General features: G+C 44.4%; 40 protein-coding genes and 3 pseudogenes (2 of these 43 running past the window's edge). 26 read left to right on the top strand and 17 right to left on the bottom strand.

The annotated features are described in order from the left end of the window. Positions 1-712, top strand: the 3' portion of a protein-coding gene (locus ISX59_RS06340) for a potassium channel family protein (RefSeq protein WP_032542908.1). Its footprint begins 26 nt before the window's first position; the window shows 712 of its 738 coding nt (coding positions 27-738); its start codon lies off the left edge, out of view; it ends in the stop codon at positions 710-712. Between the two features lie 380 nt (positions 713-1,092). Here the strand turns inward: ISX59_RS06340 and ISX59_RS06335 are convergent, their stop codons facing one another. Further along, complete coding sequence (locus tag ISX59_RS06335) at positions 1,093-2,094, bottom strand: malate dehydrogenase (RefSeq protein WP_005778865.1); 1,002 nt, start codon at positions 2,092-2,094, stop codon at positions 1,093-1,095. A 220-nt stretch (positions 2,095-2,314) separates the two neighbouring features. On the opposite strand from ISX59_RS06335, the gene ISX59_RS06330 reads away from it, so the two are divergent. The 4 genes from ISX59_RS06330 (at position 2,315) to ISX59_RS06315 (ending at position 5,475) form a co-directional block, all read left to right on the top strand. After that, on the top strand, positions 2,315-3,154 hold the full coding sequence (locus tag ISX59_RS06330) for a S1 RNA-binding domain-containing protein (RefSeq protein ID WP_005810722.1): 840 nt from the start codon (positions 2,315-2,317) through the stop codon (positions 3,152-3,154). Between the two features lie 102 nt (positions 3,155-3,256). Continuing rightward, complete coding sequence (locus ISX59_RS06325; protein ID WP_005778861.1) at positions 3,257-3,886, top strand: DUF4476 domain-containing protein; 630 nt, start codon at positions 3,257-3,259, stop codon at positions 3,884-3,886. Between the two features lie 14 nt (positions 3,887-3,900). After that, the gene (locus tag ISX59_RS06320; protein WP_022011457.1) at positions 3,901-4,569 is read left to right on the top strand and encodes a DUF4476 domain-containing protein; all 669 of its coding nucleotides are present in this window, start codon (positions 3,901-3,903) and stop codon (positions 4,567-4,569) included. 9 nt (positions 4,570-4,578) lie between these two features. Then, complete coding sequence (locus ISX59_RS06315; protein WP_032536156.1) at positions 4,579-5,475, top strand: hypothetical protein; 897 nt, start codon at positions 4,579-4,581, stop codon at positions 5,473-5,475. Between the two features lie 590 nt (positions 5,476-6,065). Here the strand turns inward: ISX59_RS06315 and ISX59_RS06310 are convergent. Both ISX59_RS06310 and ISX59_RS06305 read right to left on the bottom strand, forming a co-directional pair. Further along, positions 6,066-6,419, bottom strand: coding sequence for a hypothetical protein (locus tag ISX59_RS06310; protein ID WP_032531754.1), 354 nt, complete (start codon positions 6,417-6,419; stop codon positions 6,066-6,068). Positions 6,420-6,961: 542 nt separating this feature from the next. After that, the gene (locus ISX59_RS06305; RefSeq protein ID WP_220575746.1) at positions 6,962-8,884 is read right to left on the bottom strand and encodes a biosynthetic peptidoglycan transglycosylase; all 1,923 of its coding nucleotides are present in this window, start codon (positions 8,882-8,884) and stop codon (positions 6,962-6,964) included. A 163-nt stretch (positions 8,885-9,047) separates the two neighbouring features. Between ISX59_RS06305 and ISX59_RS06300 the strand changes: the two genes are divergently transcribed. Beyond that, a complete protein-coding gene (locus ISX59_RS06300) occupies positions 9,048-10,295 on the top strand; it encodes a MutS family DNA mismatch repair protein (RefSeq protein WP_220393082.1) in 1,248 nt (415 codons plus the stop codon). A 66-nt stretch (positions 10,296-10,361) separates the two neighbouring features. Here the strand turns inward: ISX59_RS06300 and ISX59_RS06295 are convergent, their stop codons facing one another. The 7 genes and pseudogenes from ISX59_RS06295 to ISX59_RS06265 form a co-directional block, all read right to left on the bottom strand. Then, positions 10,362-12,599: a glycoside hydrolase family 31 protein gene (locus tag ISX59_RS06295; RefSeq protein WP_032540299.1), complete on the bottom strand. Its 2,238-nt coding sequence runs from the start codon at positions 12,597-12,599 to the stop codon at positions 10,362-10,364. Positions 12,600-12,713: 114 nt separating this feature from the next. Then, a pseudogene (locus ISX59_RS21380) lies at positions 12,714-13,099 on the bottom strand (sigma factor); the annotation flags it as partial. Positions 13,100-13,441: 342 nt separating this feature from the next. Next, a complete protein-coding gene (locus ISX59_RS06285; RefSeq protein WP_005778845.1) occupies positions 13,442-14,764 on the bottom strand; it encodes a TolC family protein in 1,323 nt (440 codons plus the stop codon). Between the two features lie 55 nt (positions 14,765-14,819). Further along, on the bottom strand, positions 14,820-15,920 hold the full coding sequence (locus tag ISX59_RS06280) for an efflux RND transporter periplasmic adaptor subunit (protein WP_005778842.1): 1,101 nt from the start codon (positions 15,918-15,920) through the stop codon (positions 14,820-14,822). Between the two features lie 79 nt (positions 15,921-15,999). Further along, positions 16,000-17,244, bottom strand: coding sequence for an ABC transporter permease (locus tag ISX59_RS06275; RefSeq protein ID WP_005778840.1), 1,245 nt, complete (start codon positions 17,242-17,244; stop codon positions 16,000-16,002). A 2-nt stretch (positions 17,245-17,246) separates the two neighbouring features. Further along, a complete protein-coding gene (locus ISX59_RS06270) occupies positions 17,247-18,506 on the bottom strand; it encodes an ABC transporter permease (RefSeq protein ID WP_005810702.1) in 1,260 nt (419 codons plus the stop codon). A 14-nt stretch (positions 18,507-18,520) separates the two neighbouring features. Then, entirely contained in the window at positions 18,521-19,237 is a 717-nt protein-coding gene (locus ISX59_RS06265) for an ABC transporter ATP-binding protein (protein ID WP_005778836.1), read from the bottom strand. Positions 19,238-19,415: 178 nt separating this feature from the next. Between ISX59_RS06265 and ISX59_RS06260 the strand changes: the two genes are divergently transcribed. After that, positions 19,416-20,396, top strand: coding sequence for an ROK family protein (locus ISX59_RS06260; RefSeq protein ID WP_005810700.1), 981 nt, complete (start codon positions 19,416-19,418; stop codon positions 20,394-20,396). 858 nt (positions 20,397-21,254) lie between these two features. On the opposite strand, the gene rplS is transcribed toward ISX59_RS06260, so the two are convergent. Next, positions 21,255-21,608: a 50S ribosomal protein L19 gene (gene rplS / locus ISX59_RS06255; protein ID WP_005778830.1), complete on the bottom strand. Its 354-nt coding sequence runs from the start codon at positions 21,606-21,608 to the stop codon at positions 21,255-21,257. Between the two features lie 156 nt (positions 21,609-21,764). Here rplS and ISX59_RS06250 point away from each other — a divergent pair, with 156 nt between their 5' ends. The 7 genes from ISX59_RS06250 (at position 21,765) to ISX59_RS06220 (ending at position 36,930) form a co-directional block, all read left to right on the top strand. Next, complete coding sequence (locus tag ISX59_RS06250) at positions 21,765-22,553, top strand: 5'-nucleotidase C-terminal domain-containing protein (protein ID WP_032531745.1); 789 nt, start codon at positions 21,765-21,767, stop codon at positions 22,551-22,553. Positions 22,554-22,592: 39 nt separating this feature from the next. After that, the gene (locus ISX59_RS06245) at positions 22,593-23,465 is read left to right on the top strand and encodes a bifunctional UDP-sugar hydrolase/5'-nucleotidase (protein WP_032541599.1); all 873 of its coding nucleotides are present in this window, start codon (positions 22,593-22,595) and stop codon (positions 23,463-23,465) included. A gap of 37 nt (positions 23,466-23,502) precedes the next feature. Continuing rightward, entirely contained in the window at positions 23,503-26,490 is a 2,988-nt protein-coding gene (locus ISX59_RS06240) for a glycoside hydrolase family 3 N-terminal domain-containing protein (RefSeq protein ID WP_032531743.1), read from the top strand. Between the two features lie 23 nt (positions 26,491-26,513). After that, positions 26,514-29,561: a glycoside hydrolase family 3 N-terminal domain-containing protein gene (locus ISX59_RS06235; protein WP_220575745.1), complete on the top strand. Its 3,048-nt coding sequence runs from the start codon at positions 26,514-26,516 to the stop codon at positions 29,559-29,561. A 622-nt stretch (positions 29,562-30,183) separates the two neighbouring features. After that, positions 30,184-33,375 (top strand): TonB-dependent receptor, encoded by a 3,192-nt coding sequence (locus ISX59_RS06230; RefSeq protein WP_032531741.1) that lies wholly within the window; start codon positions 30,184-30,186, stop codon positions 33,373-33,375. Between the two features lie 21 nt (positions 33,376-33,396). Next, positions 33,397-35,361 (top strand): RagB/SusD family nutrient uptake outer membrane protein, encoded by a 1,965-nt coding sequence (locus ISX59_RS06225; protein WP_005810692.1) that lies wholly within the window; start codon positions 33,397-33,399, stop codon positions 35,359-35,361. A gap of 108 nt (positions 35,362-35,469) precedes the next feature. Beyond that, a complete protein-coding gene (locus ISX59_RS06220) occupies positions 35,470-36,930 on the top strand; it encodes an arylsulfatase (protein WP_220575744.1) in 1,461 nt (486 codons plus the stop codon). Between the two features lie 118 nt (positions 36,931-37,048). Here the strand turns inward: ISX59_RS06220 and ISX59_RS06215 are convergent, their stop codons facing one another. Together ISX59_RS06215 and ISX59_RS06210 are read right to left on the bottom strand one after the other, a co-directional pair. After that, positions 37,049-37,675: a porin family protein gene (locus tag ISX59_RS06215; RefSeq protein ID WP_005778814.1), complete on the bottom strand. Its 627-nt coding sequence runs from the start codon at positions 37,673-37,675 to the stop codon at positions 37,049-37,051. Positions 37,676-37,692: 17 nt separating this feature from the next. Beyond that, positions 37,693-38,325 carry a DUF4136 domain-containing protein gene (locus tag ISX59_RS06210; protein WP_005778812.1) on the bottom strand — a complete coding sequence of 211 codons (633 nt, stop codon included), beginning with the start codon at positions 38,323-38,325 and terminating at the stop codon, positions 37,693-37,695. Between the two features lie 176 nt (positions 38,326-38,501). Between ISX59_RS06210 and ISX59_RS06205 the strand changes: the two genes are divergently transcribed. Then, positions 38,502-39,800 carry a S28 family serine protease gene (locus ISX59_RS06205; RefSeq protein WP_032540431.1) on the top strand — a complete coding sequence of 433 codons (1,299 nt, stop codon included), beginning with the start codon at positions 38,502-38,504 and terminating at the stop codon, positions 39,798-39,800. A gap of 148 nt (positions 39,801-39,948) precedes the next feature. Here the strand turns inward: ISX59_RS06205 and ISX59_RS06200 are convergent, their stop codons facing one another. The 4 genes and pseudogenes from ISX59_RS06200 to ISX59_RS06190 form a co-directional block, all read right to left on the bottom strand. Continuing rightward, entirely contained in the window at positions 39,949-40,299 is a 351-nt protein-coding gene (locus ISX59_RS06200) for a MarR family winged helix-turn-helix transcriptional regulator (protein ID WP_032540291.1), read from the bottom strand. A gap of 9 nt (positions 40,300-40,308) precedes the next feature. After that, positions 40,309-41,037: pseudogene (locus ISX59_RS21375) on the bottom strand (DsrE/DsrF/DrsH-like family protein); the annotation flags it as partial. 80 nt (positions 41,038-41,117) lie between these two features. Beyond that, a pseudogene (locus tag ISX59_RS06195) lies at positions 41,118-42,789 on the bottom strand (FAD-dependent oxidoreductase); the annotation flags it as partial. A 205-nt stretch (positions 42,790-42,994) separates the two neighbouring features. Continuing rightward, positions 42,995-44,404: an aspartate kinase gene (locus tag ISX59_RS06190; protein WP_032540289.1), complete on the bottom strand. Its 1,410-nt coding sequence runs from the start codon at positions 44,402-44,404 to the stop codon at positions 42,995-42,997. An 858-nt stretch (positions 44,405-45,262) separates the two neighbouring features. Here ISX59_RS06190 and ISX59_RS06185 point away from each other — a divergent pair. The 11 genes from ISX59_RS06185 to ISX59_RS06135 form a co-directional block, all read left to right on the top strand. Next, entirely contained in the window at positions 45,263-46,612 is a 1,350-nt protein-coding gene (locus ISX59_RS06185; RefSeq protein ID WP_005810686.1) for a sigma-54 dependent transcriptional regulator, read from the top strand. A gap of 347 nt (positions 46,613-46,959) precedes the next feature. Further along, positions 46,960-47,040 carry a K(+)-transporting ATPase subunit F gene (gene kdpF, locus ISX59_RS21370; protein WP_080546244.1) on the top strand — a complete coding sequence of 27 codons (81 nt, stop codon included), beginning with the start codon at positions 46,960-46,962 and terminating at the stop codon, positions 47,038-47,040. 14 nt (positions 47,041-47,054) lie between these two features. Continuing rightward, on the top strand, positions 47,055-48,761 hold the full coding sequence (gene kdpA, locus ISX59_RS06175) for a potassium-transporting ATPase subunit KdpA (protein WP_005810685.1): 1,707 nt from the start codon (positions 47,055-47,057) through the stop codon (positions 48,759-48,761). A 21-nt stretch (positions 48,762-48,782) separates the two neighbouring features. Next, on the top strand, positions 48,783-50,831 hold the full coding sequence (gene kdpB / locus ISX59_RS06170; RefSeq protein WP_032531738.1) for a potassium-transporting ATPase subunit KdpB: 2,049 nt from the start codon (positions 48,783-48,785) through the stop codon (positions 50,829-50,831). A gap of 11 nt (positions 50,832-50,842) precedes the next feature. After that, positions 50,843-51,424 carry a K(+)-transporting ATPase subunit C gene (locus ISX59_RS06165; protein WP_005778797.1) on the top strand — a complete coding sequence of 194 codons (582 nt, stop codon included), beginning with the start codon at positions 50,843-50,845 and terminating at the stop codon, positions 51,422-51,424. A 2-nt stretch (positions 51,425-51,426) separates the two neighbouring features. Then, a complete protein-coding gene (locus ISX59_RS06160; RefSeq protein WP_032531773.1) occupies positions 51,427-52,176 on the top strand; it encodes a hypothetical protein in 750 nt (249 codons plus the stop codon). Positions 52,177-52,270: 94 nt separating this feature from the next. Beyond that, on the top strand, positions 52,271-53,398 hold the full coding sequence (locus ISX59_RS06155; protein ID WP_005778793.1) for a sensor protein KdpD: 1,128 nt from the start codon (positions 52,271-52,273) through the stop codon (positions 53,396-53,398). Positions 53,399-53,424: 26 nt separating this feature from the next. After that, on the top strand, positions 53,425-54,864 hold the full coding sequence (locus ISX59_RS06150) for an ATP-binding protein (protein ID WP_005810680.1): 1,440 nt from the start codon (positions 53,425-53,427) through the stop codon (positions 54,862-54,864). A 163-nt stretch (positions 54,865-55,027) separates the two neighbouring features. Further along, on the top strand, positions 55,028-55,591 hold the full coding sequence (locus ISX59_RS06145) for an RNA polymerase sigma-70 factor (protein ID WP_022011483.1): 564 nt from the start codon (positions 55,028-55,030) through the stop codon (positions 55,589-55,591). 53 nt (positions 55,592-55,644) lie between these two features. Next, a complete protein-coding gene (locus ISX59_RS06140; protein WP_032536840.1) occupies positions 55,645-56,655 on the top strand; it encodes a FecR family protein in 1,011 nt (336 codons plus the stop codon). 116 nt (positions 56,656-56,771) lie between these two features. After that, positions 56,772-57,671, top strand: the beginning of a protein-coding gene (locus tag ISX59_RS06135; protein ID WP_032540288.1) for a TonB-dependent receptor. It continues 2,514 nt past the right edge of the window; only the first 900 of its 3,414 coding nucleotides appear in the window; it begins with the start codon at positions 56,772-56,774; the stop codon falls past the right edge of the window.

Raw genomic sequence — 57,671 nt, 5'->3', positions numbered from 1 at the left:
TTTACGGAAGAAAGGGATCTACGGCATTCTGCATGTCATCATCCTGCTGCTTTCTCTTTTTCTGGTCATCAGTATTTCGATTGATACATTCAAGGGCATCCCTTTTTATACTCAGTCGGTATATATGAAAGTCCAGTTGTGGATTTGTGTCTTGTTCCTGTTCGACTTTATTCTCGAATTGTTTCTTTCGAAAAACAAATGGTACTATCTCAGTACACACTTCATTTTCCTGCTGGTGGCGATACCCTACCAGAATATTATATCGTATATGGGATGGACTTTCTCTCCCGAAGTGACTTATATGATTCGTTTCGTTCCCTTAGTACGGGGGGGGTATGCGATGGCCATTGTGGTAGGTTGGCTCACTTATAATAAGGCTTCCGGTCTGTTTGTCTCTTATTTGACTATGCTGCTTGCCACTGTCTATTTTTCCAGTCTGGCTTTCTTTGTGCTTGAGCATAAAGTCAACCCGCTGGTGACCGGTTACGGAGATGCGCTCTGGTGGGCATTTATGGATGTGACTACGGTTGGTTCCAACATCATTGCCGTCACCGTGACGGGACGTGTACTCTCGGTGCTGCTGGCTGCACTGGGTATGATGATGTTCCCGATTTTTACTGTTTATGTCACTAGTCTGATTCAGAAGAAGAATAAAGAGAAAGAAGAATATTACAAGCAGTTGGAGGCGGCCGATGACAGTAAACAAAAGTAAGGCTTTTCAGCTCTCTGTCCCGCAGGGACGGGAGTTGATATAGAGAAAGGGAAATAGCTCTATCCGGAGAATGCGTCATTGGAGTGCGTACCCTATGGGAGGGCATCTGTCACGTCGAATGCCGGTTCCGTTTACATACCGGGGTAAATGCTTTTACGTACCGGGGTAAATGGCTTTACATACCGAGGTAAATGCTTTTACATGCCGGGGTAAATGGTTTTACATAGAAAGGGGAAATTCAGGTAAATATAATCTGCTGGTTATCAGTGTTACTGAGGCGGTCGCCCAAGTCGATGTTTTCCGGATAAAACTAAAAATACTGCCCATCCGCATATGGCAGACAGGCAGTATTCCAACTAATTAAACTTTGTATGATGTCATCAATTTATATGCTTGTTCAGCTCGTGCCATTTATTGATTTCCGGAAGGATACCCATAGCTATCACTTCATCACGCAGTTTGCATAAGTGAGCGTAGCTCTCTTCCATTTCTTTCTGTTCTTCAGGAGTACCTTGTACTTCTTTATAGCTAACGCCTTCTTTGGTGATGGAAGTTTCCATTGCCATCAGGATGTGGTCGAACTTCTTGTCAGATACATAAGTGCCTGCCGGCCAGCGGAAAGGTTGTCCGCCCATGGCTGCCGCGATCATTTCGATAGACAGATAAGCCGGGCTTTGGAATGAAGAGCGTCCGCGCAGATCAATGATGTGTTTTCCACCTTGAATAACGCGTACTTTCAGATCTTCCCAATCCTGCATAGGCATGCGTGGAGTATCGATGATCTTGGTCAGCGCTTCACCTTGTACTTTAGTGGTAGAAGCAAATACGGCCATCTGTTCTCCGTGCCCGCCATATGTACGGCAGTTTACAATTTCGGATGCGGGGATATGGAGGTACTTCACCAGTTCGTTTTGCAGGCGGGTGCTGTCCAGAGCGGCCAGTGTGGATACCTGTGACGGTTTCAAGCCGGCATAGAGCAGTACAATCAGTCCGGTGATATCGGCAGGATTGAACACTACGACCACATGTTTCACATCCGGGCAATACTGGCGGATATCTTTACCAAACTGGGCTGCGATTTCTGCGTTACCTTTCAACAAGTCTTCACGGGTCATGCCTGCTTTACGGGCGGCACCACCGGATGACACAATGTACTTCGCACCTGATAAAGCTTCTTTGATATCTGAAGTGTAAGTCAGGTTTACGCCTTCGAACGCACAGTGGTACAGCTCCTCGGCTACACCTTCCAAAGCGGGTGCATAAGGATCATACAGACAAATGTTCGGAGTCAGTTTCATCATCAGGGCAGTCTGTGCCATGTTAGAGCCAATCATTCCGGCAGCTCCTACGATCGTAAGTTTTTCGTTGGTTAAGAATTCCATAATTTATATCTTTTTTTAATTCGACAATTGCTTTGTTTCTTGTTTCCGGTGCAAAGATAACTCGTTTAAACGCAGGTTGTTTATCGAAAAAAGTTTTGCGCTATAATGAAAAGTTATCGTCTGCGGATGATAACAAACAGATGCAGCGATATGTTTTTCGACGGCTTATTATTCTTACGTCTGTTTTTTATTTATCTTTGTCACAAACTGAATGAAGATTATGAGTATTGAATTAGGAAAATTCAACCAGCTTGAGGTAGTCAAGCAGGTAGATTTCGGTATGTATCTGGATGGCGGAGAAGAAGGCGAAATTCTGCTGCCTACCCGTTATGTGCCCGAAGATTGTAAGGTGGGAGACTGGTTGAACGTCTTCCTCTATCTGGATAATGAAGAACGGTTGATAGCCACTACGCTGACACCTTTGGTACAAGTAGGCGAGTTTGCTTGTCTGGAGGTATCCTGGGTCAATCAGTTCGGAGCTTTCCTCAATTGGGGACTGATGAAGGACCTGTTTGTCCCTTTCAGTGAGCAGAAGATGAAGATGCAGGTAGGGAATAAATACGTCATTCATGCCTACATTGACGATGAAAGTTTCCGCATCGTAGCTTCAGCCAAGGTAGACCGCTATTTATCCAAAGAGAAAGCTCCTTATCAGCCGGGCGAAGAGGTGAACATACTTATCTGGCAGAAGACGGACCTTGGGTTTAAGGCGATCATTGAGAATATGTACAGTGGTTTGCTGTATGATAGTGAGATCTTTCAGACCTTACATACGGGCGATACGCTGAAAGCATATATTAAGCAGGTACGCGAAGACGGCAAGATAGACCTGATTCTCCAGAAACCGGGTTTTGAGAAAGTTGATGATTTCTCAAAAACACTTTACCACTATATTGCAGACCACGGCGGACGGATCGGATTGAATGACAAGAGCCCTGCCGAAGAGATTTACGATGTTTTCGGTGTCAGTAAGAAGACATTCAAGAAAGCCGTTGGCGACTTATATAAGAAACGTCTGATCCTGCTCCACGAAGACGGAATCGAGTTGGTTCGTCCCTAAACTGAATAGGGAAAACCCTACGTATGAATAGACAGAATCATTAGGGTGGGGAGTTTCCTCACCCTATTTTTGTGATATTAAAAACAATAAAAACTAAACGATATGCGAAAAGTAATCATAACCCTTTGTTTCTTGTTCGCTGCATTTATGGCACAAGCCGGAAGAATCAGCGGAATAAATATCCAGAGTGCAGGTGAGGCGATTCTTGTCTTTATGGATGGCGAACAGATATGCACGCCGACAGAGACTTGCTTCATAGCCAACTATTCGGGCAGACACCGCATAGAGGTATATGCCGCACGCTATATCCCGCGCACCGGACAGAGTGTAAAAGGAGATTTGTTGTTTCAGGAATGGGTGTCAAATCCCGGTATGAACATACGGGATATCCGGGTAGGTAGAGAGGGGCGTCCCGGATACGGATATGATGTGGTGATGAACCGGGCAGAGTTCGACCGCTTTCTGAGAACAGTGAAAGATAAGCCTTTCGATTCTGACCGCAATAAACTGATCGAGACTACGCTTGTCTCTACCGGCTTTACTTCCGATCAATGCCTCCAGTTGGTTAAGTTGTTCAGTTTCGACAGTGAAAAAATAAAGCTGATGCAGGCCATGTATCCGCGGATTGTTGATAAACCGAATTTTTATCTGGTTATTGAGAGTCTGACCTTTCAGTCCGATAAGAATAAGATGAACGAATTTGTGAGAAAATACCATAGTCAACGTAACTAAAACCTATATAAATTATGAAAAAGATACATGTTTCAGCAATACTACTCTTGCTCGTTGTCATGAGTAGTTGTGCCAGCCTGTTGGCAGATTTCAGGAACAGCCAACTGATGGGTATTCAGAAAGGAATGACGCAACAAGAGGTGAAAACCATTCTTGGAGAACCGAACTACAGACGCTTTGATGGTGGCATGGAAGAGTGGGAATATCGCGGGTACCTTTCCAAAGCAGGGCCTTCGGTGATTTGCGTTAACTTTATAGACAACCGTGTCGTAGGGCTGGATTCGTTCAAGGACGGTGCACCCACTGTTCCTCCCGCTCCATCTTTCTCTTTAGGTATTGGCGGTACAGTTTCCGCTTCGGAAGTGGGGCATTCCTATAGCTACAGGGCAATGAGAAATGATGAATTTGCCCGCTTCCTGAATGATGCAAAGAGTAAAACATTCGACTCGGACAGGACGGACTTTATCGAAAAAGCAGCGAGTTCTACCGGGTTTACTTCAGAGCAATGCCGTAGACTGATAAAACTTTATAGCTTTGATGATGACCGGACTAAGGTGCTGAAGATACTTTACCCGAGTGTAGTGGATAAAGATAACTTCTCCATAGCAGTAGATGAACTGGACTTCCTGTCGAATCAAAGTACTGTGAAGGACTTTGTGAAGAATTATAATAGAACTAAATAGACTTGAGATATGAAGAAACGAGTACTGATATTCTTTCTGGCCATCGGAATCACTGCTGTAAGTAGTGTGAGCATGGCTGCCATGAGCAATAGCCGCATTCGTAAGGAGACTCGTTTCCTTACCGACAAGATGGCCTATGAATTGAACCTGAGTACGGGACAATATAATGATGTATACGAAATCAATTATGATTTTGTTTACTCCATCCGTTATCTGATGGACGATGTGATGCGGGGAGAAGAGTGGGCGCTCGATAAATACTATCGCACGTTGGATATTCGTAACGATGACTTACGATGGGTGCTGACTGCTTCACAGTATCGGCGTTTTATAGGGGTGGATTATTTCTATCGCCCGATTTACGCCAATGGCGGAGGCTGGAGCTTCCGGGTCTATATCCGGTATACAAACCATAACCACTTCTATTTCGGAAAGCCTTACCACTATAGCAGTTATTGCGGCGGACACTATCGTACGCACTATCATAACAGCTATTATCGCGGACGTTACCGGCATGATTTCTATTCCGGTTCCCACAGCATAAGAGATCACCGGAATTATAACACGCACCGTCGTTCCGATTTCGGTACGGTAACTATACGTCCTAATTCGGCACGGAGAGATGATGTGCGGAGGAATGATGTGCGGAGGGAAAGTTCTGCCTCACGAGATAAAAACAGGGTGACTCCGAGGAGTTCGGCAACTCCCAATAGGGTGACTCCTGAACGTACGGATAGCAGACGCAGTAGTAGCCGGAGCCAGGAGAGGGTGAAGAGTAATAATGGCACCCGAAGTTCAGTCTCTGAGCGTTCTTCTTCAAGCAGACGCAGCAATGGAAATTCTTCTTCAGGCAGTAGCCGTAGTTCTTCTTCCCGCTCGTCGGAAAGAGGGAGCCGGGATAAATAACGTCAGTTCGACGAATTTTATTTGTCTGCATTTCGATCTTCCACCTTCCATCTTTTTGAGTTTATCACTCTAATAATCAAAGAAATATCCGGGTGGAAGATCGCATTTTTCAGCCCTTTATCTTCCACCCGTATCTTCCATCTTCCACCTACTGTTTTAAGGCAAAAATAAGGCGTAAATGCTGGTCGTCAGCCGAAAAATACGCCTTGCTTAAGCAAATACACCTCTTAAAGCATTTCGTTTTCCCTTGTTGTTTAACCGGAAATGGTGCAATCTGCATCCGGTTCCGGGCAGGCGTGCCCATGAGCCCGGGTACACGTGCCCATGAGTCCGTATACCTGGGCTTATAAGCCCAGGTATACGGGACGAGATAAAGATACCGACATGAATGATTAAATATTGATAATTAGATGATTAAATATGAAATAGAATAGAGAAGCGATTCATGTGAACTGGTTAAATGAAAGAAAAAGAACCGCTGTCCTCCGGGGGGTAGAGTGGCAGCGGTTCGACGAGTTAACTGGTTTGGTGAGTCGGATTTAGATTTAAAGTCAATTATAAAAGAGAATTTATTATGAAAGATCAAAGTACTATAGCCCGTCTATAATGACAGGAGTTTTGTGATAATGGTTCTTTTTGCATATTTGATTGATCCGGGATATATATTTGGAAGTGGCATACGCCTGGCTTGGTGTACGTTTCAGGCACGAATATTTCACTTTATGAATTTCTAAAAGAAGTTCGGCTACAAAGACAATCATGTCTGCACGTTCGATATGGGAAGGTGAACAGAAACATTCTGAATATTCATAATCCCGCGTAGAGAGTGTATAATGCAGAATCTTTTTACCTCGCTGAAAAATAAAATCCAACCGATACCAACCGTTTGCGTTGGTTCTGCGCCGGTGGAAAGACAAGATTTTGATAGTAGATTGTTTGCCCATAGCTCAAACGTATATCGGGCAGGGAAAAATGAACGGCCCTGCTGACCCGCTGAACTACATCATTCCATTGCAGAGCAAGAAAAGCATATATGCTGACCCATTACGGTATCAGACACGGGGGCAGAGCCGTCTTTTATCCAGAAGCTGCGGACATAAATAAATTATGCCCGTAGCTAAAGTTAGACAAAGAATGCTTTCTATGTCTTGCTCTCCAAGCGAGAGAATGTTGTAGTTCACCACAAAGATGGTGATAATTTCTGAATTGCCATAGCAAACGGCTAAAAAATGTACAATGAAACACTTTTTGCGGTGGAATTGTTTGCTGAATACCCTTTGTATAGGGGGACTTAACAAAGAAATAACGGTTCTGTGTCGGTAAATGCTCTCTTAGCAGATAAATCAGTTAGGATGGGGATGTGTCAAAAGCCTTTTCACCACATAGATTATCACAGATTAACAACTTTACTAATCAATGACTTAAAATTCACTCTGTGTCCTCTGTGGTGAGTTTCCCCCCTATTCTGCTTTTGGTATCTGATAAATTACTGTATGCTGTCTCTCTCCAAGTCTTTCCTTGCTTCGCCGGTCACATTTATCTCCGGGCGGATACTGTCCGCCGCCGCTTCGCTGATAACTCCCTTTTTTGCCAGTCGTTCGGCTATCAATCGATAATAGCCTTCCAGGTTTTCTTTCAGTTTCATGTCACCGGTGAACGAATTTCGGAAATGCTTGGGCTTCGGAATGATGGATGCCAGGAAGATGGACTCCTCGGCTGTCAGTTGAGACGGGCGTTTTTTAAAGTAGTAGGCAGCAGCCTCCTGTGCTCCGTAGACAAGCGGCCCCCATTCCACTATGTTCAGATATACTTCGTACATCCTGTCTTTGGAAGTGAGACGTTCCGTTTCTATCAGCCAGACGATCAGGGCTTCTTCCAGTTTCCGGGCTATGTTTTTGTTCCGGTTCAGGAATACGTTTTTTACCAGCTGCATGGTGATAGTACTTCCCCCACGGGCAAAACGTTTCACTTTCAGGTCTTGTATCAATGCTTCACGCATGGCATCGGGAAGAAAGCCCCGGTGATAGTAGAAAGCTCCGTCTTCACTTTGCATCACAGACATTTGCAATAGTGGAGAGATGCTGTCCAGTGGCGTGAAATGTTCCCAAGAGGGGCCTATGGGGAAAGTGCGTACCGGCTGTCCGTTTTCGTAAGCCGTATAGATAAACTCTTCCGACATTTTACCAAGGTCTGTGGCTCCGTATTTCACGATGCGGAAGTTTCTCTCTTTTAGTTCCGATTCCAGCTTCAGGCTGTCCGGTAGGGCAAAGTCCACATCCAGCAAGAAATGATAGGACAGTTCGCCGTCCGTCTTTATCCCTTCCAGATTGCTGAATAGTCCTTTGGGGAGTGAGCCGAAAAGTTCGTTTGCCGGAAACCAGGACTTGTTTAAAGCTGCTGTGAAGTGCCATTGGTGTTCTCTCTTCTCGGCTTTCAGATAAGGATGAAGCTGCATTTGGTTGAATTGCATCAAGGTTGTGCTGTCCAGTTCGGCGAACTCTTTACCCACAAGAACCCGGTAGGATATTTGTCCGCGGTCCAGATTGACTGTTTGAGGGGAAAGAGCTTTGTGATACACTTCAAGTCCGTTGACTGCTGCTTGTCCTGTCAGTATAATCTGACCGCTGTTTCCTTCCGATTCAGTCAGGCTATAGGTAAGGGTATCCAAGCGAATGTCCGCACCGAAACGGCGTTTGAGATAGGGGAGGGCGATTTTCTCTTTATGCTGTGCATAAAGTTCGGCTTTTAGCGTGTGGTGGCTTCGGTTTACCTCTCCACAGGTGGTCCAATGTTGGCTTACCGAATCTTCCTGTACTTCGATATCGGAGTTGAAATGGTTTTGCCGTATGCTTAATTGCGGGATGTGGATAGCTACGAAGTTACGGTCTTTCCGTTCGCTGACGTCGACTTGACGCAGTGTTCCGTTTTCGGGTAAGAGACCATAGAGCAGGTTCAGTATCCTGTTCACTCTGTGGGCATAGTCGGCTTGTGCCGAACCGGCCGGTACCTCCTGTTCCTTTTTCAGGAAGAGGAAGTCATAATTTGCTGTGCTGTCTGCTTTGATGAATGAAACTTTCAGCCGGTCGGCGGTTACGTTGCGTACTTCGATCTTTCCGCGTAGCAGTTTCCAGAAGCTGAGGCGCATGTTCAGGGCATGCAGGGTGAGGAGGGTGTCCCGCTTGTCAGGGACTACGGAAAGATTGCTCAGCTCGATTTCGTTCAGCCCTTTCATTCGCAAGGCATCGTAGCGGATGGATAATCCGTATTTTTGTTCGGTGCGCAGTATCCGCTTGCCAACCATTCGGCAGAGAATTCCGTTGCGTCCCCAATATAAACCTGTCAGAACAAGGATCAGGACACTTCCTGTAATGATGAGAGCGATGCTCCCTTTCGTACGATATTTTCCCATTATGATATGTAAACTACGGATTTATCGGCTGCAAAGTTATACAATTCCGGGAGGATGGATGATGCTCTTTCCGGAAAAATATTCTATCTTTGAGAAATCGATCATATGAGATACCGTGAAACAACTACGAACAGATAGACAGACTCTCAATGACTTAGGAGTGATGGAGAGTACGTACGGAGAGAAAACTCTTTTCTCTCTCTTTGACATGACGGAAAGTGACGGAGGAAAGAGGTGTCTGGAAGATTGGGCAACCCATCCCATATCCGATTGGCAGATGCTGCATGAAAGGCAGGAGGCAATCCGGTGTCCGGACTTCCCCGAAATACGTATTTGTCGGGAAGAGCTGGATTTTATAGAGTTTTATCTTAGTCAGGGAGACCGTCCGACAAGGGTTACTTATCTGGAATCTGTTTTATCACGTGCTTTCAGGGTGTTCAGAAGTACTCCCGAACGCTATATCATTCAGAGAGGAACAAAGTTGCTTGAAAATGTTTTGCTGGAACTGAAGATTTTTGCGGATCATGTGACCGAACTTTCTCCCCGGTTAATCCGCAGCATGGTAGCTACTGTCCTGGAGACTTATCAGGCTACGGAGTTGGGCAAAATGGTAGAATCCTGCGGACAGGAGGACGGTTTTTACCGGACCGACCGGCTGGATTATATTTTCCGCTATCGGCGCAACCATACCATTGCTGATCTTCTTTCGATTGTATATCAATTGGATGCCATCCGTACCATGCACCGTACGGCTGTTACGAAAGGATGGTGTTTTCCTACGTTTACGACCGATGGCAAATTTGTGCTTCGTGACTTTTACCATCCTCAGGTGAAAGATGCGGTGAAGAATGACTGGGATATGGAGCATGGGAATATCTGTATCTTTACAGGATCAAATATGGCCGGTAAATCCACGACCTTGAAAGCGATAGCGTCCGCCGTATGGCTGGCTCATGCCGGATTTCCGGTGCCTGCTTCTTCTATGGTCTGTCCGGTGTTTGATGGTATCTTTACTTCTATCAATCTTCCGGATTCGTTAAGGGATGGGCGCAGTCATTTTTATGCGGAAGTACTCCGGGTGAAAGAGGTGTTGCAACAGATTAATGAAGGTAACCATTGTTTTGTGCTGTTCGACGAATTGTTCAGGGGGACCAATGCACGGGATGCTTTTGAAGCATCGGTAGCCGTGACCGAAGTGCTCAGGGAGAAGGTTCACAGCCGTTTCCTGATATCCACGCATATCATAGAACTGGCCCGGAGGCTGGATGGAGACGATTCTTGTTGCTTTTATTACCTGGAATCTGCCATAACAGATGACGAACTGGTATGTAACCATAAAGTGAAGCCGGGTATTTCGGAGTCCAGGGTCGGATACTGGATTGTGAAGAGAGAACTTGCCGGAATGCAGTAATCGGATATAGAGGGTGTGCCTGGAGCCTGCCACAGCCTGACGGGTTCCCGGCACATCCTCGTGTTATTACTGTATCTTGATTACAATCGGTTTACGGATGTCCGTAACCTTGACTTGCACTACAATTCCGTTTAATTCCTTATCCGGAGTGGCTCTTACCTTTTTACCGTTCACCTGTATGCGGGCTTGTGTCGTGACTCCCGGCAGTTCAATCCGGTAAGCACGTTTCCGGGGCTGCCCTTCATAGGTTCCTTCTGCCGGCGACACGGTGATGATTGTTTGTTCTCCGGTCTTCTGATAGTTGAGGCGGGTGGTGGCATACTTGCCGGCCAGATAATCCTGCGTCAGTCCGTCATCCTCGTACAGGGTGTAAGTGTTGTCCGCTCCCTCTTCTCCCGGATAGCAACGCACGGTCAGTTCGGTGAGCGGGGTGGAGCACATTCTTTCCGTATATGGCTGCATCGGCAGCGGATGGCCTCCTTTGATAAACAAGGGGAATTCGTCCAGTGGGCTTTCTGTCTTTATGACTTGTCCACCCTCTTGTTTCTCGCCGGTGAAGAAGTTATACCAGCTTGTTCCGCCAGGCAGCCAGACCTCTTGTGTGGCTGTTTTCTTCTCTCCTTTGCCCTTTGTAGTGATGGGGGCACCCAGTAAAAGATCTCCGAACAGGAATTGTCCCGGATATTGATAGGCTTTTTCTTCTTCCGGATATTCGATGTACATGCCCCGGTTGAGCGGCAACATATCCGTATGGCACTGGCGGACGGAGGAGTAAATGTAGGGCATCAGCTGCGAGCGCAGGTGATAAATCCTGTGCATGGCCTTTTCTGCCTCTGTCCCCCAAAGCCAGGGGCGGCAGTCGAGTTTCTTGTCATATACCGAGTGGATGCGGAGTGAAGAGTTCAGCAGTCCGAATTGTGTCCAGCGGGTATAGAGTTCCGGATCGGTTCCGTCATAGAATCCACCGAGATCGTGTGCCCAGAAGAAACAGCCCGCATTGCCGCTGGTAGTCGTCAGGTCAACCTCAAAGCGGAGCAAGTCCCAGTTGCCCACGGCATCTCCGGAGAACTGGATCGGATGGCGATGGTCTCCCCAACCTGCCCAACGGCTGAATCCTGCGCCGCGGAGGCGGTTACCGGCCGAGTAGTTATAATAAATGTGGTTCAGCCAGGGAAGGTGTTTCATGTTTGTACCCCGTACCAGCGGATACAGATAATCTTGTTGCCAGTCGAGCCACCAGAATGCTACACCCATGGAGTCGCTTTCCTGATGGGCATGTCTCATGAAGGCATTCATATAATTGCGGTCGCCTGCGTCAAACAAGGGTACGCCGGTTTTCAGCGTATCTGCTCCCAGGTCACGTATGAATGCTTTGTAGCTGTCCTCGTGCGGGCGGATACCGTCGTGCGGATGTTCGTTCAGTACCACGTAAATATGGTCGTCTTTGAAGTCGCTTATCAGCTTCTCCGGTTCCGGAATCAGTTTCCGGTTCCAGCTGTAACCCGTCCAGCCGCGTGTGCCGGCATGTCCGGTTCCCACTTTGGCGTTTTGCGTATGCCATCCCATGTCGAACACCATGATGTCGAGTGGGAAGTCGTGTTCGCGATATTCACGTACCAGTTGACGGTAGTCTTCGTCCGTATAATTCCACCAGCGGCAATACCAGGAACCGTGTACATATTTGCGGGTCATCGGTGACGGACCGCTGACTGCCTGAAGCGATTTCAGGGCTGCCTTGTAGTCATTGCCGTAAACAAACAGATACAAATCCTGTACATGGCTGCGGTCGCGTTCGGTGACCCATCCGTTTTTCAGGATTTCTTTGCCGGTGTCGTTAATCAGGTACCATCCATCGCGGCTCAATAATCCTTCCTGTCGGTCGATGGGGCCGTCTACATCGTCGAGCGTGGTCACCGGTCCCAGCAGGTTCCGGCTTTGGCGGCTGGCTATGTACCAACGCGTCTCTTTGGGTGCGTTTCCGTTTCTGAAGTAGACAAACAGGTTGGTTTGCCCGAAGGGGAATCCGTCGTTGTAGTACTCGATGCGCAGGACGGGGGTGGTCATTACGTAACGGTTGCCCTCTTTTCTCTCCACTTTTACGTCGGTACATCTGGGAGTGCGGTCGACAGCGAAGAGTGTAGAGTCATTCAGGAACTGTCCCTGCTGTGCGTACTCCATACGCACCAGATGGTCGGTGATGAACGTGAACCGGCTGTTGCCTATAACTACCGGATTTGAACAGAAGGACGGCAGGCAGAAGAGTAGCCCGGCTATCCGGAGAATGGTTCGTTGGATGTTTCTCATGTCGTTTTTATTTTCGTTAATTGAACTGTTCAGGCTGTATCTGTATTTTCATTTCATACGAGGAACCCTCGCATACCCGGACGAAGCAGCTTCAATAAGATTCTCCTTTTATGGATTCTGTTCCAGACGCAGGTAATCCAGTGATTTGTTCTTCAGGATAGTGAGTAACATAGCTTGGGGAGAATTTATAATATCAGATTTCAGCTTCTCCCATAGCTTTATCAGGGCTTCGGCAGCGATGTCTTCTGCTGCCTGTTCGTCGTGTACATACGATCTGGCAAACAAGAAAGACTTTCTGTAGTAGAGAGTATGGAGAGCATTAAAACTGTTGATATTTAAGTCGTCCATCCTAATATTCCGTACCTGGGTATTTTTCTGTATTATCTAAATGCGCTGCAAGGTATGAAAAAAAAAGCAAAAGAGGATTAAAAGGTGTGTGTTTTCCTTTTTTCTGATATAAAATGTCCGCTAATGGAAGTGATATGTCCGTTGCTGAACATCTCTTTGTTTTATATATATGCTGATAATTAGATAGTTGTATACTTGGCACATTACTTGTACAGGGATAAACGGGTGAGTTGTCCGGTCGTGGTGTAACTTACTCTTAGATTGTAATTTTGATTGATAAAGGGTGGAATGTGAATTTCGCCCTTTATTTTGTGCGGGCAACAGGGTAAAAAAGATAGGGGGTGTGTCATTATTCACCACAGAGTAACACAGAGTTCCATAGAGAGAACTTAATCTGTTGATAGCTAAGGATATTTATCTGTGCAAACCTGTGTTACTCTGTGGTGAATAATGACACATCCCCCTATCACTTACAATAATAATAACCTCTTTTCTTAATCAATGGGCTGTCCTTTATAGAAGTCCAGTATCTTTGTACGGAACAGATAATCATATTTGGCTTGAATCTGGTCGGACAATGCTTTGGTGAGATTCAGCTTAGATTCATTGTATTCAACCGAAGTTGCTTTTCCATTATCGAATTTCTCACTCATCAGACGGAAAGATTCCCGGTTGGCCTCTACGGCTGATTCGCTTGACTTAAACTTGCTTTCGGCGGCTACAGCATTGTACCATGCTTGTTGGATTTCTTTGTACAGTGCTTTCTTGCTGTTGTCCAATTGCAGTGCCAGATTGGTCTGTTGCAGGCGTGCCGTACGTACGCGGTTGCGGGTAGCCAGACGATTGAATATAGGTATATTCAAACTGAATCCGGCATATTTATTCAGGTTGTTCTTCATTTGATTACCAAAACTTGAACCGGCACTACCGTTTACTGTATAGAAATTCGTACCTAATCCGGCTGAGAAGGATAACTGAGGATAGTAGCTGCTTTTAGCTATACGGATGTTTTTCTCACTACCTTCAAGGCGGTATTGGGCTGCTTTGATACCGGGCTTGTATAACATGGCCTGATTATAAATATCGTCCGGTGAAGTAAGTGGAGAAAACTCCAACTCAGTATCCGGGGCAGCCAATGCGAAGTTCTCCGGAGTTGGCAGTTCAAGCAATTGGCTTAGGTCGAGCAAAGCCAACCGGTAATTGTTATCTGCCTGCACAGCGCTCATTTCGTCTTGTGCAACACGTGCTTTGGCTTCAGCAACCTCGGCAGGAGAGGCTTTTCCTACTTCATGCAAGCGGGTGATACGGTTCAGTTGCTCTTTACTGAGGCCTACCTGGCTCTGGGCCACTTTACTTAGTTCCAGATTAAAGAGTACTTGCAGATAAGCAGAAGTGACATTGATGGCCAGATCCTCTTTCGCTTTATTCAAGTCTTCTATTGCAGCTTTCAGGTTGAGCTTCGTAAGCTCGTACTGATTGGGTAGTTCCAGACCGGTGAATAAGGGAATGTTCGTACCCAGGCTAAAGCTGCTGCTACCGCTGTTAATGTCGTTGTAGGTATTGTCTACGGGTGATGCCGTGCGCCCCCAGCTCCAGTTTTGCGAAGCGCTACCGCTGAGGTTGGGCAGGCGTGCCCATTTGGCTGTGTTTACATCCACCTTGCTTTGTTCGGCTGAATTTGCTGTTTGCTGCACACTGATGTTATGCTCAATGGCATAATCGATACACTGACGTAGAGTCCATCCTTCCTGTGCCTGTGCAGCGTAAGTGGACAGTCCGGTCAGTATCAGTAAATTAATTAATATTTTGTTTCCCATATTATGCGTTGTTGGTGATTCGTATTTTCTTTATACCTCTTTTATATATAAAGGCTTATTTACCTTTCTTTTCCGAAGCTCTCACTTTTTCTTTTCCGGTCAGACCTTCTTTGATTTCCAGTTTGATACCATCGCTCATACCGGTTTTTATTTGGCGACGTTCGAACTTCTGTTCGGGAATGCTATCGGTCATTACCCATACGAACGTGCTGTCACCGCTGAATTCGATTACGCCCTCGGGAACTGCCAAAACTTTCTGTGCGCGTTGCAGCACGATTTCTGCGTTGGCAGAATATCCGGAACGGATCTGTACTGAATCCGGTGCGTGAACGGCCGCTTTAATCTCAAACTGATTGGCTCCGTTTTCTTCCACACCTTTCGGAGAAATGTATTCCAGTTCGGCATCAAATGTAAGATTCTGCAAAGCACCGATCGTCAGTTTCACCGGCATACCTTCATGGATACGTCCAACCTCTGTTTCGTCGATTTTACCTTTGAAAATCAGGTCATTCATGTTAGCTACCGTGGCGATAGTCGTACCGTCATTGAACGTATTGCTCATAATAACGGAGTTACCTACTTTGATAGGTACATCCAGAATCAGTCCGTCGATGGTCGAACGGATCAGTGTGCTACTGAACGATGCACTGTTTTTGGTGATACCCTCTTTGATGATTTCCAATGCATCTTTTGCAGTCTGCAATTCTTCGCGTGCCTTCTTTATATCCACTTCACTCTTCTCGAACTCCTCTTTGCTGATTAGCTTGTCATTATAAAGCTTCTTGATACGTCCGAAGTCGGTCTCTGCCTGAGCTGCACTGATTTCTGCTACACGCACACGGCTTTCGGCTGAGTTTAACTGGCCCAGTTCCGGAATAACTTTCACTTTTGCGATCACTTCACCTTGTCTGATGGTTTGTCCGGCCTCCTTATATACCTCGGATATGATACCGGATATTTGTGGTTTAATAAGTACTTCATCTCGTGGTTCTACTTTACCGGTGGCCACTGTAGTCTTTTCCAGGTCGGCAACTTCCGGGGTGACAGTTTCATATACAGTTGTTTGGGGTTTCGACTTCTGGTACAGGAATATGAATGTCCCAATGAAGATGGCGGCTACCACTACCAGTAATGTGATTTTCAGATACTTTTTCATCTTGTTTTATATTTTGAATTGTTATTTTCTATACTTGACTGTGTCTCTTTTCTGCTTTTTGTGGGGGAGAGGCTGTACTTTATTCATCTCTGATAGCCTCTATCGGACGGATGGCCATTGCTCTGTAAGCCGGTGCCAGCCCGGCCAGTAATCCCAGTGTCACGAGTAACAGGCAGGTTCCGATAGCCATGCCAAAGGAGACCTGGAAGTGAGAATAATGGTCTTTACCGGAGTTAACGCCTATTTCCATCAATTGCAGGATCAATACTCCAAAAGAGATGCCGGCCATGCCTGCTATGGTAGTCAGTACCATACTTTCCGATAAGATCTGTTGCAGAATATCTTTCGGACGGGCACCGATGGCACGTCGTATACCTATTTCCGTGGTTCGTTCCTTTACCGTTACCATCATGATGTTCGATACACCGATGGCGCCGGCCAGCAAAGTACCCAGGCCCACCATCCAGATCAGTACATGGATACCGGTAAACAAATTATCCATCATCGAGAACATGGCTTCCGCATTCAGTTTCATGACTGCCTGCTTATCGTCCGGTGCTATATAGTGTGCTTCTTTTAGGATGCTTTCTATTTCCGGTTCCAGATCGCTTACTTTTTTCCCGGGTTTCACGGTATAGCATATCACATCGATACGTTTTCCCATATTGTAGGCTTGTTGCATGGTACTAAAAGGTAATACAACAGCTTCCGAAGCCCGTCCCTGAATATTTATGTTTCCTTCGGATACACACATACCGATCACCTGGTAATAGATTCCGTCTACCCGTACATACTTTCCACAAGGATCTTCGCCCGGATTGAAAAGGCTTTCGTAAACGCGTTTGCCGATCACGCAGACTTTGCGTCCTTCGCGTACGTCCACATCATTAATGAATCTTCCGTAAGCCATATCCTGATTTTCAATCTTGGCGTAGTCCGGATAGAGCCCCTTTACGCTGCAATCATACTTTTTTTCTCCGAAAATGGCTGTCGAGCCCCAGCGGGCTATCGATGGGGTAATAACATCGATATCTTTTACTTTCTCACGGATTTGTTCTACATCCGAGTTCTCGATATCCCAGTAACGTCCTTTACGGAATCCTTTGTAAGCTTCCCCTGTTTTCTGGGAGCCCATGAATCCCGAGTTGGTGGCAAATCCTTCGAATTCGGCTTGCATCATGTCCTGCATCCCTTGTCCGCCCCCCATCAGGGCTATCAACATGAAGATACCCCAGAATACTCCGAAAGCCGTCAGCAGGCTTCGTGTTTTGTTTCTTGTTATCGTGACGAGGATTTCCTCACACGTGTCTATATCTACTCTCATAATCAATCTGCTCTAAGTGCTTCAATAGGTCTGATACTTACTGCTTTTTTGGCCGGGAAGAATCCTGCCAATGTGCCTGCGATTACCAGGGTTAATGTGGCCTGTATGGCAATACTGATATCTACCGTCGGATTCAGGAATACCGTCTCCGAGAACATTCCCACATCTACGGTTTGTTCTCCGGCCACCTTATTCATCCATTCGGTAGCTGCGATTCCCGCTACCATGCCGATATATCCAAAGAGGGTCGTAATGGTTACACTCTCTACGATAATCAGCCATAGGATGGAGAATGGCTTGGCACCCAATGCCTTGCGGATCCCAAATTCGCGTGTTCTCTCTTTCACTGTGATCAGCATGATATTTGATACACCCACAATGCCACTCAGCAGTGTAAAGACACCGATCACCCAGATGGCCGTGCGCAGGATACCCATGGCATTCTGAGATTGCAGATAGTTGGTAAAGCGGTTCCATATCCATAGTGCACTGTTGTCCGAAGGATCGAAACGATGTTTGGCACCCATCACTTTACGATAGGCTGCTTCAAATGCCTCATTCGATTCCATCGTGGTGAGTCCTTTGGTCGTGAAAGTCAGGTTGTTTAGTTTATCGCCTTTATTGTAAATCACCTGTAGGGTTGAGAAGGGAATATATGCTTCACTGCTTCCCTGGTCACCCGGATCGGTGTAAAGTCCTACTACCTGATAAGAAACTCCACCGGCATTTACGAATTTTCCGATAGGCTCTGTTCGGCTTTTTCTGAAAAGGATCTCAGCCGTCTTGGTATGTAGTACAATTACTTTTCGCCGTTCTTTGAGGTCGATATCATTAATGAACCGTCCCTCTGTCGATTTTACGGATTCCACTTCTGTAAAGTTCGGATATACCCCTTCCAATGAAAGGTTAACGTACTCCTGTCCGTAACTCAGATTCACATTGCTCTGCCATTGACTGGCACCTACGCTGATGATGTTGTCACTGAAATGTTCCATGGTAGCATTCAAATCTTTGTTATCCAGTTGAATGCGGCGTCCCTCTTTCAGTCCGTCGTAGGGCTTTCCGGTCCATCCCGGATAGATTTTGATGGAGTTCAGTGCTCGTGCGGAGGATGACTTTTCAAAAGCATGGATTAGCCCGTTACCGGCTCCTAATAGCACTATCAGCATGAAAATTCCCCATGCTACGGCAAATCCGGTCAGGAACGTACGAAGTTTGTTCCGTTTGATGGTGCCATATATTTCTTGCCAAATGTCAATCATATTTGTATTTGTTTTTATTTCATATATCCATCCTTGCCGAATGGTGAGGCATCATGATTCTGGTTCTCTTCAATCCGTTCGATAATACCGTCTTTGATGTGAATAATCTTGTCCGTCTGGTTGGCAACTCCGCTTTCGTGGGTTACTACGACAATGGTCATTCCGGTCTTGTGCAGGTCTTTCAGGATTTGCATGACTTCTACTGAAGTTTTGCTGTCCAGTGCACCGGTAGGTTCGTCGGCCAGAATAATCTGAGGCTGTGTAATCAGGGCACGGGCGATGGCTACACGCTGTTTCTGACCGCCGCTCATTTCGTTGGGCATGTGATGTGCCCAGTCTTTGAGGCCAAGTTTGTCGAGGTATTCCATAGCCATTGCGTTCCGCTTTTTCCGGCTTACTCCTTGGTAAAATAGAGGTAGTGCAACGTTTTCTACTGCGTTTTTGAATGAAATCAGGTTAAACGACTGGAAGATGAAACCGATCATCCGGTTGCGGTACTCCGCGGATTTAGTTTCGCTCAGGTTTTTAATCAACACATTGTTGAGGTAATACTCTCCGTCATCGTAATTATCCAGTATACCTAATATATTAAGTAAAGTAGATTTGCCGGAACCTGATGCTCCCATAATGGAAACGAATTCACCCCGCTCGATATCGAGATTGATGCCCTTGAGTACGTGGAGGGGGGCTCCGTTGTTGTAGGTTTTGTTAATGTCTTTTAAGTGTATCACAGTTTCATCTATTTAGTTTCAATTTTCTTATGATTTGTTCTATTAGACGCACGGTTGATACGAAAAGTTGCAAACGAAGTGAACTTTTTTAAAAAAAGATTTTGTAGACTCAATCTTCTTTACGTAATTTGTGTGCAATAAACATTTAATATTAACTAACCCTTTAAATAAGAGTATCATGAATTCAAGCATGGAGAAACCCTACGTAGTGGGTATTGACATTGGCGGAACAAACACTGTCTTTGGAATTGTTGACGCGCGCGGAACTATTATAGCAAGCGGTGCAGTGAAAACTCAGGTATATCCTACAGTAGAAGAATATGCAGATGAAGTATGCAAAAATCTTCTGCCGTTGATCATTGCAAATGGCGGGGTGGATAAAATAAAGGGTATCGGCATTGGCGCTCCTAATGGAAACTATTATACCGGAACCATTGAGTTTGCTCCTAACCTGCCTTGGAAAGGTGTATTGCCGTTGGCTTCTATGTTCGAGGAACGTCTGGGCATTCCGACAGCCTTGACAAACGATGCTAATGCTGCCGCTGTGGGTGAAATGACTTACGGGGCTGCTCGCGGTATGAAAGATTTTATCATGATTACTCTGGGAACAGGTGTCGGTAGTGGTATTGTTATCAACGGACAAGTGGTTTACGGACATGACGGCTTTGCCGGAGAACTCGGTCACGTGATCGTTCGTCGTGACGGACGTATCTGTGGTTGCGGACGTAAAGGATGTCTGGAAACATACTGTTCGGCTACAGGTGTGGCACGCACTGCACGCGAATTCCTCGCTGCACGTACCGATGCCAGCTTGTTGCGCAATATCCCGGCAGAGAGCATTGTATCGAAAGATGTATACGATGCTGCCGTACAGGGAGATAAGCTGGCTCAGGAGATTTTCGAATTTACAGGTAATATTCTGGGTGAGGCATTGGCTGACGCTATTGCTTTTTCAAGTCCCGAAGCTATTATCTTGTTCGGTGGTTTGGCAAAATCGGGCGACTATATCATGAAGCCGATTACAAAAGCCATGGAAAACAATCTTCTGAACATTTACAAAGGCAAAACAAAATTGCTCGTTTCTGAGTTGAAAGACTCCGATGCTGCCGTACTGGGTGCCAGTGCATTGGCTTGGGAATTGAAAGACCTGAGAGACTAAGAGCGAATGAAAGCGATTATTTAGCTGAAAGCTCCGGAAGCAATTCCGGAGCTTTTTTTGTCTGTGTGGGCAGGAACTTCGGGATGTACTCCAATATCGTTTTGTCAAAAATGTCATTTTGTATTTTCTATCGGTTCAGGGCGGGCATATTCCGATCTTTGTTGGGAACCGGTGGGAAAAATGAATTTTAGCAGACTCCCGGAAGGTCAAAAAGATGTCTTATTGAGCTTGACCCTCTCCGGAAGAAAGAAAAGTTCTTTTATTCTGTTTTGTATGATAGCGAATCTTGTAGTCTAACTTCGAAATGGTACTTGGGATACCTCACTCCAACCGGAGCTAATAAGTGAAAAATGACTTTGATTTTAGACTATTAATAACCTCTTTGGAAGAAGTTAATGATTTGTTTCGACTTTATTAATAAAAGACTCGGACGTTATTAACAAAAGACTTGGAAGAAATTAATAATCTCTTTCGTCTTTTTCCGTATATATACTCTCAAAGTGATCAAGTTCTGCATGAATACTCTTTTTTTATGCAAGAAAGATCTACAGAAGCTCTTTGTTTAAGAAAGGGGTGGTTAGCAAATCGATTGAAAAGAGAGTATAATGATTCCCTTTTATAAGATTTAGCATCTTTTTGCCGGATTCCTTTTTTATCATCTTCCAATGCTGTAAGGGGGGGCTATTTGTTTCTTTTGGATTTCCACACATGAAGACTATCGGAAGCTTTTCGGTGATTATGCTGTATAAGTGCTTGTGCCGCGAAAGGTAGGAATGATAATTGTGTTACGAAATAAAAAAGAGGAAATCTTGCCAGAAGATTCCCTCTTTTTTATTTCGAATCGAAAAGTAAGGCTGATTAGCCGTTAACTCTTTTTTCTTTGATTCTTGCTTTCTTACCAGTAAGAGCACGCAGGTAGTACAGTTTAGCGCGACGTACTTTACCAACCTTGTTCACTTCGATGCTGTCGATAGCCGGTGATTCGATTGGGAAAATTCTTTCTACGCCTACAGTTCCTGACATTTTACGTACAGTAAAACGTTTCTTTTCTCCGTGACCTGCAATTTTGATAACAACACCACGGTACAACTGTACACGTTCTTTGTTACCTTCGATAATACGATATGCTACTGTTACAGTGTCGCCTGCTTTGAAGCTCGGGTGCTGTTTTCCGGTAGCGAATGCTTCTTCTGCAATTTTAATTAAATCCATTGTTGTTTATTATTAAATTGTTTTATCGTTACAACGCAACATACCAGGCAACTCTCTCCTGACAGCGATTGCGCGAAAGCGGTGCAAAGTAACGAATTATTTGCCGGATAGCCAAATGTTTTTGTATATTTGTAGCATTATTAAGTACTTAAGGATATGAAACAAAATTACGCAAAGATTATTTCAGGAGTAATTCTGGCGGGGTTGCTGACATTTACTTCTTGCCAGTCGACGCACGAAATGGCAAAAGCCGATTATCGGGTTGCCAAGGTAGAAGGAAGGATGATTGACATTGACGCTAAATGGGATGCTCATCCCGATGCAGATGCCGTGGCAATATTAAAGCCTTACAAAGAGAAGATAGACAACATGATGTATGAGGTAATCGGCACCAGCGAGCAGAAGATGGACAAAGGTCATCCCGAAAGTCTGCTTTCCAATCTTGTTGCGGAGGTATTGCGCCAGGCTGCGGTGAAAGTACAGGATAAGCCGGCTGACATGGGATTGGTGAATATGGGCGGATTGCGTAATATTTTGCCTGCCGGGGATATTACGGTGGGAACGGTATATGAGATATTGCCATTCGAAAATTCACTTTGCGTAATGACGATGAAGGGAACACACCTGAAAGCATTGCTCACAAGTATTGCTTCGCTGAAGGGAGAAGGAGTGAGTGGTATCCGGATGGAAATCACTAAGGATGGAAAATTACTGAACGCTACAGTGGGCGGCCAGCCGATTGATGACAACAAACTTTATACGGTGGCGACCATTGATTATCTGGCTGACGGTAACGGAAGCATGGAAGCTTTCTTGCAAGCGGAGAAACGTGTATGTCCGGAAGGAGCAACATTACGCGGACTCTTTCTTGACTATGTGAGACAACAAACAGCTGCCGGAAAGAAGATAACTTCGGCACTGGATGGTAGAATCACCGTGAAGTAAAGGTATAATAGAATGTAAAATGATAAAATTCAGTGAATTATGATATCCCCAACCAATAATAAATATATTCTTAGTTTTATGGAAAAGAATTTTCTGGCTTTCTTTTTCATTTTCTTTTTTTCTTTTTCAGCATTTGCCCAACAGGATAAAAAACTGATCCTGTTGCAGACCAGTGATGTGCATAGCCGTTTGGAACCTATCAATCAGGAAGGTGACCGGAATTATGATAAGGGAGGATTTGTACGTCGCGCTACATTTGTGAAAGAGTTCCGTAAGGAACATCCTGATATGTTATTGTTCGACTGCGGAGACATATCACAGGGGACCCCTTATTATAATATGTTTCAGGGTGAGGTAGAAGTGAAGATGATGAACGAAATGAAATATGATGCCATGACTATTGGCAACCATGAATTTGATTTCGATCTGGATAATATGGCACGTTTGTTCCGGATGGCCGACTTTCCGGTGGTATGTGCCAACTACGATGTGAGTGCCACAGTGCTTAAAGACTTGGTGAAACCATATGTAATCATCGAGAGAGACGGAGTTAAGATTGGTGTTTTGGGATTGGGCTGCCAACTTGAAGGCATGGTTCAGGCCAATAAATGCGTGGGAGTCGTTTATAATGATCCTGTAGCTACGGCAAATGAAGTGGCTGCTGTCCTGAAAGAAAAAGAGGGTTGTGATGTGGTTGTTTGTCTTTCTCACTTGGGTGTGCAATATGATGAAAACCGGTTGATTCCTAAAACCCGTAATATAGATGTTGTTCTCGGAGGGCACTCGCATACCTTTATGAAAGGACCGAAGACTCTTCTTAATATGGATGGCAAAAATGTATCATTGATGCATACCGGTAAGAGCGGGATCTATGTAGGACAGATGGACTTGACACTTGAAAATAAGAAATAAGAGGGATTTTCCCTTTTGAAATACCCCCAAACAAACTATGCTAAAACAACTGCTAACCGCTGCGTTGCTGCTGGGTGCGGGTGCTCTTTGGGCTCAGCAAACAGCAGGACTCTTGCCTGTACGGGAAGATGTACATTGCAATGAATGGGTAGAGCAAACGCTCTCCCGCATGAAACTGAAGGATAAGGTCGGGCAATTATTTGTTTATACCCTGGCTCCACGGACAGATAAAGATACTGAAAAATTAGTGGATAAACTGACCCGTAAGTTGAAAGTGGGTGCTTTCCTGTATTCCGAAGGAACGGTAGAAGGTCAGGCGAAATTGACCAACCGGGCACAAAGCCGGTCGAAAATTCCGTTAATGATCACTTTTGATGGTGAGTGGGGACTATCCATGCGATTGGAGAATACGCCTGTGTTTCCGCGTAATGCGGCATTGGGTTGCATCAGTGATAATGCACTGATTGAGGCCTACGGGCAGGAAGTGGCACGTGAATTCCGGGAGATGGGTGTACATGTTAATTTTGCTCCGGATGCGGATGTCAATACCAATCCTGATAATCCGGTGATCCATGTGCGTTCGTTTGGTGAAAACCCGGAAGCGGTGGCTGAGAAAGTGATAGCTTATGGGCGTGGATTGGAGAGTGGTGGTATCTTGTCTGTTTCCAAACATTTTCCCGGACATGGTGATACGGACGTAGATTCTCACAAGGCGCTGCCTGCGGTCTATTACAATCGGGCACGTCTGGACAGTGTGGAACTATATCCTTTTAAAGAGGCCATTCGGGCTGGTTTAGGTGGTATTATGGTAGGGCATTTGCAGGTTCCGGCTCTGGAACCTGATCGTATAACTCCTTCTTCATTGTCGCGTAGCATTGTGACAGATGTGCTGCGAGGAGAGCTGGGATTCAATGGCTTGGTCTTTACTGATGCGCTTGCCATGAAAGGAGTAGCAAGCGAACCGGATGTGACGGTGAAGGCTCTGAAGGCGGGCAATGATATGGTATTGGTGCAACAAAATATAGAGAAAGCACAGCAGGATGTTCTGCAAGCCATTAAGGAAGGACGGCTCAGTATGGAAGAAGTAAATGCAAAATGCCGCAGGATCTTAACTTATAAGTACCGTTTGGGATTAAATAAGCGTCCTGTGATTTCAGTAGATGGGTTGAGTGATCGTATCAACACTCCTGAGGCACGGGCTTTACTGACAAAACTCCGCACGTCAGCAGTGACCGTACTGGGGAACTATTTCCGGATTCTCCCTCTTGTTACTAAAGATGAAATAGCTGTATTGACGGTAGGTGGTGAAGGTAGTGATGCTTTGTTCATTGAAGAGTTACGCACCAGACTGTCATTGAAAACATTCCGAATGGATAAAGATACGGGAGAGGAAGAACGCAAACGGATAGCAAAAGAACTTGGAAAACATCGGAGGGTCATTGTGAGTATGACGATAAAAGATAAAGAAGCGGAAGAATATCGTCCGTTCTTTACAGACCTCAATCTCCAGGCTCCTGTGGTTTATGCTTTCTTTACTTCGTACCGGACCCTGGTGACACTTGAAGAGGCTGTTGCCCGTTCGGCTGCTGTTGTACTGGCACATTCCGATGAAGCGGATTTGCAACGTTATGTAGCGGATGTGGTATTGGGTAAAGCTTCGGCGACAGGGCGTTTGTCTATGCGTATCGGAGAGACGTTTGCTGCCGGTTCAGGTGTAGATATAGTGCCCGGCATGACTGCCGGTACGGCTCCTGAAGATTATGGATTGAAATCGTACCGACTTCATCGTATAGACTCTGTAGTATCTGCCGGATTGGCTGCCAAAGCATTTCCCGGGTGTCAGGTACTGGTATTGCGACATGGACAGCCTGTTTATGATAAATGCTTCGGCATTCATTCCGATACGGATAGTACCCCGGTACGTCCGACCGATCTTTTTGACCTTGCCTCTTTGACCAAGACAAGCGCTACACTATTGGCTGTGATGAAACTTTATGATCAGGGACAGTTGAAATTGACTGATCCTGCTTCTAAATATTTGCCTGCTTTACGGAATACGAACAAAAAGAATATTACCATTCGGGAGTTATTGTTGCATGAATCCGGCTTGGTTCCCTATATCCGTTTTTATCGCAACGCAATCGATGAATATTCAGTAACCGGTCCTTTTACACAAGGGTTTGTGGATGAATGGCATCATACCCGTATGGGGGAATATACTTATGCCTGTTCGGATTTCAAGTTCAGGAGAGGGCTCGTCTCTGCAACAAAAACGCCGGAACATACGTTGAAAATAGCCGATGGAATGTGGCTGCACAGAAAGTTTAAAGCCGCAATGATGAAGAGTATTGTTCAGTCGGAACTGGATCGTAAACGTTTTGTGTATAGTGATATCGGCTTTATTCTGTTACAGCAGGTGGTAGAATCCATAACCGGTCAAACGCTCGATGCTTATTTGGCTGCTGAGTTTTATCGACCTATGGGGTTAGAACGTACGTTGTTCCAACCGTTAAACTGTTATAAGAAAACAGAAGTAATGCCGACTGCTACCAATGATTATTTGCGTCGGCAGAACCTTTGCGGATATGTGCATGATGAAGCGGCTGCCTTTATGGGAGGCGTGAGTGGCAATGCCGGATTATTTTCGACAGCCTGCGAACTTGGAAAGATCTATCAGATGATTCTCAATGAAGGCGAACTGGACGGGAAGCGTTATCTCAGATCGGAAACCTGCCGTGCATTTACTATGGGAAAATCTGCTGTCAGCCATCGTGGATTAGGATATGACAAGCCTAACTTGAATGATCCGAAAGCAAATGCCTGTGCACCTTCGGCACCGGCCTCTGTTTACGGACATACTGGATTTACCGGTACTTGTGCTTGGGTGGATCCGGAAAATGACTTGGTTTATATCTTTCTGAGTAACCGTCTCTGTCCCGATTCCTGGAATGGAAAGTTGAATAGCATGAAGATTAGGCAAGGGATACAGGAAGTGATTTATCAGTCATTATATACAACAGAATAGCTAATGGCTTTTTACAATATAGAATGAAAAGAAGATATTTATTTGCTGGTTTAGTCGTATCAGCGTTTTTTGTGGTAGGGGCGAAAACTCCTACTTTAAAAGATACTCCTATTGGTGAGAACTTTCATGCTCCTCCCGGTGTATCTGCTCCTATAGAACCTTTATTGCTTTATCAGGCCTCTCAGGACGAAAAATGCCGTCACTGGGTCGATTCTGTTTACAAGCGGATGAGTTTGAAAGAAAAGGTTGGCCAATTGTTCATTTATACCATTGCACCTGTGCAGACCAAACGGAATATGCAGTTGTTGCGTGATGCCGTTCATACCTATAAAGTCGGTGGATTACTCTTTTCCGGTGGAAAGATACAGAATCAAGCTACACTGACCAACGAAGCGCAACGGATGGCACGCTGTCCGTTGCTGATAACCTTCGATGGTGAGTGGGGACTTTCCATGCGTTTACGCGGTACTCCTGTTTTTCCGAGAAATATGGTATTAGGATGTATTCAGGATAATCGGCTGATCTATGAGTATGGACGGGAAATGGCTCGCCAGTGTCGTGAACTGGGAGTACAGGTGAATTTTGCTCCGGTGGCTGACGTAAATATCAATCCGGATAATCCGGTTATCAACACCCGTTCGTTCGGTGAAGATCCGATGCAGGTAGCCGACAAAGTGATTGCTTATGCTTCGGGGCTGGAGAGTGGAAAAGTCCTTTCGGTTTGCAAGCATTTCCCGGGACATGGTGATACGGACGTGGACTCACACAAAGCATTGCCCGTATTGCCTTTTACACGTGAACGTCTGGACAGTGTAGAACTATATCCGTTTAAAGAGGCTATCCGTGCCGGAGTCAGTGGTATGATGGTGGGGCACTTACAGGTTCCTGTAATCGAACCAATCGGTGGATTGCCCTCATCTTTATCGCGCAATGTGGTTTATGGTTTGCTGACCGAGGAATTGGCTTTTAAGGGACTTATTTTTACGGATGCGCTTGCTATGAAAGGGGTTTCCGGTAATCAGAGTGTCTGTCTGCAAGCCTTGAAAGCCGGAAATGATATGGTATTGGCTCCCCGCAGGCTAAAGGAAGAGATAGATGCTGTATTGGCAGCGGTGGAAAAAGGAGAACTTCCGGAAGAGGAAATTGATGCAAAATGTCGGAAAATACTCACTTATAAATACATTTTAGGTCTAAAGGATAAACCTTTTGTGAGACTATCGGGGTTGGGGTCTCGTATTAATACGCCTCAAACACGTGATTTGATTCGCAGGCTAAATCTGGCTGCAATTACAGTGTTGAATAATAAAGGAGGCGTATTGCCTCTGCATCCCGACCTGAAAGAGGTAGCTATATTGAATGTCGGTGATGGCGGGAAAACAGAACCTTTTGACCGCGAAATAAAGAAGTATATTCCATTTACGCGTTTTCAATTGCGTAAAGATTTGCCGGAGGTCGAACAGCAGAAACTGCGTGATTCTCTTGCTGCTTATCGCCGCATTATTGTTACTGTTACCGAGCAACGCCTTGCTCCTTACCAATCATTTTTTGCCCGGTTTGCTCCGGAAGCTCCTGCAATTTATGTATTCTATACTCCGGCTAAATCCATGTTGCAGATCCAGCGGGCTGTATCGGCGGCTGAGGCTGTGGTACTGGCTCATGCTCCTCATGATGATGTTCAGGAACGTGTGGCTGATATACTTTTTGGCAAAGCGACAGCAGACGGAAGGCTATCTGCCAGTGTAGGTGGATTGTTTCCTGTCGGTTCGGGAGTGACGATCACACCGCATACGCCTTTCCATTTTGTGCCCGAAGAATATGGTCTGAAATCGGAGGTACTAAGTCGCATCGATTCAATTGCTTTGGAAGGTATTAAAGAAGGAGCTTATCCTGGTTGTCAGATACTGGTGATGAAGGATGGCAAGACTTTATATGACCGATGTTTCGGGCATCATACAGATGAGCATAGTGAGAAAGTGAAACCGACCGATCTTTATGATCTGGCTTCACTGTCAAAAACAACAGGTACATTGTTGGCTGTAATGAAGCTCTATGATAAAGGGTGCTTTAATCTGACTGATAAAGTGTCTGATTATCTGCCTTTCTTGCGTAAGACGAATAAGGAGAATCTGACCATTCGTGAACTACTCTTGCACCAATCGGGGTTACCTTCCGGATTAGTCTTCTATCAGGAAGCTATTGATAAGAAAAGTTATAAAGGTTCGTTGTTCAAGCAGTCAAAGGATGCGTTGCATACGGTACGGTTAGGTGCTCGTACTTGGGGAAATCCGAGGTTCCGGTTCAATAAAGGGATGGCAGCCGAGACGAAAAGCGGAGACTGTATCCTTCAGGTTTGCGATAGTCTATGGTTAAATCAGTCGTTCAGGGAAGAGATGCAGAGAAAAATTGCAGAAGTACCGTTAAAGGATAAGAATTACCGTTACAGTGATATCGGATTTATCTTGTTGCAGATGCTTGCAGAAGAGTTAAGTGGTAAACCATTGGATGAATATCTGTGGCAGGAATTCTACAAACCGATGGGGCTGGAGCGTACTGCATATCTGCCGTTGCGTTACTTCGATAAAAAAGAGGTAGTACCTTCTGCAGTAGACCGTTTCCTGCGTAAGACTACTTTGCAGGGATTTGTCCATGATGAGTCGGCTGCATTTCAGGGAGGTATTTCAGGAAACGCCGGACTTTTTTCTACAGCTCGTGAGGTTGGTAAGGTCTATCAGATGTTACTTAATGGTGGTGAGCTGGATGGACGGCGTTATTTAAGTAAAGAGACTTGTGCTTTGTTCACTACCGATAAATCTAAAATCAGCCGCCGTGGTCTGGGCTTTGATAAACCGGATGTGGTGAATGAAAGTAAAAGCCCGTGTGCTGTTTCTGCTCCTGCTTCTGTATATGGGCATACCGGATTTACAGGAACCTGTGCCTGGGTAGATCCGGATAATGGTTTGGTTTATGTGTTTCTGAGCAATCGTACCTATCCCGATGCTTGGGTTAACAAATTATCTAAAATGGCAATACGGGAAAAAATTCAGGAAACCATTTATGAGGCGATGAAGTAGAATTAATCATTACATATGCCAGCGTATTATAAGTCAACTCTTGGTGAGGAGGTATCTCACTGAGATTTGATTTATAATGCTTTATGATTCATGATGTTTTGTGCTTTGATATTTTTATTTAGTACTATAACTCCACCGTGATAGCTTCTGACAAATGTGAATAGCATTCTTTTAATGTAAATAATTTAGCCTGAGATGGGTGTGGGATAGAGAAAAGTATTAAAATCAATAGTAAAAAGAGCATTCTCTTCTAAGTTCTATCAGAACTTTCCGAAAGGAGTTAGGGGAAATTGGGGAACATTTTCTCATAAGTATTAATATTTAATTGGTTTTGAGATAGCAATATAGGATCTGTTTGGAATCGGTTAAATATATGTTTGTTTACTATCCTAATCCTATTTTTCTACCTGTATTAGATTTAACTTTCGCAGACAAAGTTAACTCTATTTTTTATAAATACAATAAACAATACTAAAAAATAATATAAAAGAAGTCCCCTGTTGGAGTGAATGTTTCCCCAATATGAATCAAAAAGTAATATAAAATGAAAATGGATGATTACATATTGTTTTAAGTTCTGATAGGACTTGGCATTTCTGCCGGCCTACTCTCTCCGAACCATGTGTTCGCTACGTCTTTAGAGACTTATGAGAACCAGTCTGTTGCTGCCATTCAGCAAGCAAGGAAGATTACCGGTACTGTAACCGATGCTGCCGGTGAACCGGTCATTGGTGCTACTGTCCTGGAAAAGGGTAATGCTTCCAATGGTACAATTACCGATATTAATGGTAAATTCTCTCTTTCTGTTTCGGGCAATGCCGTAATCAGTATTTCGTATATAGGATACATAACGCAAAATATTAAGATAACCAATCAGAGCTCACTCAAAGTGATATTGATGGATGATACCCAAGCACTGGAAGAAGTGGTAGTGGTAGGCTATGGCTCTCAGAAGAAAGCGAATCTGACCGGTGCCGTATCTTCAGTCAAAATGGATGAGGTATTAGGTGACCGTCCTATCTTGAATGCATCCGATGCTCTTCAGGGAGCTGTCCCGGGATTGTTTGTTTCTAACGGAGGTAATGCTCCCGGAACAAGTAAATCTTTCCAGATTCGTGGTGCCTATTCTGTCGGCGTCAAGAACTCGGACGGTTCATATGGTAATACCATTAAGCCACTGGTACTGATCGATAATGTGGAAGGTGATCTTGACATGGTCAATCCGGAAGATATCGAGTCAATCAGTGTATTGAAAGATGCTGCTTCTGCGGCAATCTATGGTGCACGTGCTGCCGGTGGTGTAATTGTTGTCACAACCAAACGTCCCAAAGGTGCCGCTAAATTCTCATTGAATTACAATAATAACTTTGCTTTCGGAACAGCTGTCAACCTGCCTAAGCAAGCTCCGTTGATGGATTATCTGCAAGCTTATCTGGATTGCGGATATTCGGATGCCTATTGGTCGCTCGGTTCGCCAAGTGTCAGTAAATGGATGGAGTATCTCAGTGAATACCAGAAAAATCCGTCTGCTTTCAATACGGTAGGTGATGGTATCTATATGGATGAATCCGGTGTACCTTATTATCTGAATGAGAAAGACCTCTATAAAAACTTTATGGAGACCAGCTTCCAGATGACCCATAATATTTCGGCCTCCGGAGGTACGGACAAGCTCCGTTATCGTATTTCGGGAGGATATACTTCAAACGATGGTGTGTTGATATCCGATCGTGATAAGTTTGAGCGTATGAACATCAACACCTTTATTTCGGCCGATGTGACTAATTGGTTTACTCAGGAAGTGACAATGAGCTATGCTCACAGTTTGCAAACTTCACCCGGTGGAATGGGTGGTGTGTATAACACCCGTTTGATTTCATACTATCCCGAAGGAGATTTGCCGGCATCGGTTAATACTTTGGCAAACGAAGACCTTCCTTTGTTTACCCCGCGGAATCAGATTTTACTGTCGAACCCGGTAAACAACAATAATGATAATCCACGTATCTTCTTGAAATCTATTCTGAAACCGCTTAAAGGGCTGGAAGCAGTATTTGAGTATACGTTCGATAAAAACATTTATGATTATCATTGGTATACAGGGCAGTATGATTATACCACTATCCAGGGAGGAAGCTCTAAATCTTTTGTAGACGATTATCTGAGAAAATACAAACAGCATACGAATTATAATGCTATCAACGTGTATGCTACGTATAGTAAGAACTTTGGCAGTCATAATTTTAAAGTAATGGCCGGATTCAATCAGGAATCGAGCTATCAAGAGACTTTGGACGCCTACTCATACAATCAAGCTGTGATTGATGTGCCGGCAATGGGCTCCGGAACCGGAACCATCAAGACTACTGACTCATATAGTGAGTATGCTGTACGTGGTGGCTTTTTCAGGGTTAACTATAATTATCAGGACAAATATTTGCTGGAAGTAAACGGGCGCTATGATGGTTCTTCCAAATTCCCGAAGAGTTCCCGTTTTGGCTTCTTCCCTTCAGTGTCAGCCGGCTGGCAGATAGCACAGGAGAAGTTTATGGAGTCTACACGTAACTGGTTGGATGGGTTGAAAGTCCGTGCATCATATGGTGTTATTGGTAACCAGAATGTGAATCCATATACATTCACTCCGACCATGAGTGTCAGCAATAAGTCTACCTCCTGGATTATCGATAATACGTATGTTACCTCTATCAGCTCGTTGCCTGCATTGGTAAGCCAGAATTTTACCTGGGAAAAAGTAGGTACGGTCAATGTCGGACTGGACGTGAATCTATTCAATAATCGCCTGAATGGTGTATTTGAATGGTATCAGCGTAATACTAACGGTATGCTTGCTCCGGGCGTACAGTTGCCTGCTGTTGTAGGTGCCAGTGCTCCTTACCAAAATACGGCCGATATGCGTACCCGAGGTTGGGAACTGAGCCTGAACTGGCGCGACCAGATCGGTAAAGTAGGATATCGTCTTGGTTTTAACCTCTCTGATTATAAGTCGAAAATTACCAAATACGATGACAATGCGGCCACTAAACTGTTAAGCAGTTTCTATCCCGGACAGGTGATGGGTGAAATATGGGGTTATGTAGCAGACGGCTATTATACAGTAGATGATTTTGAAGATACTTCGTCCTGGAAACTGAAGGAAGGCATAACTTCGATTAATGGTTATAACGTCCGTCCGGGTGATGTGAAATTCAAAAATCTTCGTGATGATGAAAGTTCTACTAATGTTATTACAAGCGGTGACAACACATTCGATAATCCGGGTGACCGCAAAGTGATTGGTAATACGACTCCGCGTTATCAGTATGGTATTAATCTGGGAGCCAACTATGCCGGTTTTGACCTGAATGTTATCTTGCAGGGAACCGGAAAACGTGATTACTGGATCTCGAATGTTCTGACTTTCCCGATGAACGGTGATAACTTTATTCCTCTATTCGATGGGCTGGGTGACTATTGGAAGCCGAAAGACCCGGATAACGGTGACTGGACAGCAGTTAATCCGAATGCTAAGTATCCCCGTCTGTATGGTAACCGTGGTAATTCAGGATCAAATCTTCGTCAAAGCGACAAATATTTGTCCGATGCTTCTTACCTCCGTATCAAGAACATTACTCTGTCCTATAACTTGCCCAAAAAGTGGCTGTCTCAGATCTTCCTGTCACAAATGAAAGCGTTTGTCAGTGTTGAAAACGTAGCTACTTTCACCTCTTTGCCTTCGGGTATCGACCCGGAAAGAATAGAATGGAACTATCCGGCATTCCGCACGGTTTCATTCGGTATAAATGTCACATTATAAACTCTAATCTGATACACGAATATGAAAAAGATATTATTGTTTTTAACCCTTTTCGCGGGGATGATGCTGTCGGGATGCAACGATAGTTTCCTGGAGAAATATCCTGTAACCAGCCTGACGGAAGAAAATGCCTTCAAATCTTATGACAATTTTAAGGCCTTTATGTGGCCATGTTATGAAATGTTTTCTAATACGAACATTGCTACTTCTACCACTGCAATCGGGCGTAATTCTCATTACTTGGGTGATGTGTATGCCGGATATCTGAATCAGCGCGGAGCCAGCAGCCAGAATAAATATGCGTTCCAAACGGTGACTAATGCTACATCAGGTAATGGATGGAATTTTTCCACCTTTATCCGCCGTATTAACCTGATGCTTTCACATGTGGATGCTTCTGATATGACGGAAGCTGAAAAGAATCACTGGAAAGCCGTCGGATATTTCTTTCATTCATTCTGGTATATGGAGCTTATCGATCGTTTCGGTGATGTACCCTGGATTGATAAACCACTGGATGAAACCTCAGAAGAGGCTTATGGTACCCGTATGCCACGCTTTGAAGTAGCCGATAAAGTGCTGGAGCGTTTACAATGGGCTGAAGAGAATATCGGTGATGCATCGGTTTACGAGAAAAAAGACGGTTCGAATACCATCAATCGTGACTGTGTGCGTGCAGCTCTTTCACGTTTCACGCTGCGTGAAGCTACCTGGCGTAAATATCATGAACTGGGAAGTTATGATAAGTACTTCACTGAGTGTATCCGTGTATCCAAACTGTTGATGGCAGACTATCCGACATTATATTATGGAACTGACGGACAACCGGCAGCCGGATATGGTGAGATGTGGACCACAGAGGATCTGAGTAAGGTACAAGGCGTTATTCTGTATCAGCAGTGGCTGGAAACAATAAAACCGGGACACTCGTGCTATTATGAACATACTTCTTCGCACGACATAGAAATGCATCAGGGAACAGTGGACCTGTATTTGTGTAAAGATGGAAAAACTATTTCTCACTCAGATTTGTATAAGGGAGACAAAGATATTTATTCTACTTTCCGCAACCGTGACCCGCGTATGTATCATACCATCATGCCTCCTTATAAAGTGAAAGACGGTAAGGGAGATTATGCTACATGGTCTTATACCAGTGATCCCGCCGACCGTGAATATATCGACATCATGGGAGCGAATGAGTCGTGTAGCAATCCGGGTATCGGTATGAAACGTTTACCGGGACAGAACTGGAGTGCTTCATTGGTACGCCGCGTTCCGAATTTGCAGGGAGGCGCACAATATACGATTGAAGGAAAGAAATACGGACCACATGCTTATGTTGCTTGCCGTTCGGGATATTATGTATGGAAAAACTGGGATAACTGGGAAGAAAATTATAACAATGCCCAAGTGAACACTGCCGATAAACCTGTCTTTAAAATTGAAGAGGTTTTGCTGAACTATGCTGAGGCTATGTTTGAGACCAACCAGTTCACACAGACAATTGCTGACGAGACAATCAATAAATTGCGTAAACGTGCCGGCGTGGCCGATATGGTAGTGGCGCAGATTGATGCTAATTTTGATCCGAATCGTGGAAAATATTATCCGAAGGGAAATGATAATGGAATTCTCGTTGATCCGGTATTGTGGGAGATCCGTCGTGAACGTATTATTGAACTGATGGGAGAAGGATTCGGTTTCTACGATGTACGTCGTTGGAGAATGGCTCCTTGGTTTGTGAATATGCAGCAGAAAGGTATGTGGATTTCGAAGAGCGAACTCAGCTCACTGACACTGCTTAACGAAATGACCGGAACATCGGATGGGGCAAATGGATCTATGACCGAAGGTTATATCTATCTGTTCAACGATCCGTTGAAAGAAGGAAAAGGCTGGCTTGAAAAATATTATCTCTATCAAGTCCCGTTGGAAGAAATAGCGCTTAATCCTAATCTGACTCAAAACCCGGGCTGGGAATAGAAAGATCTTTATCCGTTCTTTTAAATTAAACAATGAGAGAAGAAGAGTGGCGAAACTGGATTTAGTAGCGCCCTCTTCCTTCTGTTTTGAAAACTTTAAATACATATCATGAATCAGAAATTATTACTCGGAAGTGCATTGCTCGTAGGGATGGTTTCTACACAACAAACGTTGGCACAGAAAAAGAAAGCACAGGGGCAAACCCGCCCTAACGTTGTTTTTATACTGGCTGATGACCTGGGGTACGGAGATTTGGGTTGCTATGGGCAAGAGAAGTTCGAAACTCCTAATATCGACCGATTGGCACAGAATGGCATGCGTTTCACCCAATGTTACTCGGGAACAACGGTTAGTGCTCCCTCGCGTTCGTGCCTGATAACCGGAACCCATAGCGGGCACACAGCTATTCGCGGGAACAAAGAGCTTGCTCCGGAAGGACAATTCCCATTACCGGAAAACTCACAGACCATCTTTAATGATTTTCGTAATGCAGGTTATCGTACAGGTGCCTTTGGCAAATGGGGGCTTGGCTACATCGGTTCGGCGGGTGATCCTAACAAACAGGGAATCGATCAATTTTACGGATATAACTGCCAGTTGCTCGCCCATAGTTATTATCCCGACCATTTGTGGGATAATGATAAACGTGTCGATTTGCCGGATAACAATTTAAACGTGCAATACGGAAAGGGAACTTATTCGCAGGATCTGATTCATTCTAAAGCATTGGCTTTCCTGGATGAAGCTGCTAAGGATAAAGATAAACCGTTCTTTATGTGGTATCCTACTATTATCCCGCATGCCGAACTGATAGTACCGGAAGATAGTATTATCAAGAAGTTCAGGGGGAAATATCCGGAGAAACCCTATCGTGGAGCAGAGCCCGGCAGTCCCGGTTTTCGTAAAGGGGGATATTGTACCCAGTTCTATCCGCATGCTACTTTTGCTGCAATGGTTTACCGGTTGGATGTATACGTAGGGCAGATTGTACAGAAACTTAAAGATATGGGAGTATACGATAATACCATTATTATTTTCTCAAGTGATAATGGTCCTCACATGGAGGGCGGTGCCGATCCGGATTTCTTTAACAGTAATGGTATCTGGCGCGGATACAAGCGTGATGTATATGAAGGTGGTATTCGTGTACCTATGATTATATCGTGGCCTGGACGTGTACAGCCAAATACGGAAACCGATTTCATGTGTTCATTCTGGGATTTGATGCCTACTTTCAGGGAAGTATTGGATCCGAAAGTGGATACTCGGAATATGGATGGTGTCAGCATACTTCCTTTGTTGCAAAACAGCAAAGGGCAGAAAGAGCACGAATATCTTTATTTTGAATTTCTTGAGATGAACGGACGCCAGGCTGTCCGCAAAGGCGATTGGAAACTCGTTCATATGAATATACGTGGAAACAAACCCTACTACGAATTGTATAATTTAGCTTCGGATCCGTCAGAGAAACATAACGTGCTGAACCTGTTCCCCAAGAAAGCGGATGAGCTGAAGACAATTATGAAAGAAGCTCATACAGAAGATCCTAATTGGCCTTTATTTCGATAAATAGTGATTGATAAAGTTGTCAAAATGAAAGGCAAGCATGTATTGCTTTAAAAGGAAGGGGCTGTTATGTGATATAACAGCCCCTTTATGTATATATAGTCAGGTACCTCTGCTCTTTTTAGAAAGCAAGACCTACCCTGAATCCGAAGTTGTTCAGTTTGTCTACATTGTAAGTCAACACGTTGGCTTTGTTGGTAGCATAGCTGTAATAAACAGCGATGTGCAGACCCGGGCCATATGCCCAAGGGTAAACGTTCAGACCGAGTTCCGGTGATACGTAAAATCCCCAAGTATTGTCGCGGGTTTCGAACATATTGTAGTTAGAACGTACTTTCGCATAGTTAGCACCCAGTTTGACACCAAAGTAAGGCTGCCATGCTCCCCCACGATTCAACTGATAGCGTGCGGCAGCACCAAAAGGTAACTGGAAGATGGTATGCTGCTGGTCAGTATTCACGGTTCCTTCGCCCACAGGGAAAGTTGCGCGTGGGAAGTATTCGTGATTGCTGCTATAGTTCATAAAGAGACCCAGTCCGAGGTTAGGGGTTACAAAATAACCGCCTTCGAAGTTCATACCCCATCCACTGGCTTTATCGGCAAAGTGATTTTTCAATGGCACGTTGAACTGCCAGTCCACGTTAGCGTATCCATTATCTGATAACTGTGCCTTGGCCGGCATGGCAAAGGCCAGAGCAAGGGCCGCTATGGCCAGTACTCTAAGAGAAATATATTTCATTGTTTTCATAACGGTTCTTAATTAAATTATTTGTTAGTGAGATAAGGTGACTGTGCAAACGACTGATTGATTGCGCGAACAACCAGAGTCTGGTTCACTTTGCCGGAATAGCTTGCAGGACCGCTCAGGAAGCTGCTCCACAGAACCGGAAGTTTCTGATTATCACCTTCGGGAGCCTTCAGGTTCATGATTTCAGTCAGGAATGAGTTGGTTGTAATGCTATAGTTCACAACATACGGATAGTACCAACCGCCCCAGTTACCCCAGTAAGGTGCATCCCAATAGCCGGGATAGTTCCACCACCATTCGGGTTGTCCGTAGTCGGTAAAGTAATAAGTACTCTGAACGTAACTAATCTGCACACCCAGATCGGCAGCATCTTTATTGTCAGTATAAGCAAAACCTTTGCTGTTCAGGTTGTCTTTGTATGCATTGATAATGGCTGCTGCTGCTTCACCTTTCCAGTATTCCGGATCTTTTTTATCTCCTATTACGAGAACGCTGTCAGGGATGTAGTACGTGCTGAACTGTTTAAAGTCAGCTTTCTTGTCGTAGTTGGTATAAACCAAATAGTCATTGTCCAATTTGTCCATGTCAGGGTCTTTTTCGCAAGCTGCGAATGCAAAGACCGCCAATAAGATGGGAATTAATCTCTTCATATCTTTATAATGTTTAGGTTATTAAAAAAATCTTGCCCTGGTACCTTAAGGCGTTTGCAGAAAATAACAAGACTCTTGTTAAAAGGTTCGCAAAGAATAATGTTAAAATGCAGTATGATTACTTGGAGCCTTTGGTGAAAGATCTATCTTTGTACAAAATTAAAACCGAAATAAATATGAAGAACCTACGCATCTGCCAGACATTTTCTCTTTGGCTCGTTTTGCTTGCTACATCTTTGTCTCTATCCGCCCAAACAACTTTATTGGATAAGTTGGGTAAGATTACCGAAATCACCAAGACCCAGCCCTTGGAATCTACAGAGTTTGTTGAGAAATATGTGGCTTATTTCACCCAGCCGTTAGATCATCATCATCCAGAGAAGGGCTCTTTCAGTCAGCGTGTTATTGTTTCCCATGTCGGATTCGATCGTCCTACTGTGATGGTTACCGAAGGTTATGGCGCTTCTTATGCTTTGGGAATCAATTACCGGGAAGAGCTATCAAAACTATTTAATACCAATATGATATTTGTGGAGTATCGCTATTTCCTCGAATCGACTCCTACTCCTAAAGATTGGCAATATCTGACAGCCGAGAACTCTGCTGAAGATTTACATGCCGTGCGCGAGGCTTTCCGCTCCATCTATCCCGGTAAGTGGATTGCTACCGGCATCAGTAAGGGAGGACAGACAGCGATGCTTTATCGGACTTTCTTTCCCGAAGATGTGGATATCTCTGTTCCGTATGTGGCTCCACTCTGCTATGGAGCCGAAGACGGGCGTCACGAACCATTTTTAAAGATGGTATCTACTCCTGAGGCTCGTGAGAAAATTGAAAATTTTCAGTTGGAAGTGTTGAAGCGTAAACCTACTTTGCTACCTCGTTTTGAGAAGTATTGTGCCGGAAAGAAATATAAATTCCGCGTTCCTGTAGAAGAGATTTATGATTATTCAGTACTCGAATATTCGTTCTCTATCTGGCAATGGGGGACTCCGGTCGATCAGATTCCTGCAATTACGGCCTCGGATGACGAACTCTTTAAACATTTGCTTGCAATTAGCGAACCGTCTTATTTTGAGGAAGAGGGTGCCAATACTTCCTTCTTTGTCCAAGCTGCCCGCGAGTTGGGGTATTATGGGTATGATATCCGTCCATTCAAAAAATATCTTACCATTAAAACCAGTAAAGATTACTTAAAGCGTTTGATGCTTCCTGAAGAACTCGGCAATATGAAGTTTGATAAGACTTTGAGCCAGAAAATAATTCATTTCCTAAAGAAAAATGATCCGAGGATGATCTTTATCTATGGGCAGAATGATCCATGGACGGCAGCAGGTGTCACTTGGCTGAAAGGAAAAAAGAATATTCATGTCTTTGTGCAACCAAACGGAAGCCATTTGGCCCGTATCGGCACTTTACCTCAAAAAGAGAAAGAGGAGGCTATCGAGTTGATAAAAGAATGGTTGGAAGAGTGATTCCATTCTTACCCTTCTGTAAATGAATAGAAAAGTTACAGGGGCGTTTTCACCACAGATTACACAAGTTTATACAGATGAAAAACAACTGGATTATTGCCCATACAGATAATCAGTGTAATCTGTGGTGATCTCTGATGTTACAAACTTACATCAGCGGTTTCAATATCTCCGGCACCTCTACTTTGTCCAGGTCCAGTTCGTCTAAACGCTTCTTTCCCGCTTCTGTTAGGTTGAAATACATTTGACGTTTGTCTACTTCACCCAATGCACGTCGGATGAGTCCTTTATCTTCTACCGCACGGATGACTTTCGAGGTATGCGACGGAGCCATTTCCGTTCGTTCGGATATGGCGGTCGATGTAATCTCTTTTCCGGCTTCGCGCAACGCACATAGCACCATTGCTTCGTTAAGCGATATCGCATACATCTCCTCAAATGCTGTTTCGAATACGGAGAGAGCTTTGTAGATATCGCGCATTTTACATATTGTATTCATACTTCTTTATTAAATAAACAAATTGATGTTAGCATTATCGGCACGCTCCATGTAAGTGGCCACTCCACCTACCGTAACTTCGTCGAGCAGTTCTTCACGTTTCACTCCCATGACATCCATCGACATCTGGCAGGCTATGAATTCCACACCGTTTTCTAATGCCTGTTGCCGCAGGGATTCCAGTGAGTCGATGCCCTTGCGGTGCATGATGTATCGCATCATCTTTCCGCCCATGCCTCCCATATTCATTTTCGACAGCTTCAGTTTCAGTGAACTCGATGGTAACATCATTCCGAACATCTTGCCGAAAGCGTCTTTCTCTACCTTGTGTTTATGAAGTTTCTTAATCACATTCAGTCCCCAGAAGGTAAAGAAGATAGTCACTTTCTGTCCGGTCGCAGCCGCACCGTTGGCCAGGATGAAAGTAGCAAGCGCCTTATCCAGATCGTCGCTGAACATAATCAATGTTTTTCCTTTGCTGTCACACGTTGTAGTGAGACTACAGGCTTTGGGCTCTCCTTTTTCAATAATTACTACCGACTTCCCGTCTGCACTCTCTTTTGAGATGAAATTATTTCCGGTCGAGTTGCACCATGCTGCGGCATCTCGTGAGAATCCCGGGTCTGTAGCTACAATTTCCACTCGTTCTCCCGGGGCGAGTGTATCCATTGTTTTCTTCATTTTCAAGATTGGGCCCGGACATTGTAATCCGCAGGCATCCACTCGGATGATTTTAGACATTGCAACGGGTGCAGCCTGCATCTTTTCAGCAGAGGCAGGCTGCTTTACCTGACTTTCTTGAGTAATAGACATGTTTTTCGTTGCTTCATCTTCGTGCAGGACGATAGGAGCAGTAGCTGCACGGTATGTTTTCAGTCCGCCGGAAAGATTATACACATCTTTGAAACCATGCTGAATCAGGATACGGTAAGCGAGATACCCTCTCAACCCTACGGCACAGAAAGTATAAACGGGTTTCTCAGAAGGTATCTCGTCCATACGGTCGCGTATTTCATCCAACGGGATATTGACCGCTCCCGGCAGCGAACCCAGTGCGAATTCATCCGGTGTACGCACGTCCAGCAAGAATACGTTTTTCAGTTCGATGTCTCTCAGGTCACGCCAGTATATGGGTTTCACTTTGCCAAGGATGATGTTTTCGGCTACATAACCGGCAATAGCCACAGGATCTTTTGCCGAAGAGAAAGGAGGGGCATATGCCTGTTCCACTTTCATCAGGTCATAGATCGTTCCCCCGTGCTTGATGACGAGTGAGAGTTCGTCGATTCGCTTGTCCACACCATCGTATCCCACAATTTGCCCGCCATACAACTTGCCTGTTTGAGGATCGAAAGTTATCTTGATACTCATCGGCATAGCGTTCGGATAGTATCCTGCATGTGAAGCCGGATGTGTTGTTGAAGAAGCGTATGAGATGCCCGCTTGTCTCAGCCGCTTGCCGGGAAGGCCGGTAGAGGCTACCGTCATGTCAAATACTTTTGCGATGGATGTACCGATGGCTCCTTCATAAGAGATTTTCGCTCCCAGCAGATTGTCGGCAACGATACGTCCCTGGCGATTAGCCGGTCCGGCAAGATAGTTCAGCCAGGGTTTGCCCGTAATGGGATGGCGGAATTCAATGGCATCACCGATGGCATAAATTGATTCATCGGAAGTCTGCAAATTGTCGTTCACTGCGATGCCACCCGCTTCGCCGATTGTAAGCCCGGCAGCCCGTGCCAGTGTAGTTTCCGGACGTACACCGATGGAGAGGAGCACAATATCCGCCGGAATAGACTGTCCGTTTTTGAAGATCACTTTCACCTCTTTGCCTGCTTGTTCGAACGAAGCCACAGCCTGTTCCAGATATAAGTTTACACCTTTCTCCATCAAATGTTGATGAACCAGTGCCGCCATTGAAAAGTCAATAGGTGCCATCACCTGGTTGCCCATCTCGACAATAGATACTTGTGCTCCTAATGCATGCAGGTTTTCTGCCATTTCCAGTCCGATGAATCCGGCTCCGATCACGACAGCCCGGCGGGGAGGCCGACTGTTGACGTATGCTTTAATGCGGTCGGTGTCTGCTACATTCCGCAAAGTAAAGATACCGCTTGAGTCAATGCCCGGTAATGGTGGGCGTACAGGAGATGCACCGGTGGATATTAACAGTTTGTCATAACTCTCCTCGTAAGTGTCTTCACTCTTAAGGCGGACGGTCACTGTCTTTTTTTTCCGATCTATAAAAATAACTTCATTTTCGGTACGTACATCCACTCTGAAACGTACTCCGAAAGCCTCAGGAGTCTGCACGAATAACTTCTCGCGGTCTTCAATAACGTCACCTATATAATAGGGTAGTCCGCAGTTGGCATAAGATATATATTTTCCTTTTTCCAGTAAGATGATTTCTGCTGTTTCATCCGAACGTCTGATGCGAGCCGCAGTAGTAGCTCCTCCCGCTACGCCTCCAATAATAATGATCTTCATTTGAATATGTTTTCGTTTTAAAATAGTTTCCTTTGGAAATAAACGTTTATAGGCTTCAAAAGGTTCATGGGATGTACAGGAAATTATCCGGCATCCGCTCTCTTATCTTACTGAGATATGGTTGATTTGAAAGACGGCTCTTTTATCCCGTTATTATCTGTGGACAGACATGAGGATATTCGTATTCTCAATATCCCTATATTAGTCAACTTTTCTTTAGAAGAAAAGATGGTTTGTCCGTGTTGTTCCACTTACTGCGGTTTAATGTCGGGGCACATGTATGAGAGACCATTGTAGCTGAAGGCTTAAACAGGGTATCGTTCAGTAGTTGCAATGCTTCTTTCTTATTTTCTGCTTTGATAACAAGAGAAACGTCGTTATTATTACTACCATAAGAAATCATCCGAATCGGGATGGCTGTCAGAGCGTTTAGGATTCGGGTCTCCAATCCGGTATATTGCCATTGTATGTTTCCAATGACCGACAGGATGCACATACGGTCCTTTACTACCGTAGTTGCGTATCGCGAAAGCTCATGCAGGATATTTGGTAGATGTTCTTTATCGTTGATGGCGACGGATACATCCGAGCCGGACGAAGTAAAAAGGCACAGGGGAGTGTGGTATTTTGCAAAAACATCGAATATCTTGCTAATGAACAAGTAGGGACGCAATGTCCGGTTCGACTGGAATCTGATGTAACAAATACCGTCTCTGGCAGTAATGGTTTTTATACTTTCTCCGCTCTGTATGTGTGAAATCAGAGTACCCTTTTCCGTGGGATCCATTGAACAGAACAGGCGTATCGGTATATTGTTTTCTCTTGCCGGGAAAATGCAGCAGGGATCGAATCCCGTTCCTCCGCAATGGGCGAATCGTTCGGCTTCGTCGAAACTGAGTTGTGTAACCATAGCCGGATGTTTCACGAAATGCGGATCACAACTGTGTATGCCATTACCACCTATCCATAGCCGTATTTCTTCGGCCCGTAGGGCAGCTCCGATTAATGTGGCAGAAGCATCGTCTCCATCCGGCTTGAGAAAACAGGTTTCGCCATAAGCATTCCGGCAGAGGTGTCCTTGGGTAAGAAACACGTTGATGTGTTTGTTGGCTTCCATGGATGTGTGCAGTTTTTTACTGATGTATTCCAAGTCAGGTTCTCTTTCCGGAGTCAGTCGCATAAAGTCAAGACTGTTAAGCAATAGATTATTGATTCCCCGTTCTTTCAGATAAAGGCCTGACAGCATGCTGCTTATGAATTCTCCTTGCGACAATATGTCTTTTTCATCGACCGATGTAAAACGTTGCCGGGTAAAGTTCCATAGGGTACGGAAGCGGTCGATGATGGAGTCAACAGCTTGTTGTTTGATCGACTCGTCGTTGAATAGTTCGTTAGCGAAATCAATGAATCTGAATTCCAGTTTGCTTATTTCGTCATGCGCCCGTTCTGTATCTCTGCTGAAAAGATGTGCTGCTATTTTCGTTAGATGCTCCGTAGTTTCTGTAGGGGCAGATAGAACGATTATTTTGGGTGTACTGTCGTTGACCAGTTGGAGCATTTCCTGCATTCCCCGGATTGAACCAGTGGGAATATTACCGAATTTGTAGATCTTCATTTTTTTGTTTTTGAGTTATACGATATATTTTCTTTGTTCGTTACCCCTTTCCATTTTAGGTTGTTTTTATCAAAATGGGAGGGAATATAAGTACCTGTTCCGGCTGTATCTTGCCCGTTGAAAGCGCTGCTGTAGTATTTGTAAGGCAGATTAGACGAATTTTCAGGGACTATGTCATGAATGAAAGTTCAAAGTATATGCCATTGAAGGCACGGCTCTTTCATTTAATAACCGCCTTCCTCCCTTGTCCCCCCCCCCACACAAAACCTTCCATTCGCACACAGCGATGCGGAAGCAGCGCTTCGTTGTTTCTTTTTTAAGAAAGAATCCGGCCGGCTATTACCGGAGAAGTGTAGTAGATTAACCATTGTCATACAACTCTTTATCCCGGCCCGCATACCCGGGCTGATGAGCCCGCATGCCCGGGCCGATGAGCCCGCATGCCCGGGCTGAGATAAAGATCCGACCATTTGCACTAAAGAGAGTAAGTGAAATGAAATGCTTTTAGAGAGATTAACGGATAAGAAATTGGACATATCCATTTGTTTTCCAAACCTTTACTGCTGAAATATCCCCTAAAACAGCGGGTGGAAGATGGAAGATAGGGGTGGAAGATAAATGGCATAAAAACCGCATCTTCCACCAATCTATACATCTCACAATCAACTATATGCACTCTAAAAGGTGGAAGATGGAAGATCGAAACGCGTTTTTTGTATGAGAGGAAGACGGTTGTTAAATGAAAGAGCCGTGCATTGAAGGTTGTTTTTTTCCACAGTCCGATCATTTGCATTGTAGTAGAAAACCATTATATTTGCACACCCTGTTTTTTACCGTTCACATTTTAACTTATCAGACATGAGTAAAATTCTAATTATAGATGACGAAGTTCAGATTCGTGGTCTGCTGGCCCGTATGATGGAACTTGAAGGTTATGAAGTGTGCCAGGCCGGCGATTGCAAGGCAGCGCTCAGACAATTGGAACTTCAAATGCCCGACGTGGCTTTGTGTGACGTATTTCTTCCGGATGGAAACGGGGTAGACCTGGTGACGGAAATAAAGAAAAAAGCACCCGGAGTAGAAATCATCCTGCTGACGGCTCATGGTAACATACCCGACGGTGTGCAGGCCATTAAGAACGGAGCTTTCGATTACATTACAAAAGGAGATGATAATAATAAGATCATTCCTCTCATTAGTCGTGCTGTAGAGAAAGTGCGAATGAATATCCGTTTGGATAAGCTTGAGAAAAAAGTCGGACTGATGTATTCGTTTGACACTATACTTGGCGAATCGAAGGCACTGAAAGAAGCGGTGTCACTGGCACGTAAAGTATCAGTGACTGATGTCCCTGTGTTGCTGACAGGTGAAACAGGGACCGGAAAGGAGGTCTTTGCCCAGTCGATACATTATAACAGCAAGCGGTCGCAGCAGAATTTTGTAGCGGTCAATTGCTCTTCATTCAGTAAAGAGTTGCTGGAGAGTGAAATGTTTGGGCATAAGGCGGGTTCGTTTACCGGTGCGTTGAAAGATAAGAAGGGGCTTTTTGAGGAAGCCAATAATGGAACAATCTTTTTGGATGAGATTGGTGAGATGGCTTTTGAATTGCAGGCCAAACTATTGCGCATCCTCGAAACCGGTGAATATATCAAGATAGGAGATACGAAGCCTACCCGCATCAATGTACGCATCATTGCTGCTACGAATCGGGATTTACCTGCTGAGATAGCAGCCGGACGCTTCCGTGAGGACTTGTTCTATCGCCTTTCTGTATTTCAGGTACATCTTCCGCCTCTGCGTGAACGTACGGGGGATATTAAGATTCTGGCTGAATCGTTTGTCCGTTCTTTCTCGGAGAAGCTTTCACATCCGGTGGGTACTATTACGCCTGCTTATCTTGAGGCTTTATGTCAACAACCGTGGAAAGGCAATATCCGCGAATTGCGTAATGCCATCGAACGAAGTCTGATTGTCTGTGAGGGTGATTGTCTGGATGTAGACGACCTTCCGCTTGAAATACAGAACAGCCATTATGAGAAATCTGATGAAGGAATGCCGGGCAGCTTTGAACTTTCAGCCATGGAACGCAGGCATATTGCCAGGGTATTGGAGCATACCAAAGGGAATAAGACTGAAGCGGCACGTTTGCTGAAAATCGGATTAACTACCTTATATCGGAAAATAGAAGAATATAAACTTGGCAGTTGAGCGGACAGGAATATACTTGCTTGTCCGGGTTTATGCTTTTCTCCCTTTCAAAATAAAACATACCTTTTCAAAATGATAGGGTATCCTTGCACTGACGAGGATACCCTATTTGTTTTATCTGTCTGTATGTTAGTTGATTATGCTAACTCTCTTCATTTTTGGCACACATTTGGCATTAATTGTTTCAGGTAAAATAGAAATATAAACATTCTAATTAAAAGGTAAAGAACATGGGAATAACAGTTTCATTTATTTTCTGCCTGTTGAGCGGCATCGTCTGCTTCTGGCTGTTTTGGAAATGTGTCGATTGGTTTGAAACAATTTAAAGAGAGAGGAGAATTAAGTTTATGTACACAACACTATTTGTAATAAGTATTACACTTTTCGGCTATTTGGCGTATGTGCTCATTCGGCCTGAGAAGTTTTAATTGGAAGTAAAGCAATGAATACAGAAATTTTAGGAGTGGCGGTGCAAATCGTCCTAATGGTGGTCTTAGCTTATCCGTTGGGACGTTACATAGCCCGGGTTTATAAGGGAGAGAAGACTTGGTCGGACTTTATGGCTCCTGTAGAGCGAGTGATTTATAAGATATGCGGTATAAATCCGCAAGAGGAGATGAATTGGAAACAGTTTCTCAAAGCCTTGTTGATTTTGAATGCCTTCTGGTTTGTATGGGGAATGGTACTGCTGGTATCACAAGGTTGGCTGCCACTCAATCCCGATGGTAACGGACCTCAGACACCCGATCAAGCATTCAATACCTGCATCAGTTTCATGGTAAACTGCAATTTGCAACATTATAGTGGTGAGAGCGGATTGACTTATTTTACCCAGCTGTTCGTTATTATGCTGTTCCAATTTATCACTGCTGCTACAGGGATGGCCGCTATGGCCGGTATCATGAAAAGTATGGCTGCCAAATCCACCAGAACAATAGGTAACTTCTGGCATTTCCTGGTAATAAGCTGTACACGTATTTTATTACCTCTTTCGTTGATTGTCGGTTTCGTCCTGATTTTGCAGGGAACACCGATGGGATTTGATGGTAAGATGAAGGTGACTACCCTGGAGGGACAGGAGCAGATGGTATCGCAAGGACCTGCGGCTGCAATTATCCCTATTAAACAACTGGGAACCAATGGTGGCGGTTACTTCGGGGTTAATTCTTCACATCCGCTGGAGAACCCTACTTATCTGACTAATATGGTTGAATGCTGGTCAATCTTGATCATTCCGATGGCAATGGCGTTGGCTTTGGGCTTCTATACCAATCGCAGAAAGTTAGGATATAGCATCTTTGGAGTGATGCTGTTTGCTTATCTGGCCGGAGTTTTCATTAATGTTCAGCAGGAAATGGGAGGTAATCCACGTATCGATGAGATGGGAGTTGCTCAGGATTATGGTGCGATGGAAGGCAAGGAGGTAAGGCTTGGGGCCGGAGCCACAGCATTGTGGAGTGTTACTACAACGGTTACCTCTAACGGATCAGTCAATGGCATGCACGATTCGACTATGCCGCTCAGTGGAATGGTCGAAATGCTGAATATGCAGATTAACACTTGGTTTGGTGGTGTCGGTGTCGGATGGATGAATTATTATACTTTCATTATTATGGCCGTGTTTATCAGTGGCTTGATGGTGGGACGTACACCTGAGTTTCTGGGAAAGAAGGTAGAAGCCCGGGAGATGAAGATTGCAACTCTCGTTGCTTTGCTCCATCCGTTTGTTATCCTTGTGTTTACTGCCATTTCAAGTTACGTTTATACACATCATCCCGATTTTGTAGAGAGTGAAGGAGGCTGGTTGAATAACCTCGGTTTCCACGGGCTCAGCGAACAACTCTATGAATATACCTCTTCGGCAGCCAACAATGGTTCCGGTTTTGAGGGGTTGGGTGATAATACTTACTTTTGGAACTGGACATGTGGGATTGTGCTTATCCTGAGCCGTTTTATTCCAATTATCGGTCAGGTAGCCATTGCGGGACTTTTGGCACAGAAAAAGTTTATTCCCGAAAGTGCCGGTACATTGAAAACGGATACTGCGACTTTTGCCATGATGACTTTTGCTGTTATCTTTATCGTTGCAGCCTTGTCTTTCTTCCCTGTGCATGCATTAAGTACGATTGCCGAACATTTAAGTTTATAAGAATAGCAGGATAATATAGTTATGAAAAATAAAATGTCAGCTTCTATGTTTCAAAAGGAGCAAGTAATGGAAAGTATCAAGCAATCGTTTGTGAAGTTAAATCCGCGAATGATGGTAAAGAATCCGATCATGTTTACAGTAGAGATAGTTACCTTTATTATGTTGGTGGTGACGGTGTTCTCTCTGTTCACTCCGGAGTATGGTGCTTTCGGATATAATTTGTGTGTATTCCTGATTTTGTTTATCACTTTGTTGTTTGCCAATTTTGCCGAAGCGATAGCCGAAGCCCGTGGCAAAGCACAAGCGGATAGCCTGCGTAAGACACGTGAGGAAACTCCTGCCAGACTGGTGATGGGTGACAAGATTCAGACGGTGAGCAGTTCAATGCTGAAAAAGGGAGATATTTTTGTGTGTGAGGCAGGCGATACGATTCCTGCCGATGGAGAGATTATCGAAGGATTGGCTTCGATTGATGAAAGTGCCATTACCGGTGAATCTGCTCCTGTGATTCGTGAAGCAGGTGGAGATAAGAGTTCGGTGACCGGTGGAACTAAAGTGCTTTCGGATCACATCAAGGTATTGGTGACACAACAGCCCGGTGAAAGTTTTCTCGACAAAATGATTGCTTTGGTAGAAGGTGCCAGCCGACAAAAGACACCGAACGAGATAGCTTTGACCATTCTGTTGGCCGGTTTTACACTTGTGTTTGTCATCGTTTGCGTCACTCTGATTCCGTTTGCTGATTATACCAGTCTTGAGCATCCTGGAACGGCCATCTCGATCGCAGCTATTCTTTCTCTGTTTGTCTGTTTGATTCCGACTACTATCGGGGGACTGCTTTCTGCAATCGGTATTGCCGGTATGGATCGTGCACTGCGTGCCAATGTGATTACGAAATCGGGCAAGGCTGTTGAGACGGCAGGTGACATTGATACTCTGCTGTTAGATAAAACGGGTACCATTACGATTGGTAATCGTAGAGCGACAAAATTCCATTCGGCACCGGGAGTCGGTCCGCGTGAGTTTATTACGACCTGTCTGCTGGCTTCCCTCTCGGATGAAACGCCTGAAGGTAAGTCCATCGTAGAGTTAGGACGTGAATCGGGGGTACGCATGCGGAGTCTTAATACGACCGGTGCACGCATGATTCAGTTCACTGCCGAAACCAAATGTTCGGGGGTTGATTTGTCCGATGGTACACAAATCCGTAAAGGGGCTTTCGATGCAATCCGTAAAATAACGGAGGCTGCAGGAAATAAATTTCCGAAAGAAATAGAAGAAGTGATAGCTGAAATTTCGGGTAATGGCGGTACACCGCTGGTAGTGTGTGTCGACCAGAAGGTAACAGGGGTTATTGAGTTGCAGGATATCATCAAACCGGGAATTCAAGAGCGTTTTGAGCGCTTGAGAAAGATGGGAGTGAAAACGGTGATGGTGACCGGTGACAATCCCCTGACCGCTAAATATATTGCAGAGAAGGCAGGAGTAGATGATTTCATCGCCGAGGCGAAACCCGAAGATAAGATGGAATATATCCGTAAGGAACAACAGTCAGGTAAGTTGGTGGCTATGATGGGCGACGGAACGAATGATGCTCCTGCGCTGGCACAGGCTAATGTCGGTGTGGCAATGAACAGTGGTACCCAGGCGGCCAAGGAAGCCGGTAATATGGTCGACCTTGATAACGATCCGACGAAGTTGATAGAGATTGTGGAAATCGGAAAGCAACTGCTGATGACTCGCGGTACGTTAACAACTTTCTCTATTGCAAACGATGTGGCCAAATACTTTGCTATTGTGCCTGCCCTGTTTATGGTGGCTATTCCAGAACTCGGTGCACTTAATGTCATGAATCTGCACAGTCCGGAAAGTGCGATCCTTTCGGCTGTTATCTTCAATGCTATTATTATTCCGATCTTAATTCCATTGGCTTTGAAAGGAGTACAGTATAAACCGATCGGAGCATCGGCGCTACTTCGTCGTAACCTGCTGATTTATGGGTTAGGAGGGGTGATAGTTCCTTTTGTCGGAATCAAGTTAATCGATTTGGTAGTCAGTTTATTCTTCTAAATATTCAAACAATGAAAACATTATTAAAATCTATCAAGATAACGCTTGTGTTTTGTGTATTCTTCTCAGTGTTCTATATTCTCGTGTTATGGTTGTTTGCTCGGGTAGCCGGTCCCAATCAGGGTAATGCGGAGGTGGTGACATTGAACGGTAAAGTGGTCGGTGCCGCCAATGTCGGACAAAAATTTACGGAGGATATTTACTTTTGGGGACGCCCTTCATGTGCAGGTGACGGTTATGATGCAACCAGTTCATCTGGTAGTAATAAAGGGCCTACCAATCCGGAATATCTGGCAGAAGTGAAATCCCGTATCGACACTTTCCTGGTTCACCATCCATACTTGTCCCGTAAAGATGTGCCTGCCGAAATGGTGACGGCCAGTGGTTCGGGACTGGACCCCGATATCACTCCTCAGAGTGCTTATGTGCAGGTAAAAAGGGTCGCTCAAGCACGAGGAATGGATGTAGAGGAAGTCAGAAGGATTGTAGATAAGGCAGTGGAAAAACCATTGTTAGGGGTATTCGGAACCGAGAAAGTAAATGTATTAAAATTGAATATAGCTCTTGAAGAGACAAAAGTAAACAGGAAATGAATATGAGAAATATTATAAATAAAAACACGATTTTAACATCACTGGCACTTGTGGCTATGTGTTTTTGGGGAGGCATAAATGCAAATGCTCAACAGTTCAATGTTCAGGGCGATCTGGTAAGCTCTTACATTTGGCGTGGAATGTATCAGACAGGGGTCAGTATTCAGCCGACTCTGGGTTTCAGTGCCGGAGGCTTTTCGCTGACGGCATGGGGATCTACAGATTTTGACGGGACTTCCGCTTCGGCCGGAGCTGCTGCCAAAGAGATAGATTTGACTGCTGCCTATACTTTAGGTAATTCCGGATTGACTTTTTCAGTTGCAGATTTATGGTGGGCAGGACAGGGAGCGCGTAAATACTTTAATTTTAAAAGTCATGAAACCGCTCACCATTTTGAAGCAGGACTTACTTATGCCGTCCAGTCTGAAAAGTTTCCTTTATCTATAGCATGGTATACCATGTTTGCCGGACAAGATAAGAATGCGGAAGGCAAACAGAATTACTCGTCTTATGTCGAGTTTAATTATCCTTTCTGTGTAAAGATGGTAGATCTGAACGCAACTTGCGGTATTGTCCCTTATGCGGCTCCTCAGTACAATTGTGATGGATTTGCTGTGACCAATGTTGCTTTGAAAGGAACTACCCGGATCAGATTCAATGATACGTTTGCTTTGCCTATATTTGCACAGGTTGTTTGGAATCCTCGTATGGAAGATGCACATTTGGTGTTTGGTATCACTTTAAAACCGTGAAATCAGATATAACTTAAAAACTCATGAAGTTGTTAGCCGGCCCGTAGCAGTAGTGATACTGTTACGGGTTATGCAGTATAAAAAATGAATAAATATGGATAGAGAAGAGAGTGTACAGCATTTCCTCGATTTGATAAAGAGATCACGTCGTGGTAAGTTCAAGGTTTACATCGGTATGATTGCCGGTGTAGGCAAGTCTTACCGGATGCTTCAGGAAGCACACGATTTGATTGATAGTGGAGTAGATGTCCGGATAGGATATATTGAGACACACGGGCGTGCCGGGACGGAGGCCGTATTGGAAGGCTTGCCGGTTATTCCGCGTAGGAAACTGTTTTATAAAGGGAAAGAGCTTGAGGAGATGGACTTGGAGGCGATTATCCGTATTCATCCCGAAATTGTGATAGTGGACGAGCTGGCACATACTAATGTGGAAGGAAGTCTAAATGAGAAACGTTGGCAGGATGTGATGACATTGCTCGATGAAGGCATTAATGTGATTTCGGCAGTCAATATCCAGCACATTGAGAGTGTAAACGAAGAAGTGCAGGATATAGCAGGCATTGAAGTTCGGGAACGTATCCCCGATAGCGTACTTCAAGAGGCTGACGAGGTCGTGAATATTGACCTCACAGCCGAAGAACTGATTACCAGGCTTAAAGCGGGGAAGATATATAAAGCGGAGAAGATTCAGACCGCACTCAATAACTTTTTTAAGACTGAAAACATTTTGCAACTCCGTGAATTGGCCTTGAAAGAGGTCGCATTGCGAGTAGAGAAGAAAGTGGAAAATGAAGTTGTGATGAGCATTGGCCTTGGGGTTCGTCATGAAAAATTTATGGCTTGCATCAGTAGTCAGGAAAAGGCTCCCCGGCGTATTATACGGAAAGCAGCCCGTTTGGCTACCCGGTACAACACCTCGTTTGTAGCACTCTATGTACAGACTCCCAAAGAGAGCATGGAGCGTATCGATCTGGCCAGTCAGCGTCATTTGCTGAATCATTTCAAACTGGTGACAGAGTTGGGGGGAGAAGTGGTTCAGGTGCAGTCGAGAGATGTATTGCAGAGCATTGTACAGGTTTGCAAAGAAAAACAAATATCCACTGTTTGTATGGGATCCCCTTTCCTCCGATTGCCCGGCGCTGTGTGCGGAATATTGAAATATCGCAGATTTTTAAATAATCTGGCACAAGCGAACGTAGATTTGATTATACTTGCATAAAAAATGATTTAGTCTCATTATCGATTATGAATATAAAAACCAAATTACTTTTCGGCATTGGAATATTGGCCGGAATGATCATTTTACTGGTAACACTTTCAGTGGTTAATCTTCAGATTTTGACGGCTACGGAACCTGACAGTCCGGTTGCTATGCCTGCTCTGGAACGTGCTCTTTTATGGATTTCCATAACGGGTGGTATTTGTATCTTGACGGGGTTGGTTCTGCTTATTTGGCTACCCCGCTCCATTAATAGACCGGTAAAGGAACTGACTCGTGGAATTCTGGAAATAGCCAATCATAATTATGAAAAGAGATTGGATATGAAGGGGTATGAAGAATTCAGGGAGGTTTCCGATAGTTTTAATCGTATGGCAGAGAAACTGACAGAATATCGTGATAGTACGTTAGCTGATATTCTTTCTGCAAAAAAATTTCTTGAGGCTGTAGTCAATAGTATCCATGAACCGATTATCGGGCTGAATACCGAACGGGAAATTCTTTTTATTAATAATGAAGCACTGAATGTGCTCAATATGAAGCGTGAGAATGTGATTAGGCACTCGGCTGAGGAACTTTCTTTGAAGAATGATCTGCTGCGCAGACTGATACGTGAACTGGTGACTCCCGGCGAAAAGAATGAACCCTTGAAAATCTATGCGGATAATAAAGAAAGTTATTTCCAGGCTTCTTATATCCCGATTGAGAATGCAGAGGCAGAAAAAGGAGAAGCCCGTAATTTGGGAGACGTCATTTTGCTGAAAAATATCACAGAATTTAAGGAACTCGATTCGGCAAAAACAACCTTCATTTCCACTATTTCTCACGAACTGAAGACCCCCATTTCTGCCATTATGATGAGCCTTCAGCTATTGGAGGACAAGAGGGTAGGAGTTCTGAATGGAGAACAAGAACAGCTGTCAAAGAATATAAAGGATAACAGCCAACGTTTGCTTGATATTACCGGAGAATTACTGAATATGACTCAGGTGGAAGCCGGTAAACTTCAGATGATGCCGAAAATTACAAAACCTATCGAACTGATTGAATATGCCATTAAGGCCAATCAGGTACAGGCCGATAAATTCAATATACAGATAGAAGTGGAGTACCCTGAAGAGAAGATACCTAAGTTATTTGTGGATAGTGAAAAGATAGCTTGGGTGCTTACTAATCTTTTGAGCAATGCAATCCGCTATTCTAAAGAGAATGGACGGGTGGTGATTGGTGCACGGCGTGAAGAAGAGTATATCGAACTCTATGTCCAGGACTTTGGGAAGGGTATTGATCCGCGATATCACCAAAGTATTTTTGATCGTTATTTCCGTGTGCCGGGCACCAAGGTGCAGGGGAGTGGTTTAGGATTGTCTATCTCAAAAGACTTTGTAGAAGCACATGGAGGTACGTTGACCGTGCAGAGCGAATTGGGTAAGGGGAGCTGCTTCGTGATGAGACTGAAGGCTTGATGATGATTGTAAATGACAGAGGTGAACTTGTGGCTCTGTAGGGCATTTTCCGGAAAAAACAACTTATAACATCTTTATATTAAGCTTTTTTTGTTATTTTTGTCAGCGTATTGATATATAATCTGATACTTGTCTAAGTTAATCTTTTAAGCGAGGTATAATAATGCATTCTGAAATCGCAGATGAAAAATTGCTGGTCGTCCAATTCTCACAAGGAAACCATATAGCGTTTAAGACATTGTTTGTGCGTTATTATCCAAAGGTGCGCTCTTTTATTATGGGATTGGTTAAATCAGAGAGTGAAACGGAAGATTTGGCACAAGAGGTTTTTCTTAAGCTGTGGACCCATCGGGAACGATTTCGTGAAGTGGAAGTCTTTGGTACTTATCTGTATGTTTTGACTAAAAATACAACTTTCAATTATTTGCGTTCCAGGCAGAATCGTCAGGATGATCAAAGGGCTGATTCAGTGGAAGAGTCTACGGATACTACACCTTACGAAGAGTTAGTTGCCAAAGATTTGCAATTATTGATTGATATGGTGGTAGAGAACATGCCTCCTCAACGGCAAACGATTTTCCGGTTAAACCGGGAGGCTGGGCTTACCAATGCAGAAATAGCGGAAAAGTTGCAGATAAGTAAAAAAACAGTTGAGAACCATCTTAACCTGGCATTGAAAGAACTGAAAAATGCTTTGTTACTCTTTATTTTTCTCTATTTATGTTAATACGGTTAGGGATAAACTCGGATTTATACGTCCTATTATAAATTACTAATAGAATGAGTTATTTAAAAAATATAATCACTTACTTTTTCCATCATCCGGCATCGGAAGAGGTGGCGGGGAGAGTGTATAAACGATTAACCGACACAAACAGCAAGCAAGAGAAAGAGGAGGCTTTGTCTGGTATTTGGGAACAGATCGGTTTCCCGGAAGGGGATGAACACGAAACATTAAGAGCGTTTGAGAAGCTGGAACAACAGATTGGAGGAAGCTCTGTGAAGTTGGAACCGGACTCTCCGCGTTTCCGTATTCCCCGGTGGACTTGGGTTGCTGCATCTATCATCATCCCTCTATTGCTTTTATTCGGTTCTGCTTATTTATATACAGAAACTCTTACTATCAAGAATGAACTCAGTAATGTGACCTTCATCCAATACTATGTTAATAATGGGAAGAGGGAACAAATTATCTTACCCGATCAATCGAAAGTTTGGCTCAATTCCGGTTCTCTGTTGGTTTATCCATCTTCGTTCATTGGAGATGAACGTGAAGTTTATCTGGCCGGTGAAGGTTATTTCTCAGTAACGAAAAATAAAGAATGTCCTTTCATTGTGAAAACGAACTCTATTTCAATCAGTGTACTTGGTACGGAGTTCAATATAAATGCTTATCCTAATATCGATAAGGTCGTGACAACTTTGGAAGAAGGATCCATTCGTATGTTGCTGAATCGTTCCAATTCATCCTATTTACTGGAGCCTGATGATCAAATCGTTTATATCCCGTCTACCGGACATATAGAGCGAAAACGGGTAAAAGCTTCTGATTATTCTGATTGGAGAGATGGAGGTTTATATTTTAGTAGTAGTCCGTTTAAAGAAGTGATACAGACCTTAGAACGCGCCTATTCGGTTCAGGTACATTTACAGACTTCTATTTATCAATCCAATAATCTAACTATTCATTTTTATCCTAATGAGTCGATAGAAAATGTAATGATGCTGATCAAAGAAATGATTCCGGGACTTGAATATCAGATAGAGGGGAAAGATATTTATATCGAATAAGATTTTAAATATTAGCTTTTGTTAACGTTTTGTCGTTGGGTGTAGTTAAATAACAGACTGTCCTATTGTAAAAGTCGCCAAAGGACGGCTATTGTTTAACTAAAAAAAATAATATTATGAACAAAAATCGATCAATCCGAGTGGCAACCTTTTGCCTTGGTTTGATGTTGGCGGGTTCTCTGCAAGTACATGCCCAGAAAGTTACGTTTCGGGATGGAACAGTATCATTGAAACAAGCGTTTGAGAAGATCGAAGCATCTTCGAAGTATAAAATCGCTTATAATGATTCACACCTGAACGTCTCTCGTAAGGTTTCGTTAAACCAGAAAGAAACTGAAGTCCTGGAGATATTGGCAACCATCCTGAAAGATACGGGTTATACATACAAAAAAAACGGCAACTACATCGTTATTGTGCCGGTGGAGCAAAAGCCTGCTTCAAAAGTAAAGAAAGTGAAAGGAGTTGTAAAAGATGCCAGTGGCGAGGCGATTATCGGAGCAAATGTATTAGTAAAAGGTACGACAACAGGAGTAATTACCAATCTCAATGGAGATTTTGAGTTAGAAGTGCCGGATAACGCAGTATTACAGGTTACATATATTGGATATGTACAGCAGGATATAGCTGTAAAAAACCGGAATCAATTAACTATCTCGCTGAAGGAAGATACTAAAACTTTAGATGAAGTTGTTGTCGTAGGTTATGGTACTATGAAGAAAAAGGACCTGACCGGAGCTGTAGCATCAGTGAAGATGGATGATACTCCCTTAAGTACAATCTCTACGGTAAGTCATGCATTGGCTGGTAAGGCTGCTGGATTGCAAGTAAACACAGTTAGTGCCCAGCCGGGTGGGGGTACAACATTTCGTATTCGTGGAGCTGCTTCGACCGGTGCAGGTAATAATCCGTTAATTATTGTGGATGGATTTCCTGTAAGTAATGCGGGAAATGTCAGTGTCGGTTATAACAGCGATAATGGTACAACTGATAATATCTTGGCCTCTATTAATCCCAAT

The organism is Bacteroides sp. FSHCM14E1 (genome assembly GCF_019633785.1).
Classification (GTDB): Bacteria; Bacteroidota; Bacteroidia; order Bacteroidales; family Bacteroidaceae; genus Bacteroides; species Bacteroides hominis.
Note: the sequence above shows the minus strand (reverse complement) of the source record. Positions and strands in the feature narration are given on the sequence as shown.

Bases quoted from the DNA above. Each gene is read 5' to 3' on its own strand.
- ISX59_RS06275 (WP_005778840.1), bottom strand. From the start codon at position 17,244: ATGAGAGTAGATATAGACACGTGTGAGGAAATCCTCGTCACGATAACA.
- ISX59_RS06220 (WP_220575744.1), top strand. From the start codon at position 35,470: ATGAATCAGAAATTATTACTCGGAAGTGCATTGCTCGTAGGGATGGTT.
- ISX59_RS06210 (WP_005778812.1), bottom strand. From the start codon at position 38,325: ATGAAGAGATTAATTCCCATCTTATTGGCGGTCTTTGCATTCGCAGCT.
- ISX59_RS06150 (WP_005810680.1), top strand. From the start codon at position 53,425: ATGAATATAAAAACCAAATTACTTTTCGGCATTGGAATATTGGCCGGA.
- ISX59_RS06145 (WP_022011483.1), top strand. From the start codon at position 55,028: ATGCATTCTGAAATCGCAGATGAAAAATTGCTGGTCGTCCAATTCTCA.
- ISX59_RS06205 (WP_032540431.1), top strand. From the start codon at position 38,502: ATGAAGAACCTACGCATCTGCCAGACATTTTCTCTTTGGCTCGTTTTG.
- ISX59_RS06280 (WP_005778842.1), bottom strand. From the start codon at position 15,920: ATGAAAAAGTATCTGAAAATCACATTACTGGTAGTGGTAGCCGCCATC.
- ISX59_RS06295 (WP_032540299.1), bottom strand. From the start codon at position 12,599: ATGAGAAACATCCAACGAACCATTCTCCGGATAGCCGGGCTACTCTTC.
- ISX59_RS06305 (WP_220575746.1), bottom strand. From the start codon at position 8,884: ATGGGAAAATATCGTACGAAAGGGAGCATCGCTCTCATCATTACAGGA.
- ISX59_RS06300 (WP_220393082.1), top strand. From the start codon at position 9,048: ATGGAGAGTACGTACGGAGAGAAAACTCTTTTCTCTCTCTTTGACATG.
- ISX59_RS06330 (WP_005810722.1), top strand. From the start codon at position 2,315: ATGAGTATTGAATTAGGAAAATTCAACCAGCTTGAGGTAGTCAAGCAG.
- ISX59_RS06225 (WP_005810692.1), top strand. From the start codon at position 33,397: ATGAAAAAGATATTATTGTTTTTAACCCTTTTCGCGGGGATGATGCTG.
- ISX59_RS06235 (WP_220575745.1), top strand. From the start codon at position 26,514: ATGAAAAGAAGATATTTATTTGCTGGTTTAGTCGTATCAGCGTTTTTT.
- ISX59_RS06240 (WP_032531743.1), top strand. From the start codon at position 23,503: ATGCTAAAACAACTGCTAACCGCTGCGTTGCTGCTGGGTGCGGGTGCT.
- rplS (WP_005778830.1), bottom strand. From the start codon at position 21,608: ATGGATTTAATTAAAATTGCAGAAGAAGCATTCGCTACCGGAAAACAG.
- ISX59_RS06250 (WP_032531745.1), top strand. From the start codon at position 21,765: ATGAAACAAAATTACGCAAAGATTATTTCAGGAGTAATTCTGGCGGGG.
- ISX59_RS06165 (WP_005778797.1), top strand. From the start codon at position 50,843: ATGAAAACATTATTAAAATCTATCAAGATAACGCTTGTGTTTTGTGTA.
- ISX59_RS06215 (WP_005778814.1), bottom strand. From the start codon at position 37,675: ATGAAAACAATGAAATATATTTCTCTTAGAGTACTGGCCATAGCGGCC.
- ISX59_RS06185 (WP_005810686.1), top strand. From the start codon at position 45,263: ATGAGTAAAATTCTAATTATAGATGACGAAGTTCAGATTCGTGGTCTG.
- kdpF (WP_080546244.1), top strand. From the start codon at position 46,960: ATGTACACAACACTATTTGTAATAAGTATTACACTTTTCGGCTATTTG.
- ISX59_RS06245 (WP_032541599.1), top strand. From the start codon at position 22,593: ATGATATCCCCAACCAATAATAAATATATTCTTAGTTTTATGGAAAAG.
- ISX59_RS06200 (WP_032540291.1), bottom strand. From the start codon at position 40,299: ATGAATACAATATGTAAAATGCGCGATATCTACAAAGCTCTCTCCGTA.
- ISX59_RS06260 (WP_005810700.1), top strand. From the start codon at position 19,416: ATGAATTCAAGCATGGAGAAACCCTACGTAGTGGGTATTGACATTGGC.
- ISX59_RS06190 (WP_032540289.1), bottom strand. From the start codon at position 44,404: ATGAAGATCTACAAATTCGGTAATATTCCCACTGGTTCAATCCGGGGA.
- ISX59_RS06320 (WP_022011457.1), top strand. From the start codon at position 3,901: ATGAAAAAGATACATGTTTCAGCAATACTACTCTTGCTCGTTGTCATG.
- ISX59_RS06325 (WP_005778861.1), top strand. From the start codon at position 3,257: ATGCGAAAAGTAATCATAACCCTTTGTTTCTTGTTCGCTGCATTTATG.
- ISX59_RS06160 (WP_032531773.1), top strand. From the start codon at position 51,427: ATGAGAAATATTATAAATAAAAACACGATTTTAACATCACTGGCACTT.
- ISX59_RS06315 (WP_032536156.1), top strand. From the start codon at position 4,579: ATGAAGAAACGAGTACTGATATTCTTTCTGGCCATCGGAATCACTGCT.
- ISX59_RS06285 (WP_005778845.1), bottom strand. From the start codon at position 14,764: ATGGGAAACAAAATATTAATTAATTTACTGATACTGACCGGACTGTCC.
- ISX59_RS06155 (WP_005778793.1), top strand. From the start codon at position 52,271: ATGGATAGAGAAGAGAGTGTACAGCATTTCCTCGATTTGATAAAGAGA.
- kdpA (WP_005810685.1), top strand. From the start codon at position 47,055: ATGAATACAGAAATTTTAGGAGTGGCGGTGCAAATCGTCCTAATGGTG.
- ISX59_RS06310 (WP_032531754.1), bottom strand. From the start codon at position 6,419: ATGGGCAAACAATCTACTATCAAAATCTTGTCTTTCCACCGGCGCAGA.
- ISX59_RS06335 (WP_005778865.1), bottom strand. From the start codon at position 2,094: ATGGAATTCTTAACCAACGAAAAACTTACGATCGTAGGAGCTGCCGGA.
- ISX59_RS06140 (WP_032536840.1), top strand. From the start codon at position 55,645: ATGAGTTATTTAAAAAATATAATCACTTACTTTTTCCATCATCCGGCA.
- ISX59_RS06270 (WP_005810702.1), bottom strand. From the start codon at position 18,506: ATGATTGACATTTGGCAAGAAATATATGGCACCATCAAACGGAACAAA.
- kdpB (WP_032531738.1), top strand. From the start codon at position 48,783: ATGAAAAATAAAATGTCAGCTTCTATGTTTCAAAAGGAGCAAGTAATG.